Source organism: Nonomuraea sp. NPDC050478 (assembly GCF_044458265.1).
GTDB lineage: Bacteria > Actinomycetota > Actinomycetes > Streptosporangiales > Streptosporangiaceae > Nonomuraea > Nonomuraea ferruginea.
The window spans coordinates 1-56,864 of record NZ_JBITHT010000007.1 but is presented as its reverse complement, the minus strand read 5'-3'; the positions used below and the strand labels follow the sequence as shown (position 1 = coordinate 56,864).

Sequence of the window (56,864 nt, the reverse complement as noted above, 5' to 3'; positions counted from 1 at the left end):
GAACCCCGGCCGCGCGGCCGCCGCCCGCTCGGCGAACAGCCGCGCCGCCGCCTCCGGCTCCAGCGGCGGCACCTGCAGCACGGTCTCCCCCGGCACGCCCAGCGGCTCCCGGCTGGTGGCGAGCACGCGCAGCCCCGGCGCGCGGCCCAGCAGGTACGTGACCACCCTGGCCACCTCGCCGGCCACCCGCTCACAACCGTCGAGCACCAGCAGCGACCCCGACAACGCCTCGGCCACCCGATCGAGCAACCGCCCCCCGCCGAACGCCCCCTCACGCACCCCGGCCACCCGCGCGAGAGCGACCACGACCCCGCCCTCCCCAGCATCCGGGAAGGGCCCCGCACGCCCCCGCTCGGGTGGAGGCGAAGCACCAGCGGATCCGGCAGCGCTGCTCCCGTGGGACCGAAGAGCCTCGCGGGCCTGAGACGGAGAGCTCTCGGCCGCGAGGTCCCCCACGGATCGAGGGGCGCCCCCGGCCGCGCTGCTCTCTCTGGGCTGAGGGGTGTCATGGGAAACGTCATGGGACGGGAAGCCGCCGGCCGCGCCGGGCTCGGGGGTGTCGCGGAAGCCGTCGTGGGGCGGAGAGCCGCCCGCTGCGGGCCGGGCGAGGTCAGGGGAGCCCGCTGTGCCGGGCTCGGAAGGTGCCGTGGGTGCGCGTTCCGGGGCGGTGGGGTCGCTCGTCGGCTCGCCCAGGGGGGACAGCTCGACCAGCCAGGCCGTGGGCGTGTGGCCGGCGACCTCGATGGCCAGGCGGGTCTTGCCGACGCCGCCCGGCCCCGTGAGCGTCACCAGCCGACCGGCACGCAGCGCCTCGGCCGTCGCCGCCGCGTCGTCCTCCCGTCCCACCAGGGACGTGAGCGGGGAGGGCAGGTTGCCGGAGCGCGGACGCGGCTCGTCGCGCAGCAGCTCCAGGTGGATCTCGCGCAGCTCGGGCCCGGGGTCGGTGCCCAGTTCGTCGGCCAGGAGCCGGCGGACGTCCTCGTACGCGGACAGGGCCTCGGCCCGCCTGCCCTCCGCGTGCAGGGCCCTGATGAGCAGACCGCGCAGCCTCTCCCGCAGCGGGTGCGCGGCCGCGAGCGCTTCCAGCTCGGCGACCAGCCCTTCGGACCGTCCGACGGCGAGCGACGCCTGCGCGTGGTCCTCGCGGGCCGCCAGCCGCAGCTCCTCCAGCCGCCGCCGCACCGGCTCGGGCACCTCGCCGGGCAGGTCGCCCCGCCACAGCCCGAGCCCCTCCCCCAGCAGCCGCAGCGCCGCCTCCGGCCGGCCGCCGGTCAGGGCCCGCCGCCCCTCTCCTGCGAGCCGCTCGAACCGGCGCGCGTCCACCGCGTCCGCCTCGACGTCGAGCCGGTAGCCGCCGTCCGCCGACACCAGCAGCCCGGCGGGCAGCGCCCGCCGCAGCCGGGACACCAGCGAGTGCAGCGAGTTGACCGGATCGCCCGGCGCCCCTTCGGGCCACAGCGCCTCGGCGAGCGCCCCCGCCGTCACGGTGCGCCCGGCGTCGAGCGCGAGCCGGGCCAGCAGCGTACGCAGCCGTCCACCGCCGACGGGCACCCGCTCCCCGCCGGCCACGACCTCGACCGGCCCGAGAATGTGCACCCGCATGCCCTCCAACGTAGTGCCCTGGCGCCCGGTAAAACTTCCGAGAAGGATGTGTCCGGACGGGGCGGGCGGCTCCGACGTCTCCGGTGAAAGGCATCGAGAGAAGGAGAAACCCGTGAAGTACATGATCATGCTGTACGGCTCGCAGCGGGACTACGACATGCTCACCGGCAAGGCCGTCGACGGCAGGCCCGCCTGGACGCAGGAGGAGATCGGCGCCCTGCACGCGTTCATGGGCAAGTGGAACGGCGACCTGGTCGAGTCCGGCGAGTTCGTCGACGCCCAGGGGCTGAACTCCCCGATGCTCACCCGGCGGGTGCGGCTGAAGGACGGGGTACCGGTCGTCACCGACGGCCCGTACGCCGAGACGCAGGAGGTCCTGGCCGGTTACACGATCGTGGAGTGCGACAGCTTCGACCGGGCGACGGAGGTCGCCGCGAGGCTGGCCGGCGCGCCGTACCCCTACGCCGCGCTCGACTCCGAGTGGCATGTGGACGTGCGGCCCATCCACGGCGGGGTGGACGAGATCGAGTGACTCCAGGCGGGGTCGAGGACCTGCTGCGCGAGCTGGCGCCGCAGGTCCTCGGCGCGCTCGTGCGCCGCTACGGTCACTTCGACACGGCCGAGGACGCCGTCCAGGAGGCGCTGCTCGCGGCGTCCCGGCAGTGGCCGGCGGAGGGCGTGCCGGACAGTCCGCGCGGCTGGCTGATCACCGTGGCCGCGCGCAGGCTCACCGACCTGCTCCGGGCCGAGCAGGCGCGGCGGCGCCGCGAGGACGTCGTGGCCGCGTGGCGGCTGCCCGAGGAGTGGCTGGCCCCGCCGGCCGACCGGCCGCCGCAGAGTGCCGACGACACGCTGGTGCTGCTGTTCATGTGCTGCCACCCGTCGCTGTCGCCGGCCTCGCAGATCGCGCTGACCCTGCGCGCGGTGGGCGGCCTGACCACGGCGGAGATCGCCCGGGCGTTCCTGGTGCCGGAGCCGACCATGACCAGGCGCATCACCCGGGCCAAGCGGCAGATCAGGGAGAGCGGCATCCCGTTCGGCCTGCCGCCCGCCGCCGAACGGGCCGAGCGGCTGCGGGCGGTGCTGCACGTGCTCTACCTGATCTTCAACGAGGGGTACGCGAGCACGTCGGGCCCCCGGCTGCGGCGGGACGAGCTGTCGGCGGAGGCCATCCGGCTGACCCGCGTCGTGCGCCGGCTGGTGCCGGACGATCCGGAGGTGACCGGGCTGCTGGCGCTCATGCTGCTCACCGACGCCCGCCGCCCGGCCCGTACCTCTCCCGACGGGGCGCTGGTCCCGATGGCCGAGCAGGACCGCGGCCGGTGGGACGCCGGGCTGGTCGCCGAGGGCGTGGCGCTGGTCTCCGAGGCGCTGCCGCGCGGCCCGACCGGCCCGTACCAGCTCCAGGCGGCGATCGCCGCCGTGCACGACGAGGCGCCCAGCGCCGCGGAGACCGACTGGCCGCAGATCGTGGCCCTGTACGAGCTGCTGCTGCGGGTCTCCGACACCCCGGTCGTCAGGCTCAACCACGCGGTCGCCGTCGCCATGGCCCGCGGCCCGCACGAAGGGCTGGAGCTGCTCGGCGGGCTGGCCGCCGACGAGCGCATCGCCGGCGACCACCGGACGCACGCCGTCCGCGCCCACCTGCTGGAGATGGCGGGTGACCGGAAGGCGGCGCGCGAGGCGTACGAGGAGGCGGCGCGCCGCGCCGGCAGTCTGCCCCAGCAGCGGTATCTGAACGGGCGCGCTGCCCGGCTTGAGTGAATGACTTCAATTGCGAATGTTCGCAATTGCTGAGGTACCCTTCCTCATGTCGGACGTAGATATGGGGTGAGATGTGAGCGGGCCTTTCGCCGCCGCCATCAGGGAACGGGCACGCCAGGCGCACGCGGCGCTGGAGACGGCGCGCGCCGAAGACGACCCGGAGGCGCTGATCGTCGCCGAGGGCGAGTGGGACGACGTGAGGCGGATGGCCCGCGAGCACGACATCGAGCTCGGCCCGGAAGGCACGGTGGCCGAGTGAGGTCGGTGCCGCTCTACGAGGCCAAGGCGGAGCTGTTCCGCCTCCTCGGTCATCCCGTGCGGATCCGCGTCCTGGAGCTGCTGCAGGAGCGCCCCATGCCGGTGCGCGACCTGCTGGCCGCCATCGAGGTCGAGCCGACCGGGCTCTCGCAGCACCTGGCCGTGCTGCGCCGCTCCGGCATGGTGACCGCCCAGCGCGACGGCTCCACCGTCGTCTACTCCCTGGCCGGCGGCGACGTGGCGGAGCTGCTGCGGGCCGCCCGCCAGCTGCTGACCCAGCTGCTCACCGGGCAGCACGAGCTGCTGAGCGAGCTGTTGCAGGCGGAGACCAGGACCCGGTGAACCAGTTCTTCTCCTCGGTGCGTTCTCTCCTGCCCGCCCGCGCCGACCTGGTCGCGATGACGCGCCGCCCGCGACGCGACCTGCTCGCCGGGCTCACCGTCGCGATCGTGGCGCTGCCGCTGGCGCTCGGCTTCGGCATCTCGTCCGGCATGGGCGCGGAGGCGGGCCTGGCGACCGCGGTGGTCGCCGGCGCGCTGGCGGCCGTGTTCGGCGGCTCGGGGCTGCAGGTGTCCGGGCCGACCGGGGCGATGACCGTGGTGCTGGTGCCGATCATGGCCCAGCACGGCGCGTCCGGCGTGCTGACCGTCGGCGTGCTGGCCGGCCTCATGCTCATCGCGCTCGCGCTGGCCAAGGCCGGCAAGTACATGGCGCTGGTGCCCGCCCCCGTGGTCGAGGGCTTCACCATCGGCATCGCCTGCGTGATCGGGCTCCAGCAGGTGCCCGCCGCGCTGGGCGTGCCCACGCCGGAGGGCGAGAAGGTCGTCGTCGTCGCCTGGGAGGCCGTGCGGGACTTCGCGGCCCGGCCGCAGTGGTGGGCCGTCGGCATCGCGCTGGCCGTCGCCACGATCATGATCGTGGGGGCGCGGTGGCGGCCGACCGTGCCGTTCTCGCTGCTGGCCGTGGCCGCCGCCACCGTCGCCGTCGCGCTGGCGGACCTGCCGGTGGCGACGATCGGCGAGCTACCCGCCGGGCTGCCCGCGCCGTCGATCGGCTTCATCGACCCCGCCGCGCTGTCGTCCCTGATCGCCCCGGCGATCGCGGTCGCCGCGCTGGCCGGGCTGGAGTCGCTGCTGTCGGCGGCGGTGGCCGACGGCATGAGCGTCAACCACAAGCACGACCCGGACCGCGAGCTGTTCGGGCAGGGCCTGGCCAACCTGGTCTCACCCATGTTCGGCGGCGTCCCGGCCACGGGCGCCATCGCCCGCACGGCGGTGAACGTCCGCTCCGGCGCCTCCTCCCGGCTGGCGTCCCTGGCGCACGCCGGCATCTTGGCCGTGATCGTCTACACGGCGGCCGGGCTGGTGGCGAAGATCCCGCTGGCCGCGCTGGCCGGGGTGCTGCTGGCCACGGCCGTGCGGATGGTCGAGGTCGGCTCCGTCAAGGCGATGGTCCGCTCGACCCGCGGCGACGCGGTGGTGCTGGTGCTGACCGCGATCGCCACGCTGGCGCTCGACCTGGTCCAGGCCGTCATCCTCGGCCTGCTCGTGGCCGGGGCCCTGGCGCTGCGGTCGATCGCGCGCAACGTCCGCCTGGACGCGATGCCGATCCACGACGACCTGACCGGCGACCATACCGACCAGGAGCTCGACCTGCTGGCCGAGCACATCGTCGCCTACCGGCTGGACGGGCCGCTGTTCTTCGCCGCCGCGCACCGCTTCCTGCTGGAGCTGTCGGAGGTGGCCCACGTGTCGGTGGTGATCCTGCGCATGTCCCGCGTCACCACCATCGACGCCAGCGGCGCGCTCGTCCTCGGCGACGCCATCGCGCGCCTGCGGCACCGCGGCATCACCGTGTACGTCTCCGGCATCAGGAACGGGCACCACAAGCCGCTGCGCGCGCTGGGCGTGATCGAACGGCTGGCGGAGGAGGGCCGCGTGTTCGCCACCACGCCGGAGGCCATCGCCGCCGCCCGCGACCACCTCCACCACAAGGGCGTCATCCCCGCCACCACCGGCTGAGGCCCACGGGTTGCCGTTATGGCAAAGATGTTTGCGATCAGGTGGGGTGCGGGCAGACCATTTCCCCGGAAGGGGAGGTGTCATGAGTCGTACGTACGAGGTGGTCGTGGTCGGCGGTGGGGTCGCCGGGCTGAGCGGGGCGGTCACGCTGGCCAGGGCGCGGCGGACGGTGCTGGTGGTGGACTCGGGCCGGTCGCGCGAGGAGCCCGCGATCCCGGGCGTGGGGCGGGAAGAGGTGGCGCGGTACGGGGGCGAGGTCGCCGACGGGACGGTCACCGAGGTCGGGCGGGTGGACGGCGGCTTCCGCGTCGCGCTGGCCGGCGGTTCCTCGGTGGTGGCGCGGCGGCTGCTGGTGGCCACCGGGGTGAGCGAGGAGCTGCCCGGCGTGCCCGGCCTGGCCGGGCGGTGGGGGCGGGACGTCGTGCACTGCCCGGACCGCCACGGCTGGGAGATGCGCGACCGGCGCGTCGCCGTGCTCGCCACCGGCCCGATCGCGGCGCACCAGGCGCTGACGTGGCGGCAGTGGAGCGCGGACGTCACGCTGTTCCTGCACACCGCGCCCGAGCCTGCGGGCGAGGAGTACGAGCGGCTGGCCGCCCGCGACATCGCCCTGGTCAACGGGAAGGTCACCGGCCTGGAGGTGACCGGAGACGCGCTCACCGGCGTCACCATGGCCGACGGGCGGGTCATCGCCTGCGAGGTGCTGGTGGTCGCCCCGCGCGCCTCCGCCCGGGCCGGCTTCCTCGCCGGGCTCGGCCTGGAGACCGAGGAGCAGCGGGTGGCCGGCGTCCCGGCCGGCGTGCGGCTGGCCGCCGACGCCACGGGCGCGACCGGCGTGCCGGGGGTGTGGGCGGCGGGCGGCGTCACCGACGTGACCGAGACCGCGCTGGGCGCCGCCGCCGCGGGCGCCCGCGCGGCCCGTGCGGTCAACGCCGACCTGATCGCCGAGGAGGCCCGCCACGCGGCCGAGACCCGTCCCGTCCCGTTCTCCGCCGAGGCGGAGCGCGGGGTCTCCGAAGGCGTGCAGAAGCGGCGCCTGCACAACAGGTACGCGGCGGACCAGGAGATGTCCGGTCAGCAGTGGTGGGACGCCCGCTACAGCGGGAGCACCCGGGTCTGGAGCGGCCGGCCGAACATGATCCTTTCCAGGGAGGTCCCGGCGCTGACCCCCGGCACCGCGCTCGACCTGGGGTGCGGTGAGGGCGGCGACGCGATCTGGCTCGCCGGTCAGGGCTGGCGCGTCACCGCGGCCGACATCTCGGGCGTGGCGCTGGAGCGCGCGGCCCGGTTCGCCGCCGAGGCCGGGGTGGCCGATGCGATCGACTTCCAGCGGCACGACTTCGGCGCGTCCTTCCCCGCGGGCAGCTACGACCTGGTCTCGGCGCACTACCTGCATTCGTACCAGGACCTGCCGCGCGAGCGGATCCTGCGCGCGGCAGCCGGTGCGGTCGCGCCCGGCGGCGTGCTGCTGATCGTCGGCCACGCCGGGTGGCCGTCATGGCAGGACGACCACCCGGACGTGCACCTTCCGACCGCGCGGGAGGTGCTGGACTCGCTGGAGCTGGCGGAGGGCGAGTGGGAGGTGGAGCTGTGCGAGGAGTTCGAGCGCGCCCAGGACGCGCCCGACGGCACCCCCGGCACCCGCACCGACAACGTGCTCAAGATCCGCCGACTGGACCCGGGCCGATGATCACGCGACCATGAGATGTGCTCACATCGTTCTGGTACGCCAATCCCGCCGCCCGCCACTGGAGCTGCGCGCTCCCGTCGGACCAGGCCAGGAAACTCCACGCCAAGCTGCCCGGCTACTCCCCCACCCCCCTCACCGAGCTGCCCGCGCTGGCCGGAGACCTGGGCGTGGGGCGGGTGCTGGTCAAGGACGAGTCGTCACGGCTGGGGCTGCCGGCGTTCAAGGCGCTGGGGGCGTCCTGGGCGATCCACCGCATCCTGGAACGGCGGGAGGGGCCGCTGACGCTGGTCACCGCCACCGACGGCAACCACGGCAGGGCCGTCGCCCGGATGGCCCGGCTGCTCGGGCAGCGGGCGCGGGTGTTCACCCCCGGCGGCGTGCACCCCGAGGCCGTGGCGGCCATCGCCGCCGAGGGCGCCGAGGTGACCGAGGTGCGCGGCAGCTACGACGAGGCGGTGCAGCGGGCGGCGTCGGCCGCCGGGGAGCCGGGCGCGGTGCTCGTGCAGGACACGGCCTGGGCCGGGTACGAGGAGACGCCCGGCTGGATCGTGGAAGGGTACGCGACCCTCTTCGCGGAGCTGGACGAGCAGCTCGGGGAGGCTCCCGGGCTGGTGGCGGTCCCGGCGGGCGTCGGCTCCCTGGCCCAGGCGGCGGTCGCCCACTACCGGGCCCGGCCGGGCGGCACCGCCGTCATGACCGTGGAGCCGGAGACCGCCGCGTGCGTGCTGGCCAGCCTGCTGGAGCGGCGGCCGGTGCGCGTCGAGACCGGCGACACCATCATGGCGGGGCTCAACTGCGGCACCCCGTCCAGCCTGGCCTGGCCGTACCTGCGTGACGGCCTGGACGCGGCCGTCGCCGTCGGGGACGCCGACAGCACCCGCGCCGCGAGAGAGCTCCTGGCTCTGGGCGTCGACGCGGGACCGTGCGGCGCGGCCTCGCTGGCCGGGGTCCGGGCCGCCCTGGACTCGGCCGAGCGCCGCGCGTCGCTCGGCGTGCGGCCGGGCTCCACGGTGGTGCTGCTCAACACGGAGGGGACCACGGCGAACCCGGCGCTCTGCCCCGCGGGCAAGGACTGACCGCGGCTTTCAGCGGACTCTCAGACAGTGGCGGTATCCAGGAGGCCATGGACGCGAAGGTGCTGGTCGTCGACGACGAGCCGAACATCCGCGAGCTGCTCTCCGAGGCGCTGCTGCTCAACGGCTTCACCGTGACCACCGCGTCCAGCGGGTGGCGCGCGATGGACGCGGTGGCGCGGGAGAGGCCGGACATCGTGGTGCTCGACGTGATGCTCCCCGATCTGGACGGGTTCGCGGTCGCCCGGCGGCTGCGGGAGCGTGGCGAGAGCCCGATGGTGCTGTTCCTGACCGCCAAGGACGCGGTGTCCGACCGGATCGCCGGGCTCACCGCGGGTGGCGACGACTACGTGACGAAGCCGTTCAGCCTGGAGGAGGTGGTGCTGCGGGTCCGGGCGATCCTGCGCCGCGCCCGCCCGCCGGAGGACCGCGCGGGCGACGGCGTGCTCCGCTACGCGGACCTGGAGCTGGACGAGGAGGCGCACCAGGTGCGGCGGGCGGGCCGGGCCATCCACCTTTCGCCGACCGAGTTCAGCCTGCTCCGCTACCTGATGGTCAACGCCGAGCGGGTGGTGTCGAAGGGGCAGATCCTCGAGAGCGTGTGGGACTACGACTTCGACGGCGACAGCCGGATCGTCGAGTCGTACATCAGCTACCTGCGGCGCAAGATCGACGTGCTCGGCCCGCCGCTGATCCACACGCTGCGCGGCGTCGGCTACCGGTTGCGGGACCCGTCATGAGACGGGTCGTGAACCGGCCGTGGCCGCTGCGGCACCGGTTGCTGGCGGCGCTGGTCGGCCTGTCCGCCGCCGGGCTGGCGATCTTCGCGGTGTCCGGGGTGCTGCTGCTGGACCGTTCGCTGATGGCGCGGGCGGACGGCCAGCTCGCCGAGTTCGCCGACCGGGTCGGCAGGCGCCCGCCGCCGATCGCGCCGCCGCCGCGCCCTGACGAGGTGCGGGTGCCCACCCGGTTCGACGTGGACGTCTACAGCCCGGCGGGGACGCTGCTGGAGGACGTCCCCACCGGCGCCCAGGACGGCCCGGCCGTGCCCGCCGAGCTCGTCGCCGGGCCGCCGCGCGGCCCCTTCACCGTGCCGGGCGAGGACGGCACGGGCGATTGGCGGGTGCTCGTCGTCCCGCTGCCGGACGGCAACCGGGCGGCGGTGTCGATGTCGCTGGAGTCCGACGACTCCACCGTGCGGGAGCTGCTGGTCATCCAGCTCGCGGCGGGCGGGCTGGTGCTGGGCCTGCTCGCCGCCGCCGCCCTGGCGGTGGTGCGGCTCGGGCTGCGCCCGCTCACCCGGATGGAGCGTACGGCCGAGGCCATCGCGGCCGGCGACATCGACCGCAGGGTCGCCGACAGCGACCCGCGCACCGAGACGGGCCGGCTCGGCACGGCGCTCAACGTGATGCTCGAACGCCTGGCCCGCGCGCTGCGCGAGCGCGAGCGCTCCGAGCGGCGGCTGCGCCACTTCGTCGCCGACGCCTCGCACGAGCTGCGCACACCGCTCACCTCCATCCGCGGCTTCGCCGAGCTCTACCAGCACGGCGACGCGCCCAGGGACCCGGCGGCCGAGCGGCTGCTGCGCCGCATCGGGAGCGAGGCCGAGCGGATGGGCGTGCTGGTGGAGGACCTGCTGCTGCTCGCGCGCCTGGACCAGGAGCCCGCGCTGGAGCTGACCACGGCCGACCTGCACGTGCTGGCAGGTGACGTGGTGCACGCCGCGCACGCCCGCGACCGCGACCGTCCGGTCCGCCTGACGCTGTCCGACCGGCCGGTGCGGGTGAGGGGCGACGAGCACCGGCTGCACCAGGTCATCGCCAACCTCGTCGGCAACGCGCTCACCCACACCGCGCCCGGCACACCGGTGCGGGTGACGGTCGGGCACGCCCGTGTCGGCCCGCCCGAGGGCGTGCACGCCGGGCCGGGACCGGCTCCGGGCACCGAGGCCGCGCTGGTGGAGGTGGCCGACGAGGGTTCGGGCATCGACGCCGAGCACCTGCCGTACGTGTTCGACCGGTTCTACCGCGCCGATCCGAACCGCTCCCGCGACCAGGGCGGCACCGGCCTGGGGCTGGCCATCGCCGCCGCGCTCGTCAGCGCCCACGGCGGCCGGATCGAGGTTTCCAGCTCCGGGCGGGGCACCCGCTTCCGCGTTCTGCTCCCGTCCGCCTGACCTTCGCGGCGGGTTCACACACTATTCCCAGGTTCGTTGGGTCACATATCGGCATGCTGCGCCTTTTCAACCGGTACGAGATCAAGTACCTGATGGACGCGGGCCTCGTGGACGAGCTGCGAGAGGAGCTGGAGCGGCGGCTCGACCGGGACCGGCACTGCCCGGACGAGGGCTACGCCATCTGGAGCGCCTACTACGACACCCGGCACCTCCGGTTCTACTGGGAGAAGATCGAGGGCCTGAGGTTCCGCCGCAAGCTGCGCATCCGCCACTACGGCGACCGTTTCTCCGCCGCCGGGGACACGCCCGTGTTCGTGGAGATCAAGCAGCGGGTCAACCGGGTCACCCAGAAGCGGCGGGTACGCGTGCCGTACCTCGACGCGCTGCGGCTGTGCGACGGCCGCGAGATGATCGCCCACGAGCCGTCCCAGCGCGCCTTCCTCGAAGAGGTGCTGGACCTGGTCTGCCGCCTGGACCTGCGGGCCACCGCCATGACCGGCTACACCCGCCACGCCTACCTGGGCAGGGACGCCGACACCGGGCTGCGGGTGACGTTCGACCGGCGGGTGCGGGGCCGCGACCGCGACTTCGGCTTCGGCACCGACGCGCGGAACCGCTTCATCGTCCCGCCGCACAAGGCGATCATGGAGGTCAAGGCGAACGAGCGCGTCCCGTATTGGCTGACCGACCTGACCGCCAAGCGGAACCTGCAGGTCGTGCGGGTCTCCAAGTACTGCCAGAGCATCGAGGCGCACGGGCTGGCCCCGCGCTCCGTCTTCCACGTCCCCGATCATGATCTCTCGGAGGCATGACCCCCATGGACTTCTCGTTCCAGGATCTCTCGGGCACGTTCAGCGTGGCCGACGTCGCCATCGCGATGACGCTGTCGTTCGTGCTCAGCGCCATGATCGGCTGGGTGTACCGGGCGACGCACCGCAACGTCTCCTACAGCCAGTCGTACGTGCAGACGCTGGTCGTCCTCGGCATGCTCATCTCGCTGATCATGCTGGTCGTCGGCTCGAACATCGCCCGCGCGTTCGCCCTGGTCGGTGCCCTGTCGGTGGTACGGTTCCGCAACGCCATCAAGGAGACCCGCGACGTCGGGTTCATCTTCCTGGTGATGGGCGTCGGCATGGCCGTCGGCACCCGCTTCTACCTGCTGGCGGTCGTCGCCGCGGTGACGATCTCGCTGATCGTCGTGGTGATGCACCGGTTCGACTGGTTCCAGCTGAACGTGCGCCGCCAGGTCGTGAAGGTGCAGGTGCCCGCCGACGAGGACTACACCCACGCCATCCAGGACGTGCTGATCCGCCACACCGACGAGTTCGAGCTGGTCAGCATGGAGTCGATCAGGGGCGGGGCTCTCACCGAGCTGATGTACACGGTGAAGATCAAGAAGGGTGGCGAGCCGGCCGACCTGATGGCGGCCCTGCGCGAACGCAACCACGGCCAGTCGGTCACCGTCCTGACCGGCTACGACCAGACCGACCTGTGACGAGGCTCAGGCGCCGGCTGCCGGTCAGGCTCCGGCAGAACGGGAAGCTCCTCGCCGCCTGCGCGGCCTTCCTGGGCGTGTGCTGGGGGGTGTTCGGCAGCGGCACGGTCCGCCCGTACGCGGTCTCGGCGCCGGACACCACGGCCGGCGCCGTCACTCAGGACATCACGGGCACCAAGGACCTGTTCGACACCTCGGTCGCGCACCAGATCACGCTCACGTTCCGCGACGAGAGCTACCAGGACATGCTGACCGCGTACGTCAAGGACGGCGAGAAGGAGTACGTCGAAGCGGACCTGACCGTCGACGGCACCACGATCCCGAGCGTCGGCATCCGGCTCAAGGGCAACTCGACGCTGGCGGGGCTCACCTGGAAGGGGGAGAGCGCCGGCCGCCGTCCGGCCGGGAGACCCGGCGGCGAGCGCCCCGAGGGCTTCCGGCCTCCCGAGGGTTTCCAGCCACCTGACGGTTTCCAGCCACCCGACGGGAACCAGCCTCCCCGCGAGGGCCGGCCCCCTGCTGAGGGTGATGAGCAGACCGGTGACCGGGGCCGGAGGCGCGGCGGCATGGGCGGCTTCGGCGCCGCGCTGAAGGCGGAGGAGCCGGAGACGCTGCCCTGGCTGATCAGCTTCGACGAGTTCGTGGAGGGCCGCCGCTACCAGGGCCACTCGCAGGTCGCCGTCCGCCCCGTGACCGGCCGGGCCCCGACGATGCTCAACGAGGCGCTCGCCATCTCCACCGTCGGCGCCGCGGGCGAACCCACCCAGAGCTTCGCCTACAGCGCGTTCACCGTGAACGGCCGCAGCTCGGCGCCCCGCCTGGTGGTGGAGTACCTCGACGAGGGCTACGCCGAGAACCTGGGCGACGGCGTGCTGTACAAGTCGCTCGCCACCGGTTCCTTCACCTACAAGGGCGAGGACCAGACCCGGTACGCCTCCGACTTCAAACAGGTGAACAAGGTCGGCGGCACCGACCTGCAGCCCGTGATCAACCTGATCCGGTGGGTGGACGAGGCGTCCGACGAGGAGTTCGCGGCCGGGCTGCCCGCACGCCTGGAGGTGGAGTCGTTCGCCCGTTACGTGGCGCTGCAGGAGCTCATGCTCAACTTCGACGACATGAGCGGGCCTGGCAGGAACTACTACCTCTGGTACGACCTGGGCACCCGCAGGTTCCGAGTCGTCACGTGGGACCTCAACTTCGCCTACAGCGGCGACGCGTTCGGCGGCGGGCGGACGGGCAGCCACAAGCTGAAGGAACGCTTCCTGGCGACCCCCGCCTTCAAGAAGCTGTACGAGGAGCAGTACGCCGCACTCCACCGGAAACTCATGGCCGGCGGCATCCTGTCGGGCCTGCTCGACGACATCGTCCGCGGCTACAAGCTCAACGCCGGAGCCGGCGCGGTCGACGCCGACGCCGAGACGCTCCGCGCCCTCCTGCGCGAGCGCGCCGAGGCGACGAGCGCCGGCTGAACCTGCCTCATACTTCAGGACCAACGGCGAATGAGCTCTCCAGCGGGATTCGGGTCAGGGGCGGCGGTTCCTAGGTTCTCCTCATGCCATCCCTGGTCGAACTCGTCCACCGGATCGACACCGCCACCCCGCCGGGCCGTGACCGCGCCGTCGACGGGCTGCGCGCGCTGGCGATCGCCGGCGTCGTGCTGGGCCACTGGCTGGTGACCGCCCTGGTGGCCGGCGGCGACACGCTGCGCGCCGGCAGCCCGCTGCGGGTCATGCCGGAGCTGGCGCCGGTGTCCTGGGTGCTCCAGACGCTGGCGGTGTTCTTCCTGGTGGGCGGGCTGGTGAACGGCCGCCGCCGCGGCCCGTACGGCGCGTGGCTGAAGGCACGGACGGCGCGGCTGTTCCGGCCGGTCGGCGCGCTCGCGGGGGTGTGGGCGGTGGCCGCGGGCGCGATGTTCGTGTCCGGGGCCGAGCTGGAGACGGTGCGCACGCTGGGCACGCTGGTGGTGTCGCCGCTCTGGTTCCTGCTGGTGTTCGCGCTGCTCACCGCCGCCACGCCGCTGGTGTCGCGGCTGCACCCGGCGTGGCCGCTCGCCGCCGTCGCCTGCGCCGACCTCGTCCGGTACGGGCTGGGCGGGCCTTCCTGGGCGGGCTGGGTGAACGTGGTGGCCGGCTGGCTGGTGCCGTACTGCCTGGGCCTGACCTGGGCCGCGCGCGGCCTGCCGGGGAGGGCGGCCGGGTGGGGGCTGGTGGCCGGTGGCGGGCTGGCGGCGATCGGGCTGGTGGCGTGGGGCGGGTACCCGGCTGCCATGGTCGGGGTGCCGGGCGCGCCGGTGTCCAACCTCGACCCGCCGACCCTGGCCGCCGTCGCCTTCGGGCTCGCCCAGTGCGGGGCGGCGGCGCTGCTGGCCGGCCCGCTGCGGCGGCTGCTGGCCAGGCCCGCGGCGTGGGCGGCGGTGGCCGCGGTCAACCTGGCGGCGATGACCGTCTTCCTCTGGCACCAGACCGCCATGATCGCCGTCACCGTCGCCGGCCTGCACGCCGGTGGCCGCCTGCCCGGCCTGCACACGGCGCCCGACGGGCTCGGCTGGGTGGCGGCCCGGCTGGCCTGGCTGCCGGCGTTCGCGGTCGCGCTGGCCCTGTGCTGCCTGCTCTTCCACACCTACGAGCGATCTTCCGTACGGGCTCCGCGCCGTAGGGTGGAGCCGTGATCGGGACCCTGCGGTCGGACCTGTGGACGGCGGCGGCCGATCCGCTCCCCCGCATGCGCGGCCCGCGCCCGCTGGCGCGGCTGCCGCACGTCCTGGTGGTGCTGTACGCGGTCGTCATGGTCGATGCCGCGGGCGGCCACGGCGACCCCACCTATTCGCCGCTGGCGATCGGGCAGGCGGCGGCGGTGGTGCTGGCCCTGTTCCGCCCGGTCCCGGCCTGGTGGGTGTCGCTCCTGGTGATGGCGGTCGGCTCGCAGACCGGCCTGCCGGTGCGGGAGCACCCGATCTACCTGTCGCCCGGCACGCCGTTCTCGTGGTCCAGTTTCGCGGCCGCGCTGCAGGCCATGCTGTTCCTGCTGGTGGCGTTGCGGGTCAGGCCGAGAGTGCTGGCCGAGATGGTGGCGATCACCGTGCTGGTCGCGCTGGCGTTCCTGGTCGGCGAGCCGTGGGGCCACCACACGGGCGCGGCGGCGGTGTGGCTGGTCATCGTCCTGGCGGCGGCGGTCATCGGGGCCGCGCTGCGCGGCGCGCGGGTGGCCCGCACGCAGCTCGTCGTGCAGGAGGAGGTCACCGCCGAGGAGCGGGCGCGGCGGGCGGTGCTGGAGGCGCGCAACCGGATCGCCCGCGAGCTGCACGACGTGGTGGCCCATCACATGTCGGTGATCTCCATTCAGGCGCAGGTGGCCCCGCACCTGGTGGAGAACCCGTCGCAGGAGTTGAAGGACAATCTGGCGGGCATCCGGCAGAACGCGGTGGAGGCGCTCGCCGAGCTGCGGCGCGTCCTCGGCGTGCTCCGCTCGGCCGACGGACCGGCGGACGACGCCCCGCAGCCGACGCTGGACCAGGTCGACGACCTGATCGCCAAGGTACGGATTGCCGGGCTCACCGTCACCGCCACGACCACCGGCGAGCCGAGGCCGCTGTCGCCCGGCATCGAGCTGTCGGCGTTCCGCATCCTGCAGGAGGCGCTCAGCAACGCCATGCGGCACGCCCCGGGCGCCTCCGTACGGGTCGAGATCGCGTACCGGCCCGGAACGCTCGCGCTCACCGTGCGCAACACCGCGCCGCGGCGCCCGGCCCCGTCCTCGCACGGGGCCGGGCTCGGACTGCTGGGCATGCGCGAACGCGCCCACATGCTGGGCGGCGAGCTGGCCGCTGGTCCCACCCCCGACGGCGGCTACGAGGTCACCGCCGCGCTCCCCGCCGAGGACACCCCATGATCCGCGTGCTCGTCGCCGACGACCAGACGATGGTCCGCCAGGGCTTCACCGTGCTGCTGAACGCCGAGCCCGGCATCGAGGTCGTCGGGCAGGCGGTGGACGGACTGGACGCCGTCGCCAAGGTCGCCGAGCTCTCCCCCGACGTGGTGCTGATGGACATCCGCATGCCCGGGCTGAGCGGCATCGAGGCGACCCGCCGGGTCAGCGGAGCCGTCAAGGTGCTGGTGCTGACGACGTTCGACCTGGACGAGTACGTGTACGAGGCGCTGCGGGCGGGCGCCTCCGGGTTCCTGCTGAAGGACGCCTCGGCGGCGGAGCTGGCGCACGCGGTGCGGGTGGTGGCCGCCGGTGACGCCCTGCTGGCGCCGGGGGTGACCAGGCGGCTCATCACCGAGTTCTCCCGGATGGCCGGGCCCCGGCAGCGCATGGACCGCCTCTCCGGCCTGACCGAGCGCGAGACCGAGGTGCTGGCGCGGATCGCGCAGGGCCTGTCGAACGCGGAGATCGCCGAGCGGCTGGTGCTCGCCGAGCAGACGGTCAAGACCCACGTGAGCCGCATCCTGGTCAAGCTGGGCCTGCGCGACCGCACCCAGGCCGCCGTGTTCGCCTACGAGACCGGGTTGGTCCGCCCGCCGAACCCGTAGGGATTTCCGCTTATCTGCGCTTCGGCGGGCAAATGCTTCATGTCACTTCTGCGGCATGGGTGGTCGCTCGGCGTGACGGCGTGTTGACTGAAATGTGCCGGCTTCGGGTGCCGGTTCAGGAGGTGGCGGGTGGCGGCGTTGTTCGTGGGGCGTAGCGAGGAACAGGACCGATTCCGGCTGGTCCTGGCCGAAGCCGCAGGCCAGACCGACGACGGCCCCGACGAGGGATACGTCGTGTTGGTGCAGGGTTATGGAGGGATCGGCAAGTCGACGCTTTTGCGCCGGTTCGCCGAGATCGCGGCCGGGCGGCTGCCCGAGGTCTCCGCCGGCAGATTCACGGTCTTCCTGGTGGATTGGGAACGGGACCGGGAGCTGCACGCGGAGGAGTATGTGGAGTTCGCCGGCCCGGCGATTTGGCGGATCATGGAACGGATCCGCACCCGCATCGAGAACTCCACCACCGCCTGGGGGCCTGTCAAACGGCGGCGTCTGAAGGGGTTCGCCGCCTTCCAGCAGCAGGTGACCAAACTACCGGAGCTGGAAGCCGAAGCCGCCCGGCTGGGCCTGGGCAAACAAGTGGGTCATAGGCCCCTGACCTTCACGCAGATCGCCGCGATGGTCAAAGCCGGAGGAGAGATCGCCAAGGCGGCGGGCGTCCCATCAGCGATCACCGACGCCACGAGCACCGTCGCGGGCACGGGGGCGCAGATCGCCACGAGCTTCCAGCAGAACCGGGCCACTCAGATCGACCCCGCCGCCTACCGGGCACTGGTCGACCAGATCGACGGGCTGGTGACGGCATTCACCGACGGTTTGAAGACCCTGTCGCGCAAGCAGCCGGTGGTATTGGTCCTGGACACCTGTGAGCTCCTGGGTGGATCCGGGCCTTGGCTGCGGGAGGTGATGAGCCGTTCCGGCCGCCGGGTGGTATGGGTGATCGGCACCCGCCTGGAATCCGATCTCGTGGCCGCCGGAGACAGCGAATCCATCCGATACGAGCGTGAGGTGGACGAGCAACGGCTGCGGACCATCACGCTGCGCCGATTCGACGACCGCACCGCGGCCGAATACCTGCAGCAGCGGTTAGGTTCACTTCCGCCCGAACTGGACCTCGACCGAGTGATCGCGTTGACCCAGGGCGTACCCCTGGCGCTGCACATCATGAGCAAGATGATCGCCGACCAGGTCCGCACCGGCCGCCCTCTCGAACAGCTCTACGACGAGGTCGCCCCGGACGGCACCGTCTCCACCGTCGTGGCCCGGATGGCCGAGCGCTACCTCCACCACGCCACCTACGATCCCGATTCCGACCTGCACCGGGATCTGCCCGCCCTCCACGGGCTGGCCCTCGTCAACGTCGAGCAGAACCCCACCCGCCCGAGCGCCTTCCCGCCTGACCTGTTCGACTCCCCCTGGGCTCCGCGCCGCGAGGACACCGTGGTCGCGATCGACCGTGACCCCGCCATGCTCGCCGCCCTGTGGGGCATCGAGGCCGGAGACGTCGCCGCCCGCCTCCGGGAACTCGGCCGGCACCATGACTTCGTCCACAGCGGCGACGGGACCCTGCACCGCGACGTCCGTGACGCCATCCGGACCTTTCTCCTGGTCCCCAAGCACCGCGCCACCGTCACAGACATCAATACCCGCGCCGTCGACCACCTCCGGCAGCAACTCGCCGGCCATCAGCACAGCAGCATCGAGGCCCAGCTCACCGACACCGCCTGGCGCACCACCACGGCCGCCTTGCTCTGGCACACCTGCTGGATCAATCCCTCCGACGGCATCCCTGTCCTGCGGCACCTTTACGCCCCCGCCCGTGTCCTCCAGCCTTCCTACGCCCGCCTTCTGATCGGCATCACCACCTACTTCATGCCGTACCTCACCGAAAGCGACCAGAACCTCCTCACACAGCTCATGGACCTGAGCTCCCCAGTTCCTCGCCGCGCGTCAGCCAGAGCCGCCATCCACGCCCTCACGGCCGCCCCCTCCCCAGAACCTCCTCTCCTCCATGGCGACAGCCGGCCCCTCCTGCACCTTCTTCGAGCCGAGATCGCTCGCGCTCTCGGCCTCGACCTCGCGGACCAGGTCAGCTGCTTCCGCCGCGCCGCTCGTGTCTTCACGCCCGGCAGTGGTCCCACGGCCATGAAGATCGGCCAGCTCGCCCTTTCATGCACTTTGGCGGACCCCGAGACACAACCCGTACGACTGCAGAAGGCTCTGGTCGAGGCAAGAAGAATCGCTGTCCGCTACCGGCCCGACGACGTAGTCGCCCACCTCAATTTCGGGTACCTGCTGTACGACCTGGGGCGGTTCGCTGAGGCTGAAGGTGTCTACCGCACGGCCGTCAGGATCGATCCCGATTACGCCGTCGCCTACAACGGTCTCGGCAACGTGCTGCACGCCCTGGGACGGTTCGCTGAGGCTGAGGATGCCTACCGCGAGGCGATCAGGATCGATCCCGACTACGCCTTCGCCCACAACGGTCTCGGCAACCTTCTGTACGACCTGGGACGGTTCACCGAGACCGAGGATGCCTACCGCGAGGCGATCAGGATCGATCCCGACTACGCCTTCGCCCACAACGGTCTCGGCAACGTTCTGTACGGCCTGGGGCGATTCACTGAGGCTGAGGATGCCTACCGCGAGGCGATCAGGGCCGATCCCTATTACGCCTTCGCCCACAACGGTCTCGGGATCATGCTGAAAGAGCAGGGCCGATACACCGAGGCTGAGCGTGCCCACCGCAGGGCGATCGAGAGCGATCCTGGCTATGCGATCGCGCATGGGTGGCTGGGCTTGTTACTGATGTGTGTCGGGGAGTTCGAACGGGCGCGGCTGGAGCTGGAGCAGGCCGACGCCCGGCCGCGCAGCGAACTGTCACGGTGGATCCTGGACAGGGCCCACCCTCCCAGCGGTGCGTCCGTTCACACCCCGGATTCCGTGCACGCCGCCTTCGACGAGCCCCTGCCGCCTCGAACGGTTCTTCCGTCGACGTTCACGATGGCCGAGATCCGCGCGCTGGCCACGGCCGGCAAAGGCGACGGGCCGAGGGCTGTGGAGATCCTCCGGTCCGTGGTGGACCAGCGCCGCCCCAGCGATCGGTTCGTACGGCCTCTGTATGACCTGCTGGCCCGCCCCGAGCCGATCGCCGGGCTGGAGCAGCTACTGGATGTGTGGCGGGAGATCATCGCGGCGGATCCGTCGGCGGTGGGCCCGTGGGGCGGCCCGAATCCGGCCTGATCCATCCATCCACGCGGCGGCTTACGGCTTCTTAACATCCATACTCCTAAAGTACTAGGAGACTAGATGAATGGAGAAGCTGTTGATCGAGTTCTACCTCGACAGCCGGTCCGGCGTCTCGCCCTATCAGCAGCTGGTCCAGCAGGTGCGGCACGCGCTGCGGCTGGGGCTGCTGCGCGTGGGTGACCAGCTTCCGACGGTCAAGGACGTGGTGGCGGGGCTGGCGATCAACCCCAACACGGTGCTCAAGGCCTACCGGGAGCTTGAGCACGAGGGCCTGGTGGCCGCCCGGCCGGGGGTCGGCACGTTCGTGACCGCGACGCTGGCCGGCGCCTCGCTGGCCGCGCACGGCCCGCTCCGCGCGGATCTGCGGCGCTGGCTGGAGAAGGCACGCAGGGCCGGGCTCGACGACGAGAGCATCGAGGCCCTTTTCATGACCACCTTTCGGACCGCCTCCCAGGAGGAAATAGCGTGACTTCTGTCCTGCAAGCCCAGGAACTGGGCAAGAAGTACGGCAAACGCTGGGCGTTACGCGAGTGCACCGTCGACATCCCGGCCGGGCACGTGGTCGGCCTGGTGGGCCCGAACGGGGCGGGCAAGACCACACTGCTGAAACTGGCCGCCGGCCAGCTCGAACCGACGGCGGGCGCCATCACCGTGCTGGGCGGCCGGCCGGCTGGCGGCCCGGCGCAGCTGGCCAAGGTCGGGTTCGTCGCCCAGGACACCCCGGTCTACGCGGGGCTGACCGTCGCCGAGCACCTGCGTCTGGGCACCCGGCTCAACCCCCGCTGGGACGCCGGCCTCGCGCGGGAACGGATCGCGCGGCTCGGCCTCCCCTCAGGCCACCGGGCGGGGAAGCTGTCCGGCGGCCAGCGCGCCCAGCTCGCCCTCACCCTGGGCCTGGCCAAGCGGCCCGAGCTGCTGATCCTGGACGAGCCGGTCGCCTCGCTCGACCCGCTCGCCCGCCGCGAGTTCCTGCAGGGGCTGATGGAGGCCACCGTCGAGCACGAGTTCAGCGTGGTGCTCTCCTCCCACCTGGTCGCCGACCTGGAACGGGTCTGCGACTTCCTGATCGTGCTCGTCGACTCGCGCGTGCAGGTGGCGGGAGAGGTCGACCGGCTGCTGTCCACCCATCACCGGCTCACCGGCCCCCGCCGCGACCCCGCCCGGCTCCCCGCCGGCCAGCAGGTGATCTCCGCACGCCACACCGACCGGCAGAGCACGTACGTGATCCGCACCGACGCCCCGATCCACGACCCCGCCTGGACGGTCACCCGGCTCGACCTGGAGGACCTCGTCCTGGCCTACATGGACAGGTACGTCGCCGATGACCGGCGGCCCGTGCTGGAGGTGCGGCGATGATCTGGCTGACCTGGCGGCAGTTCCGCGGCTCGGCCGTGATGATGGCCGCCGTTCTCGGCGTGCTCGCCGCCGTCCTGGCCGTGACCGGCCCCGGCCTGGCCTCCGGTTACGCCTCCGGGATCGCCGCCTGCGCCCAGGACGGCAGCTGCGGCCGCTTCTACGACCGCTTCTTCGACACGTACCAGCTCCCGTTCATGGCCCTGACCCTCGTCGTGCTGCTCCTGCCCGCCCTGGCGGGGCTCTTCTGGGGGGCGCCGCTGATCACCCGCGAGCTGGAGGCCGGGACGCACCTGCTGGTGTGGAACCAGAGCATCACCCGCGCCCGCTGGCTGACGGTCAAGCTCGGGCTCGTCGGCCTGGTCACGGTGGCCGCCGCCGGCCTGTGCGGCCTCATGGTGACCTGGTGGTCCGACCCTCTGGACAAGTCGGCCGCCGACGGGCTGGGCCTGATGGCTCCCCTGGTGTTCGGCGCGCGCGGCATCGCCCCGATGGGGTACGCGGCCTTCGCCTTCGTCTTGGGGGTGACCGTGGGCATGCTCGTGCGCCGCATGCTGCCCGCCATGGCCCTCACCCTGGCCCTGTTCGCCGTGGTCCAGCTCGCGATGCCGATGCTGGTCCGGCCCCATCTGATGTCCCCGGTCACGGCGACCTTCGAGCTCGGCCAGGCGAACGTGGACGGCATCGGCATGGACCGCGACGAGGGCGGCGCCGTGCACGTCATGCTGAGGTCGGCCGTCCCCGGTCACGCCGGCGCCTGGGTCCTGTCCAGCGAACTCGTCGACCCGTCCGGGCGCACTGCCGGCGCGGAAGGCACCGTCGGCGTCTCCACCACGTCAGGACCCTGCGCGCCGTCCGGAGGCATGGACACGTGCGTGGCCGAGATCAACCGCCTCGGCTACCGGCAGCAGGCGACCTACCACCCCCTCGACCGTTTCTGGCCCTTCCAGTGGATCGAGACCGGGATCTACGCCCTGCTCACGGCCGGCCTCGCGGGCTTCTGCTTCTGGTGGACCAGGAGGCGTCTGTCATGACCGCCGCCAGGATCGCGGCGGCCGGGATCGCGCTCCTCCTGGCGGCGGCCTGCGCCGCGCCGACGCCACCGCGCGGCGAGGCGGGCACGGCGGCCGGCACGGTCTGCGCGCGGCCCCAGGATCCGCCCGCTGCGGAGACGGCCACCACGATCGACGTCATCGAGCAGGCGTACTTCTGCATCCTCGGCAACTACTACGGCGGCGCCACGCTGGACGCCCGCACGCTGCTGCTCGCCGGATTCGCCGCCCTGACGCAGGAGCTCAACCGCAACGGCCGCGACGTGCCCGAGGCGGCCATGCCGGCGCTGACCGGTGACAGGAAAGCCGACTGGACCGCTTTCGAGACCGTCTACCGGAAGACCACCGACCAGGTGCCCGGCCTGCGCGACGAGCTGGCCGTGGTCACCCTGGAGGCCATGGTGGCGGCGCTCGGCGACAACCACGCCCGCTGGGCGCACGGCGTCGAACGGCACCCCGACGCCTACGACGGCGACGGCTACGGACTCGGACTCCAGGCGAACGTCGACGGCCCGCAGGTGACGGGCAACCCCGGCACGGCCCTGCCCCCGCTGTTCGTCACCGCCGTGGAGGGCGGCGCGGCGCACGCCGCCGGTCTGCGCCCCGGCGACGTCGTCGAGTCGATCGACGGCTCGGCGCCCTTCCTCGACGGGAAGGCCACCGCCGCGATCGCCGCCCTCTACCCGCGCTACCCGCAGGCCCGCCCGGTCCGGCTGCGGCTGCTGCGGGAGAGCACCGGCCGCCGCTGGAGCGTGACGCTCAAGCCCGGCCTCTACCAGCGGGACCTGGCCACCTTGCAGGCGGTGCGGTCGAAGCTGCTGGACGACGTCGCCTACGTGCGGTTGCGGGGGTTCGGCTCCGACGCCGCGAACAGGGTTCTCAAGGCGGTCGCGCGGCTGCGTACCGGCCGGACGCTCTCCGGCGTCGTGCTGGACCTGCGCGGCAACGGCGGCGGCAGTCCCGTCGAGGCGGTCCGGCTGGTGAGCGCGTTCGCCCACGGCAAGATCACCGCCTACCAGTGCACCGCGGAAGGCGACTGCGAGGCCATGCGGACCGACAACACCGTGGAACTGGTCGGCCTGCCGCTGGTGGTGCTCACCGACCGCGGCTGCGCGTCGGCGTGCGAGCACTTCAGCTCCGCGATCAAGGACCTGGGCGCCGGCCGGCTGGTCGGCACCAGGACCGCCGGGGTCGTCTCCGGCCCGGCGCAGCCGTACCTGCTGAGCGACAACACCCTGCTGAGCCTCCCCTCCAGGCACCACCTCGGTCCCGATCGCGAGGTGATCGACCGGATCGGCGTGCCGCCCGACCACCACGTGGCCCCGGCCCCGCGCGACGCGGCCGCCGGGCGCGACCCCGCGCTGGCCAAGGCCCTGACCTTGCTGCGGAAGTGAAGGGACCCTGCGATGAGACACCTCCTGGCGGTCCTGGCCGTCCTGGCCGTGTCGGCCTGCGCCGCGCCGACGCCGCCCCGCTCCGCCGCCCCGTCGCCCACGCCGACGGGCCCGGCCGTCCTGCCCGAGCCCTCCGGCGCCCATCCGGTCGGCACCACCGTCCTGCACCTGAAGGACACCTCCCGCCCCGACCCCTGGGACCTCGACGCCGAAGCCAGGGAGCTCAAGGTCACCCTGTGGTACCCGACCAGGCAGCGCGACGGGGAACGCGCGCCGTACATGACGCCGCGGGAATCGGAGCTGTTCCTCAAGGGCTCCAGGATCACGGGCGTTCCGTACGACGCGCTCAGCCGGACCCGCACCAACGCCGTCGAAGACGCCGAACCCGCGGGGCGGGACCTTCCGCTGGTCGTGCTGTCCCCCGGCTTCACCAAGCCGTTGAGCACGCTCACGTCCCTGGCCGAGGACCTGGCCAGCCGGGGGTACGTGGTGGCGGGGATCGACCACACCCACGAGAGCTACGCCACGACCCTGGCCGACGGCCGGGTGGCGGAGTGCCTCGCGTGTGACAGCGACGCCGATCCGGGCTTCGGCGCGGGGGTGGTCCAGGTCCGGGCGGCCGACGTCTCCTTCGTGCTCGACCAGCTGCCGTCCCGGTGGGACGGCGCCGGTCTGATCGACCGCTCCAGGATCGCGATGGCCGGCCAGTCGATCGGCGGGGCGAGCTCGGTGGCCGTCATGGTGAAGGACTCCCGGGTACGCGCCGGCATCGACATGGACGGCACCACCTACGCCCGGATCCCCGAAGGCGGGTTCTCCAGGCCGTTCATGTTCATCGGCTCGCCGGAGCACGTCCCCGGCGGCCGGGACACCACCTGGGAGCGCGACTGGAAGCTGCTGACCGGGTGGAAGCGGTGGATCGTCATGAAGGGCGGGGACCACCAGTCCTTCACCGACCTCCCGGTGCTGGCGGGCGCCCTCGGCATCGGACCCGCCGGCCCCGAACTGGCGGCGGCGCGCGCCGCCGAGCTCACCCGGACGTATGTGGCGGCCTTCCTCGACCAGCATCTGAAGGCGGAACGGCAGCCCCTGCTGGACAAGCCGTCAGCGCGGTATCCCGAGGTCCAGCACTGCGCCCCGGACGGCGGGGCCTGCCTCTAGCCGCACGTCCCGCCCGGCGCTCCGCGAGGTTCGCCCCGGCTCAGGCGGCCGGGGCGAACCTCGCGGCGTGGTCGCGGGCGAAGTCGGCGACGTCGCGCGGCGGGCGGCCGAGCAGGCCGGCGACCGCGTCGGTGGTGAAGTCGCCCCAGCCGGAGACGTACGCCCGCGCGTACTCCTCCAGCATGTCGGCGATCCATTCAGGGACACCGTGGCCGAGCAGCGTCTTGTGCTTGGCCTCGTCGCTGACCGGCAGATAGGCGACCGGCCTGCCGAGGACGCGGCCCAGCTCGGCCGCCACCTCGTCGAAGGTCAGCGAGCGCGGGCCGGTGAGCGTGTACGTCCGGCCGTGGTGACGGTCGGGGTCGTCGAGGAGCACGCGGGCGGCGCATTCGGCGATGTCGCGCACGTCGATCATGCCGACCCTGGACGAGGCGACGTTCAGCGAGAACGTGCCGGTGGCCGCGATGTCGCCCGTCTCGTTCAGCAGGTTCTGCATGAACCAGTGCGGGCGCAGGATCGTCCAGCGCAGGCCGGACCGTTCGAGCTCCTGGTCCGACAGCGCGTGCAGCCTGCCGCTGCGGTTCGGCGCGTCGTGCGCCGCGCCGATCACGGACAGGCGCACGACGCGCTCCACGCCGGCCTGGCGTGCCGCCCACACGGCGTTCATGCTGTTCTCCGGAGCGCGCGGGCTGTTCGGGGTGAGCAGCCACAGGTCCTGCACGCCCTCGAAGGCGGGCGTCAGTGACCGGGGGTCGCCGAGGTCGCCGACGACGACCTCGGCCCTGTCCCTCAGCCCGTCCGCCCTGGACGCGTCGCGGACGAGGGCGCGCAGGCGGACGTCGGCCCCTTCCAGCGCGTCGATCAGCGCGGTGGACACGGTTCCGGTGGCTCCGGTGATCAGTACGGTGCGTGACATGTTCGTTCTCCTTGTGACTATTTGGCAGATCCGGCGGTCGCCGGGTGGGCGGCGGGCCGCGGGGGTTTCCCGGCGGCCCGGCCGGTGGTGAGGCGCTCCAGGACCCAGAGCACGACGGTCCCGGCGGACAGGACGGCGCCCAGGACGCACACGGCGGTCCAGCCGCCGTGCACCCAGACCACCGAGGTCAGCGCGGAGCCCACCGCGCCGCCGACGAAGAAGGAGGTCATGAAGGCGGAGTTGATCCGGTTGCGGGCCTCGGGCCGCAGCGCGTAGATGACGTTCTGGCTGCTGTTGAGCACCGCCTGGTGCGCCAGGTCCAGCACGACCACGCCGGCGAGCAGCCAGATCAGGGAGCGCGTCCCGGCGGCGAGCGCCAGCCAGGACGCCGCCAGCAGGACCGTCCCCGCGCCGGTCACGATCTGCACGAGACCGCGGTCGGCCAGCCGTCCCGCGACCGTGGCGGTCAGCGCGCCCACGACGCCGACCAGGCCGAACAGGCCGATGCCCGACTCCGACCACTCGTACGGCGCCCCGGCCAGCAGGAAGGTCAGCGCCGTCCACAGCACGCTGAACGAGGCCAGGCTGAGGGCGCCGATGGCCGCCCGCCAGCGCAGCAGCGGCTCGTACCGGAACATCGCCATCGTGGAGCGCAGCAGCTTCGGGTACGACAGGCGCCCGCCGTCGCCGCCGAGCCGGGGCAGGAAGACCCGCAGCAGCACGGCCGTCAGCGCCATCAGGGCGGCGTTCACCCAGTAGACCGTCCGCCAGCCGCCCAGCTCCGACAGCGTGCCGGAGGCGGTGCGCGCCAGCAGCAGGCCGAGCATCAGCCCGGTCATCACCGTGCCGACCACGCGGCCGCGTTCGGCGGGGGCCGCCAGCGTCGCCGCGAACGGCACCACGACCTGCGCGCCGACCGAGGCCAGGCCGGTCAGGGCCGTGCTGACCAGGAGCACCGTGCCGTCGGCCGCGGTGGCCGACACCAGCAGGAACACCGCGGTCGCCGCGTAGAGCGACACGGCGAGCCGCCGCCGCTCCACCAGGTCGCCGAGCGGCACCAGCAGGATCAGCCCGAGCGCGTACCCGGCCTGCGCGGCCGTCACCGTGAGCGCCGCCATCGAGGGTCCGAGGCCGAGCTCCCTGCCGATCAGGTCGAGCAGCGGCTGCGCGAAGTAGTTGCCCGCGACCGCCAGCCCGGTCGCCACCGACATGAGCAGGAGCAGCCCGTGCGACAGGCCGCCCTCAGGATGGGGTCTTGGCGTCATGCGTCCCAGCCTGAGGCATGAGCGATCAATGAGTCCAACGCATGTTTGTCATCTCAACGATCGTGAATCACGATTGATCCATGGAGCTTCAGCAAATGCGCTACGTCGTCGCCGTTGCGGAGACGGCCAACTTCACCCGCGCCGCCGAGCAGTGCCTGGTCGTCCAGTCGGCGCTGAGCCACCAGATCGCGCGGCTGGAGCGCGAGCTGGGCGCCAAGCTGTTCGACCGCACGAGCCGCAGCGTCCGGCTGACCCCGGCGGGCGAGGCGTTCCTCCCCGCCGCCCGCCAGGCTCTCGACGCCGCCGAGCGGGCCAGGGCCGAGGTGGCGGCCGCCGCCGGCGAGATCCGCGGCCGGCTCGCCATCGGCGCCATCCCCACCGTCACGGCGGTCGATCTGCCGGTCGCGCTACGGCGCTTCCACCTGCGCCACCGGGAGGTACGCATCAGCCTGCGCTCCGGCGCGAGCGAGGAGTTCGTCGAACGGGTGCGGCAGGGCACGCTCGACGTCGCCTTCCTGGGGCTTCCCCTGGGCGTCCGGCCCAAGGGCGTCCGCGGCCGTGAGCTGGCACGCGGCGACCTCGTCGCCGTGGTCGCGCCCGGCCACCCGCTGGCCGACAAGGAGCACGTGAAGCTGGACCGGCTGGCGGACGAGCGGTTCGTCGACTTCCCCGCCGGCAGCGCCGGGCGGATCCAGTCCGACGAGGCCTTCGCGGCGGCCGGGGTGCGGCGCGAGGTCGCCTTCGAAGTGTCGACCCCCGATTTCATGGCTCGCCTGATCCGGCAGGGCCTGGGCGTCGGGATGCTGCCGGCGGCCTTCGTGTCCCAGCTCCCCGACCTGCCCGTGGTCCGGCTCAGCGACGCTCCGGCCCGCGTGGAGCATCTCATCTGGAGCCGGCACCGGCCCTCCCCCGCCGCCGCCGCGTTCCTGTCGGCGCTGGGCGTCCAGGTGTCCGAATCCGGCGCGTGAGACGCGCCGGGCGGCTCACCCCCGGTCGTTCCCGTGGAGCGCCTTGCGGAGCAGGGTGGCCAGCTGGTCCTGCTCGCGGGCGCTCAGGTTGGAGACGGCGGAGCGGGCGAACGCGAAGGACTCCTCGAAGGCGGCGTAGAGGCCGGCGCCCTCGGGGGTGCGGACGATCTGCCGGGAGCGGCGGTCGTCGGGGTGGGGCTGACGGCGGACGAGGTCGCGCGCCTCCAGCCTGCGGATGATCTGGGTGATGTTGGAGGCGTCGCATCCGAGCTCGTCGGCCAGCTCGCCCATGCCGCGCTCCCGGGTCAGGCGCCCCAGCACGCAGGCCTGCGCCACGCTCAGCCCGTGTCGCAGGGCGGCGGTCTCGAAGGCGCGGTCGTAGGCGTCGACGAAGTCGAACATCGCGCGTTCGGCGTCGGTCGACGCGGTGACGGGCCCTGTGGGTAGCGCCATGGCACCACCCTACCAAGAACTTGACTCACTCAAATATGTGTGCCAGGTTGAATGCTTGATTGACTCAAGCATCTACGAGAGGCATGCCGATGACGGTTACCAGCAAGGGACGGGCCCGGGAGTGGCACCTGGCCCGACGGCCGCGAGCACAGGCGTCGGCCGACGACTTCACGCTGGTCGAAGCCCCGATTCCCGACCTGCGGCCCGGTGAGGTCCTGGTCGCCAACACCCACCTGTCGGTCGACCCGTACATGCGTGGCCGGATGGACGACCGTCCGTCCTACATCCCGCCGTTCCCGCTGAACGCGCCGCTGGAGGGAGGAGCGGTCGGCGTGGTCGTCGAGTCCCGCGCCGGCGGTGTCAAGCCGGGCCAGGTGGTCGAGCACTTCCTGGGGCTGCGCGAGGCCGCCGTGGTCGACGCGGCCGGGGTCTCCCCGATCGACACCGGCGATCTGCCCGCCGAGAGCTATCTCGGCGTGCTCGGCACGACAGGCCTGAGCGCGTGGCTGGGCATCACCCGGATGGCGGAGGTACGGCCCGGCGACACGGTGTTCGTCACCGGAGCGGCGGGGGCGGTCGGGAGCGTCGCCGGTCAGATCGCCAGGCTGCGGGGAGCCGGGCGGGTGATCGGCAGCGCGGGATCGCCGGCCAAGGTGCGCCATCTGGTGGACGACCTCGGTTTCGACGCCGCCTTCGACTATCACGACGGCGCGGCCGACGAGCTCCTCGCGCAGGCCGCGCCGGACGGCGTCGACGTGGTCTTCGACAACGTGGGCGGCGTCCAGCTGGAGGCCGCGATCGGCCGCCTGCGGGTCGGCGCCCGCCTGGCCCTGTGCGGGATGGCCAGCCAGTACGACGGCCGGGAGCCGCACGGCGTGCGCAACCTGTACGAGCTGGTCACCAGGCGGGCGACCGCACGCGGCTTCCTGGTCGGCGACCACCGGGACCAGATGCCCGCCTTCCGGGCCGAGGTGGGCTCCTGGGTGCGCTCGGGCCAGATCGTGCACCGGCAGACGGTGCTCGACGGCATCGAGCGGGTGCCCGAAGCCCTGCTGGGCCTGCTGCACGGCGGAACGTCCACGATCGGCAAGGCCGTCGTCCGGCTCGGGGAGCAGGCGTGACCCGCACGGTGCTGGTGACCGGGGCCCGGGGCAAGACCGGCAGCGAGGTGACGGCCCGGCTGCGCCGCTCCGGGACCCTCGTCCGGGCCGGGGCGTCGCGGCCCGCCGCCGATCAGGTCCGCTTCGACTGGCACGACCCGGCGACCTGGCGCGAGGCGGCGGACGTGGACGCGATCTACCTGGTGCGCCCCGACCTGCCCGCCGCTCCCGACCTCATGGCCGGCCTGGTCGAGGTGAACCCGGACGCCCATGTCGTCCTGGTGTCCGAGCAGGGAGCCGAATCGCTCGCGCCGGACCACTGGGCTCGCCGGGCCGAGGACGCGGTCGTCACCCGGGCCGCCTCCTGGACGCTGCTGCGCCCGTCCTGGTTCCATCAGGTCCTGACCGACCCCCGCTTCTACCGGGACGCCATCCGTGACGACCGCGTCCTGAGCCTGCCCTCGGGCGGCGGCCCGATCGCGTGGGTGGACGTGCGCGACATCGCCGACGTGGCCGTGGCCGCGCTCCGCGCGCCGGAGGATCACCGTGGCCGGGCGCACACGATCACCGGCCCGGAGGCGGTTCCGGTCGCGTCCGTCGCGCGGGAGCTCTCCGCGCGCCTGGGCCACCGGATCCGCGCCGAGGACCCGCCCCCGCGGGAGACCCTGCACGGCCTCGACCCCTGGACGGCGGGCATCCTCGACGACCTCTACCACCGCGTCCGGCACGGCGGCTTCGCCGAGCTCTCGCCGGCCGTGAAGCGGATAACCGGGCGTGAGCCCACCTCGATGCGGGAGTTCATCGACGCCCACCTGGACGAATGGAGGACGAGCGCGTAGCGCTCAGCCGGCCGCGGCGCCGAACCACCGGGACAGCCCGCTGGTCAGCTCCCGCTGGTCGTCGCCGGCCCACGCCACGTGGCCGTCCGCCCGCAGCAGCGCCGCGGGCACGTCCAGCTCCTCGCTGCCGTCGACGACGTGGTCGACCCGATCGGCCCACCCCTCCACCGAGAGCCGGCCGGTCCGGTCGAGCAGCAGCCCGCGGCCGCCGCGCATCAGCTCGTAGAGGCGGCCGTTCTTCAGCGGCACGTCCCGCATCCGCCGGCCGAGCAGTTCGTGCCCCTCGCCGAGGTCGTAGCGGATCCCGATCGCGACGATCTTCTCGATCAGGTGGCGGTTCACGTCCTCGAAGTCCATCAGCTCCGACAGCAGCCGGCGCACCGCCTGCGGGCCGGGTTCGGTGGACATCAGCTCCGCCTGCGCGCGGGTGTTGTCGAGCACGTCGGCCGCCACGGGGTGCCGTTCGGCGTGGTAGCTGTCCAGCAGCCCCTCCGGCGCCCAGCCGGCGACCTCGGCGGCCAGCTTCCAGCCGAGGTTGAACGCGTCCTGAATGCCCAGGTTGAGCCCCTGCCCGCCCATCGGCGGGTGGACGTGCGCGGCGTCGCCGGCCAGCAGCACCCGGCCGGTCCGGTACCGTTCGGCCAGCCGGGTGGCGTCGCCGAAGCGGGACAGCCAGCGGGGTGAGTGCACGCCGAAGTCGGTGCCGGCGACCTTCCGCAACTGCCGCCTGAACTCCTCAAGGCCAGGCGGGACCGAGCGGTCCTCGGCCACCCCCTCGGCCGGCACGACGACCCGATACAGGCCGCCTTCGCCGAAGGGCCCGACGCCGAACCTCAGCTGGGTCCTGCGGACCTCGGCCACCACGGCGGCCACCGTCTCCTGCGGCACCCCCACCTCCATCTCGCCCAGCAGCGTGTCGGCCCTGGAAGGCTCGCCGGGGAAGCCGACGCCGAGCAGTTTGCGCACCGTGCTGCGGCCGCCGTCGCAGCCGACGAGGTAGCGCGCGCGCAGCCGCGAGCCGTCGGCCAGCTCGGCGGTCACCCCGTGCTCGTCCTGGCTCAGCCCGGCCAGCTCGCGGCCGCGCCGGACGTCGGCGCCGAGCTCGGCGGCGCGCTCGGCCAGCAGGCGGTCGGTGACGGGCTGCGGGATGCCGAGGACGTAGGGGTGGGTGGTGTCCAGCAGGCCGGGCGACGGCTTGGCGATGCCGGCGAAGAACCCGCCGAGCGGGTGCTTCCGGCCCTCCGCCAGGAAGCGTTCCAGCAGGCCGCGCTGGTCCATCACCTCGATGCTGCGCACGTGCAGGCCGAGGGAACGGACGTTCGGCGTCGGTTCGGTCTCCTTCTCCAGCACGACCACGTGCACGCCGTGCAGCCTCAGCTCGGCGGCCAGCATCATGCCGGTCGGCCCGCCACCGGCGATGATCACGTCAATCATGGAATCCCCCATTGTCGAGCTCGCGTGTCGGCCGACGATTCTGCGGCACGACCCGGGTCTTGCCGCAAGCCCCCCTGTCCGCTATACGTTGAGAGTGGCAAGAGGTGGGTGATCCCTCTTTGTCACGTCCTCCCCCCGTACCGTGCGCCGTTCGGCGCGTGATCCGTGCGGGATGTGCGACGGATGGCGGCTGACCCGCGGGAGTGGCGGCCGGGAGGATGCTCGGCATGGCTCCCGAACTCGCAACGAGGCAGCGGTCCGCGCCACCACCGGTGGGGCTGTTACGCCCTTACCTGGGAAGTTTCGCCGCCGTGGTCGTCCTGCAGGTGATCGGCTCGGTCGCGGGCCTGGCGCCGCTGCTGGCGGTCGCCGAACTGGGCCGCGCCCTGCTCTCGCCCGGCCCGCTCGATCACGGCCACGTCCGGATCGTGGTGATCGCGGGCGCGGCCGGCCTGCTCGTCCGGCTGGTGTTCACCGCGGCGTCGTCCGGCATCGGACATCTGCTCGACGACCGGGTGCAGCTGGCGTTCCGCCGGCGGCTGGCCGAGCGGCTGGGGCGCGTGCCGATCGGCTGGTTCTCCCGGCGCCGTACGGGCGAGCTGGCGAAGGTCGTCGGCGACGACGTGAGCGCCGTGCACCCGTTCGTCGCCCACGCCCCCAGCGAGCTCGTCGCCGCCTTCGTGGTGCCGCTGGTGTCGCTGCTCTACCTGTTCGCCGTCGACTGGCGGCTCACCCTGATCACGCTGGTCCCGGTGGTGCTGGCGGTGGCGCTGGTGCCCTTGATGATGACCCCGGCCCGGCTGCGCGAGCAGAAGGCGTTCGACGCGGCCATGGGGCGCGTCGCGAACACGGTGGTCGAGTTCGTGCGGGGCATCGCGGTGGTCAAGGCGTTCGGCACGGGCGAGCGCGCCCACCGGAGGTTCGTGACGGCCGTGGACGAGTTCGTCGCCGTCTTCTTCCGCTGGGTGCGCGGCATGTCGGTGATCGCCGCGGGCATGCAGCTGGCGCTGTCGCCGCCGTTCGTGCTGCTGGCCGTGCTGGGCGGCGGCGCGGCCCTGATCACGTCCGGTGACCTGCCCCCGGCAGACCTGCTGCCCTTCCTGCTGCTCGGGCTGGGCCTGACCGCCCCGGTGGCGGCTCTGGGCCACGGCTTCGACGACATGCAGGCCGCCCGGCGCGCGGTCGGCCGCATCAAGGAAGTGCTCGCGGTGCCGCCGCTGCCCGAGCCCGTCCACCCGGCCGGACCCCGGGGGCACCGCGTGGAGCTGCGTGACGTCCGCTTCGGCTACGAAGCCGGCCGCGAGGTGCTGCGCGGGATCGACCTGGTGCTGGAGCCCGGCACGGTCACCGCGGTCGTCGGGCCGTCAGGAAGCGGGAAGTCCACGCTGGTCCAGCTGCTGCCCCGGTTCTACGACCCGACCGGCGGGTCGGTCACGCTCGGCGGCGTCGATCTGCGCGAGATCGGCAGCCGGGACCTCTACCGGATGGTCTCCTTCGTCTTCCAGGACGTCCGGCTGCTGCGCGCCTCGGTGGCGGACAACATCGCGCTGGCGGTGCCCCACGCCGGCTTCGACGACGTGGTCCGCGCCGCCCGGCTGGCGGACATCCACGACCGGATCCTCGAACTGCCTCGCGGATACGACACGGTCATCGGCGAAGAGGCCGGGCTGTCGGGCGGCGAGGCCCAGCGGATCTCGATCGCCCGCGCGCTGCTCGCCGACGCGCCCGTCCTGGTGCTCGACGAGGCGACCGCCTTCGCCGACCCCCGGACCGAACAGGCGGTGCGCCGGTCCCTGGCGACCCTGAAGGACGACCGGACGATCCTGGTCATCGCCCACCGCCTGGAGACCATCGCCGGCGCCGACACGATCGTGATGCTGGACGACGGGGTGATCGTCGAGCGGGGAAGCCCCGCCGAGCTGCTGGCACGGGACGGGGAGTTCGCCGCGTTCTCGCGGACCTACCGGTCGGCGACCGCCCTGCCGCGAGGAGGAGAGCTTCGATGATCCGCATGTTGATGCGCGTGCTGGGCCCCGAGTACGCCGGGCCGGTGCGCCGCACCGTGGCCCTGATGACGGTGACCGCGATGGTGGAGGGCCTGTCCTACGGGCTGCTCGTCCCGGTGCTGCGCGCCCTGTTCGGCGGCGATCCGGGCGGGGCCCGGCCCTGGCTGGTCGCGTTCGGGTCCGCGGTCGCCGTCTACGCCGTGCTGCGCTACCTCAGCGACCTGTCCGGCATGCGCGGCGCGACCGTGCTGCTGCGCGGCATGTTCCACCGGCTCGGCGACCACCTGGCCCGGCTGCCCATCGGCTGGTACGGCGGCGCCCGGGTCGGCGAGGTGTCGGTGCTGGCCAGCCGCGGCGTCCTGGAGGCGATGGGCGTGCTCGCGCACCTGCTGGCGCCGTACGTCTCGGCCTGTGTGACCCCGCTGACGATCATCGTGGTGATGCTCGGCTTCGACTGGCGGCTGGGGCTGGCCGCGCTGGCCGCCGCCCCGGTCGTGGCGGCGATCCAGGTCTGGACGGGACGCTCGATGGCCGCGACCGACGCCGAGCGGCACGAACGCGGCCACGAGGCCACCGGGCGCGTCATCGAGTATCTCCAGGCCCAGCCGGTGCTGCGGGCCGGCGGCCGGACCGGCGAACGCTTCCGGCTGCTGGACGACTCGCTGCGTGAACTCCAGCGCGCCTCCCGCCGCACCGTGCTGTCGGCGCTGCCCGGCGTGCTGGGGCTGACGCTCACGGTCCAGGCGGTGTTCACCGCGCTGCTGGCCCTGGGCGCCTACCTCGCGCTCGGCGGGGACATCGGCGCCGCCGAGCTCCTGGCGATCCTGGTGCTCGCCGCCCGCTGCGCCGATCCGCTGCTGTCGCTGTCGGACCTCGGCGGCAAGCTCCGCGCGGCGCGGGCCGAGCTGGGCAGGCTCGACGCGGTGCTGAGCACCGAGCCGCTGCCGGAAGCCTCCGACCCGGTCCGGCCGGCGCACCATGGCCTGGAGTTCGACTCCGTCACCTTCCGCCGGGACGGCCGTACGGTGATCGACGACCTGTCCCTCTCCGTACCGGCAGGACAGCGGCTCGCCGTCGTCGGGCCGTCGGGCGCGGGCAAGAGCACGCTGCTGCAGCTGATCGCGCGGTTCCACGACGTGGACGCGGGCGCGGTGCGGGTGGGAGGTGCCGACGTGCGCGACGTCGGCACCGAGGTGCTGATGTCGCGGATCGCCATCGTCTTCCAGGACGTCTACCTCTTCGACGGCACGATCGAGGAGAACGTACGGCTCGGCCGTCCCGACGCCGGCGAGGCCGAGCTGCGGGCGGCGGCGACGGCGGCGCGGCTCGACGAGGTGATCGAGCGGCTGCCCGGCGGCTGGGCGGCGAAGGTCGGCGAGGGCGGCGCGCTGCTGTCGGGCGGCGAGCGTCAGCGGGTCTCGATCGCGCGCGCCCTGCTGAAGGACGCGCCGATCGTGCTGCTGGACGAGGTGACCTCGGCGCTGGACCCGGTCAACGAGGCGGCCGTGCACGAGGGCGTCGAACGCCTGATGGCAGGCCGCACGGTGGTGATGGTGGCGCATCGGCTGCGTACCGTCCAGCGCGCCGACCGCGTCGTCTTCCTGGACGGCGGCCGGATCGTGGAGGAAGGCGGCCACGACGAACTGCTGCGCCGCGGCGGCCGCTACGCCGGCTTCTGGCACGGCTCCACCGCGCCGGATATTCGTTGGCGTCGCGGTCGCCGGGCGGGTTAGCGTTGCCGCCGTCACGCGTCGGCGGATTGGAGACACCGGATGCCTTCCCAGCTCATCGCGCTCTGCTTCGATGCGCACGACCCGCGAAATCTCGCACGCTTCTGGGCCCGAATCCTGGGCTGGGAGACGCGTGACGGCGTCACGCTCCTGCCGAACGACGACACCGGGTTCCAGATCCGGTGTCTTCCGTCCCAGGAGAAGAAGACCACCGAGAACCAGATCCACTTCGACCTGACGAGCCAGTCCTCCGAGGAGCAGGAGCGGACGGTGGCCAGGGCGCTCGAGCTCGGCGGCCGCCACATCGACATCGGGCAGAGCCCGGACGACGGTCACGTGGTGCTCGCCGACCCCGAGGGCAACGAGTTCTGCGTCATCGAGCCGGGCAACAAGTTCCTGGCCGACTGCGGGTTCATCGGTGCGCTCGCGTGCGACGGCTCGCAGGAGGTCGGATACTTCTGGAGCGCGGCGCTGGACTGGCCGCTGGTCTGGGACCAGGACCAGGAGACCGCGATCCGCTCGCCGCACGGCGGCCCCAAGATCACCTGGGGTGGTCCGCCGGTCGCGCCGAAGAACGGGAAGAACAGGCTCCACTTCGACCTCGCTCCGCCCGCGGACGGGGATCAGCTCGCCGAGGTCGACCGTCTCGTCTCCCTCGGAGCGACCCGGCTCGACGCCGGCCGGCCCGAAGGCGGCCGGGTGCTGATGGCCGACCCCGACGGCAACGAGTTCTGCCTGCTGACCCCCCGCTAGCGGCGCGGACCTCTCACGGCCGCACGCCGCCGGGAAAGCCGGTCCAGCGCAGGTCGGGCGGAAGATGGCTCATGTCGTTGAACATCACGACCGTGGGCGGTAGCCCGCTCCGATACTCGATGACCGTCAGCGCGGTGTTGGCGCTGTTGAGCCCAAGCCACCGCGACGGCGGCGCGTCCAGCGCGTGCCGCACCAGCCAGGCGATCTGGTAGGCGTGCGTCACCAGGACCTCGTGGGTGTCGGGCTGAGCCTTCTCGGGCGCCTTCGCGAACCGGGCGACCAGCGCCTCGGCCAGCCGGTGGCCCGAGGCCGCCTCGCTCTCGTCGTAGCCGTCGAAGAAGCCGGCCCAGGACGGCGGTGTCTCGGCCGGGGCGGGCACGTAGGGCACGTGGTCGACGAGTTCGGCGGCCTCGGCCACGGGCACGTCCGGCAGGTGCCGGGAGAGTTCGTGCGCGCTCGCCGCGGCGCGTGACAGCGGGGAGTGCCACACGGCGCCGACCGGGAGGGCGGAGAGCCGTTCGCCCAGCAGTTCCACCTGCCGGCGTCCGATGCCGGTGAGTTCCCCGAACGCGTCGGCCGCGCCGTGGCGTGCCAGATAAAGGTGTCGTGTCGGCATGTTCAGGCGCGGGCGCGCGGCCCGCTTCCCCTTTCTCTGTGGTGGAAGGTCCGGTCACGCGTCCGTCGCCGTGACGGTGCCGCCGGTGCCGTCGACGGTGATGACGGCGCCGTCGCGCAGGCTGCCCGTCGCGTCCCGGACGCCGAGGACGGCGGGGATGGCGTGCTCGCGGGCGACGATCGCCGCGTGCGAGAGCACGCCGCCGGTCTCGGTGACGACACCGGCGGCGATGCGCAGCAGCGGCGTCCAGGCGGGGTCGGTGAAGGGGCAGACGAGGATGTCGCCCGGCCGCACCCGCGCGAAGTCGCCGGGGCCGCGGACGATCCTCGCGGTGCCGGTCACGGTCCCGTGGCTGCCCGGGGTCCCGGTGAGCGCGCCGGCCGGGGCGCCGGAAGACGCCGGTGGCGGGGGCGTCGCGGTGACCGGCCGCGCCTGCAGAACCCAGACGCGGCCGCCGGCGATCGCCCACTCGACGTCCTGCGGCCCGCCGAGTATGGCGGCGATGTCCTTCCCGAGCTCGGCCAGCCGGGTGGCGGTGGCGTCGTCGATCGCCGGTCGATCCCGCGTACGGGCGGGCACGTCGCGGGTGACGAGCCGCGCGCCGCGCCGGTCGAGGCGCGTGCGTTTGTCCGCGACGGTGCGGGTGACCGGCCCGTCCGCGGCGACGCGGTAGGAGTCGGGGGTGACCGTGCCCCCGACGACGCTCGGGCCGAGGCCGAAGGCCGCCTCGATCTCGGTCGCGCCGTCCGGGTCCGCGGGGGTGAACATGACCCCGGCCACCTCGGCGTCCAGATGACGTTGCACGATGACGGCCATGGCGAGATCCTCGGGCGGCTCGGCGGCGGACCGGTAGCCGATGGCGCGGGCCGAGAACAGCGAGGCCCAGCAGGCACGTACGGCATCGCCGACGTCGCCGGCCCCGCGCACGGCGAGAAAGCTCTCGTGCTGCCCGGCCGCCGACGCCTGCCCGGTGTCCTCGCCCGCCGCCGACGACCGTACCGCCACGGGCGGATCGCCCAGCTCGCCGAGCCCGCGTCCCAGCGCGTCGATCACGCTCGCGTGGACGGGACGCGCCTCGATCGCCCGCCGGGCCGCGTCGCCGTCCAGGCGGCCGAGGCCCAGGTCGCGGACGGCGGCGCGGTAGACGGCGAACGGGACGACGAAGCCGTCGGGAACCGGCCGGCCCGCGCGGAGCAACGCGCCGAGCGCGCCGGCCTTGCCCCCGCAGGTCTCGGCGACGGCCTCCTTGAGGGGTACGATCATCCGTGCCCTTTCAACGAAAAGTTGACAACATTTCGTTGAGTGTGGAGCATGAGGCGCATGTCACGCAACCACGACCCCGGTAGCGGCGCGCACGACGACCACGCCCAGGCGCGCCGTGAGCAGGACGCGCGGGAGCATCTCCTGAGCCTGGGGGCGGACGCGATCGGCGCCCGCCCGTGGCGGCCCGCACCCGTCCCTCCGTCGGCGGTCGACCTCGTGCAGTTCGTCCTCTGGCGCTCCGGCGACCTGGGGCCGGAGGGCATCCTGAGCGCGCTCGCCCTCCTGCCCGCCGCCCGCGCCGAGGTCGAAGGACTCGAGTCCGGCCTGTTGTTCACGGCCCGCGCCGCGGGGCTGACCTGGGCGCAGATGGCGCACGCGATGGGGTTCAACTCCCCGCAGGCGTGCCAGCAGCGATACATCCGCCTGACGACCCGACAGGACTCCGACTCATGACACCCGACTCCTCGCCGGACCTCCTGGCCCTGCACGCCGTGCGCATCACCGGGTTCGCCGACACGCCGGTGCTCGCCCGGCGGTACGGGCTGGACCCGGCCGAGACGAAGGAGGCGCTGCTCGACGCCGAGGCACGCGGCTGGGTCGCGCACACCTCCTTCGCCGGCGACGGAGGCTGGTCGCTGACCGAGCGGGGCCGCGCCGAGAACGAGCGCCAGCTCGCGGCCGAGCTCGCCCGCGTCGGCGGCGCCGAGGAGGTCCAGGCCGTCTACCGCGCGTTCCTCCCGCTGAACGGCCGCCTCCGCAAAGCCTGCACCGACTGGCAGCTCCGGCCCGCCGCCGGCGACCGGCTCGCCACCAACGACCACTCCGACCCCGCCTGGGACGCCGCGGTGCTGCGCGAGCTCGCCGCCGTCGGCCACGCGCTCACACCGCTCGCCGACCGGCTCGGGAACGTCCTGACGCGCCTGCGCGGATACGACACCCGCTTCACCGCCGCGCTCACCCGCGCCCGGGCCGGGGACGGAGCCTGGGTCGACCGCACCGACGTCGACTCCTGCCATCGTGTCTGGTTCGAGCTCCACGAAGACCTCATCGCCACACTCGGCCTCGACCGGAACGCGCACCCCTGACCCAGTCCGTACGCGCGATGGATGAGCGATGCTCGCCGACCGGCCCGCCGACGTGCGCGACCCGCTCATCGCCCGCCATCCGGAGCCTGAACCGGCCGTGCCGGGATGCGTGAGCGCAGCAACCTCGCGGCCGGGCCGGTCCCCGGACCGGCCGCTGATCACCTTCACCGGCTGAGGCCGCGCAGGTCGTGGACGGCCCGGCCACCGTGATCGCCCCCGGGATGGCGTCCTCAAGACGGATGGAAAACATGACATAGGACGTCGGGTTTAAGACCAATCATGGGTTAACCGGTCGGCACCGACGGGGGCCGGGCACCACGGACAGACAAGGACCGCAATGCGCGAAACACCAGAAGATCTCAAGGAGCTTCAGGCCCTCCTGGACGCCTCGCTCTCCCACTCCACCCCGCACCTGCGCTCGATCGTCACCACCGAGCGCACCCTGACGGCGGAGCAGCTCACCCAGGTCCTCACCGGCATGTGCACCCTCGCGCTCTCGACCGTGACGGCGAAGGGCGAGCCGCGGATCAGCGGCGTGGACGGACACTTCCTGCACGGAAAGTGGCACTTCGGCACGGCGCCCGGCGCCGCCAAGGCACGCCACCTCGCCGCCCGTCCCGCCGTCAGCGCCGCGCACATGCGCGGGGAGGATCTGGGCGTGTTCACCCACGGCACGGTGGAGATCCTCAACCCCCGGCACGGCGAACGGGACGCGGGCTGGCCGGACCTGCTCGCCTACCTCAAGGGCTTCTACGGCGACGATTCCTTCGACTGGGACAACGACGTGGTCTACTACCGGCTGCGTCCGCACTGGATGACCGTCTACGCCCCCGACATCGACAAGCTCACCGCGGCGTCCCGGTCCTGATACGCGGCACGGGCGGCATCGAGATCGGCCAGGCGCTGAGAGACCTGGTGAAGCGGCCGCCCAGTGCCATGGTGACGAGCGCCGCCGTGCAGTGGCGTGATCGGTTTGTTCGGCATGGGTGGGGTGCGTGCCCGCCCATGCTCTGCTGTGTCGCGAGAGGATGGACGAAGGTTGACTGCGTTCGTACGGGACGTCGTGTGTGTGGACGGCGAGGCCATCAAGGTGGTGGGGGCTCGTACCAACAATCTGCGGGACGTGTCGGTGAGCATACCCAAGGGGCGGCTCATCGCCTTCACCGGAGTGAGCGGCAGCGGCAAGACCTCGCTGGCCATCGACACCCTGCACAACGAGGCCCAGCTGCGGTATCTGGAGGGACTTTCGCCGTTCGTGCGGCAGTACATCACCCAGCGCAATCGGCCGAAGGTCGACCGCATCCTGGGACTCGGCGCGACGCTCGCGGTCGACCAGCGCCGTCTGAACCGCAACCCCCGGTCCACGGTCGCCACGATCACCGGCATCGACGGGCATCTGGGACTGCTGTACTCGCGCCTTCCCGCGATCGGCGCCGACCCGGCGGAACACGGGAACGGGCCTCTGACCACCGCTCATTTCGACCGCAATACGCCGGAAGGGAGCTGTTCGGACTGCCACGGGGTGGGCGGGCGCTGGCAGGCGCAGGAGGACCTGGTCATCACCCATCCGGAGCTTCCGCTCTTCGAGGGGGCCTCCCCTTGGTACGCGAAGTGGCGGTCGGGGGAACACGCGTTCGTGCCCGCCCTCGCCGAGAAGCGGGGAGTGGACCTCGGCCGGCCGTGGCAGTCGCTGCCTGAGGAGTTCCGTCGCTGTGTGCTGTACGGCACGGGAGAGGAGAAGATCGAGGCCACCGTCGACATGACGAACAAGAACGAGACGGCCCAGGTGACCTACACCTCCAGCCAGCCGCTGCGGGGCGCGCTCGCCGAGGTGGAGCGGGTGTTCGTGAACGCCCAGACCTCCAGCGCCAAGGAGCGCTACCTGCCGTACATGCGCAAGCAGCCGTGCGGCACCTGCGGCGGCAGCGGGTACGACCAGGTGGCCCGGTCCGTGCGGCTCGGCGGGTTCACCTATCCCGACCTGATCGAGGTAGAAGTCCGGGAGGTGCGCAGCTGGGCGAAGCGCGTGGCGGACGACCTGGACGCCCGGCAGCGCGAGGTGGGTGAGCCGCTGCTGCAGGACCTGGACCGCAGGCTCGGGGTCCTCGACCGGCTCGGCCTGGCCCATCTCCAGCTGTCGCGGAGTGCGGCGACGCTGTCCGGGGGCGAGTTGCAGCGAACCCGGCTCGCCGCTCAGCTCAGTACCGAGCTGAGCGGCCTCGTCTTCGTCCTGGACGAGCCCGGGACCGGGCTGCATCCGGCGGACAAGGCGCACCTGCTCGACATCGCCCTGGAGCTGCGCAAGGCCGGCAACACGGTGCTCCTGGTCGAGCACGACCCCGAACTGATCGCCCGGACCGACTGGGTGATCGATATGGGGCCCGGTGCCGGCCGCCTCGGCGGTGAGATCCTGGTGTCGGGACCTCCCGCCGACGTGGCCGCCCACCCGGCGTCGCTGACCGGACGCTATCTGGCCGGTGAGGGGCCGCGGCTGCGTCGGACCCGCCGTCCGATCGGTGACGGAACCCGCTGGGTGGAGCTGCACGGCCTGCGCGCCCACAACCTGACCGCCGACCTGGTGCGTTTCCCCGCCGGTCGGCTCACCTGCCTGACCGGGGTGAGCGGCAGCGGCAAGAGCAGCCTGCTCGGCGCGCTCGCGGTGAGTGTGGAGGCCGCCCTGAACGGGACGATGACCGACACGGTGCAGCAGGTGATCGGCCTGGAAGGGTTCGACTGGGTCGCCGTCGTCGATCAGGAACCACTCGGGCGGACGCCGCGCTCCAACCCGGCCACCTACAGCAAGGCGTTCGACCTGGTCCGTAAGCTGTTCGCCGAGACCGACGTGGCGCGCGGACGCGGCGTCAATGCCTCCTGGTTCAGCTTCAACACCGCGGGCGGCGGCCGTTGCGAAACCTGCACCGGTTATGGCCGCAAGCTGGTCGACATGCACTTCCTGCCGGATGTGTGGGTGGTCTGCGACGCGTGCGAGGGCCGACGCTACAAGCCGGAGGCTCTGGAGATCAGGTATCAAGGGCTGGCCATCGATCAGGTGCTGGAGCTGACCGTCGCCGAGGCTGTGGAGCGGTTCTCCCGACCCCGGCAACTCGCGGAGACCCTGGGAGCCTTGAACCAGGTCGGACTCGGCTATCTCCAGCTCGGCCAGAGCGCCACCGAGCTGTCCGGCGGTGAGGCGCAGCGGCTGAGGCTGGCCTCCGCTATCCAGCGCGGCGCCGCAGGCCGCAAGGCGGGCCTCGTCGTCCTCGACGAACCCGTCTCGGGCCTGCACCCGTCCGACATCCAGCGGGTGGTGGACGCGCTCGACGTGCTGCTCGACTCGGGCAACACCGTCGTCGTGGCCGAACACGACATCCCCGTCGCCGCGTCCGCGGACTGGGTGATCGACCTGGGGCCGGGAGCCGGTCCGGATGGGGGCGCGGTGATCGCGGAGGGCACCCCGGACGCCGTCGCGTCCGCGGACACCCCGACCGCCGGTTTCTTCCGTCGGTACGCGGCGGGCCTGCCGCTCCTGGAAGTGCAAGAAGGCGCGCGCTGCTGAGGGGCGGGGCTCGGTGCGGCCGCTGGTGGTGGAGCGGCACCCCAAGGGGGGGTTTCCCGTCCGGCGGCGTGCACCTGGGCCTCACCCAGCTTGTTGATCCGCCGATGCACGTCCTGCCGCTGCCGGTAGCCTTAGGCGTCCCGTACACGCGTGCCCATCCGCCGTATCCAGCCGCTCGCCGTACCTCTTGACCTGCGACCTCAGCTGCTCGGCCAGATAGTCCACCACCGGCCACGGCACCGCTGGCGGAAGCCCTTTGTACCGGACCGTCCAGATCTTGACGGCCACGCCCAGGCGATGGGAGTCCTGGCGCGATTCGGCGATCACGCCGAGCCGATCGGGCTCATGGCAGTGGCCCGGCTCCTGGCGGCGAAGACGCTCTCAGCCGAGCCGCAGCTCCGCCGCGACCGCCCGTTCCCGCAACTGCGCGGCCTCGGCGCGGGCCGCCTCCAGCTCGGCACGCACGTCCTCCAGCCTCGCCCGCTCCACCCGCAGCTCCAGCAGCGCCTGGTCACGCTGCCGCACCGCGGCGGCGGCCTCCTTCTCGACCCGCTCCCGCTCCCGCCGCACACTCTTCTCGACCCTGGCCGTCTCCGTCTCCGCGGCCTTGCGCGCCCGCGCCACCTCGACGTCCGCCGTCGCGCGCGCCTGCTCGGCCGCCTGCCTGGCAACGGCGGCCTCGTTCAGGGCGATGGCCCGCTCCCGCTCGGCCGCCGCCGCCGAGCGCTCGGCGCTCTCGGCACGCGCGACGGCCCGGTCACGCTCCTGCCCCGCCGCCTCCGCCCGGGCCAGCGCCCCCGCGACGTCCCGTTCGGCCTGCTCACGGGCGCGCACGGCCGCCGCCGTCTCCTCGCGGGCGCGATCACGCTCCGCCACCGCCCGCTCGACGTCCTGACCGGCCCGTACGGTCTGCGCCCGCGCCTCCTCAGCCCTGACCTCGGCCGCCTCCACCCGCTCGGCCAGCTCCTGAACCGCCTGGTCGCGGGCCCGCTCGGTCATCTCGACCCGGCGGAGCGCCTCCTCGGCCCGCTGATCGGCCGCCTCCGCGCGCCGGCCCGCCTCCTCGGCCGCCTGGAGCGCCTGGCGTTCGGTGCTCGCCGCTTCCCGCAACGCGGCCAGCGCCTGCTCGCGCGCCCGCTCGGCATCGGCGAGCGCGGTGTCGCGCTCGGCCTCGGCCTCCTCCGTGCGTGCCCGCATCTCCTGGGCCTGCCGCCGCGCGTGCTCGGCCGCCTCACGGGCCAGCCGCACCTGCTCGAACGCCTGCTCCCTCTCGGTACGCGCGATGGCCACCCGGGTGTGGGCCTCGGCCTGAACGGCACTGATCCGCGCCTCGACCCCCGCCGGGCTCAGCTCGTCGGCCAGCGCCCTGGCCAGCGGCTCGATGGCCGCCGACAGACCGCTCTCCATACGCTCGTACAACTGCTCGGCCCTGGCCAGCGCCCCTTCCAGCCCGGGCGTGGCCCGCCGCAACTCCCGCTCCCGTTTGGCGGCGGCCTGGCAGTCACCGTCGGGACAGTATTCCTTCGGCCTCCCTCTCCCCCGCCTCTGCTCGATCGGCGCCCCGCAGTGCTTGCACGGCGTCACCACCACGTCGGTTTCCGTCACGCCAAGATCCTAACATTATTGATTTTCTGGAAAACAATGTTCAGAAAATCAGTTCTGTTGCGTACGAGGCGAGCGCAGGTTACTTGCGAGAAGGCAACATTCCCGCAAGTAACCATCCGAGACTCCCTCCATGGCCAATCTCCTCATCATGTGATCTTCACTGTCTTGTCCCACGAGGTCTGTGGGACCAGCCACTTAAATTTCATGGACGTTCGTGCGGATTGCCACGAAGTTGTCCTGGGGAAATGCCACTTGATGTCAGTGGGATTGCCATGAGGTGTCAGCAAGATCCTTTGAATTAGTCGCTTTAAGGGGACGCCCTCGCGGTGCCCAGATGCTATTTCTGCAGGTCAGGGCCACATTTAGGGCGGAAGCCGCGTTGTAGTTCTCCTCTGTGTCCCCGTCTGCGCCTGCGCCAGTAAGCGATGACCTCGCAGTCATGCTGCGTTTTGACAGCGAGATCTGTACAGAAACGACCTGCGCTCCACTGACATGTTGTGGCGATAATGCCATCTGCTGTCATTGCCGATCGAGCGGATGACCTGGCCTTTTGCCATGAGATGTCAGCGAGAGGTGCCAGTGGATGTCGGTACGGATCCAGGACGCCCCAACATGGACCGCATACCCCCTTGAGAGGGGGCATCGCGTGGTATCGGTCCGCGGTTGCGATGGTGGTCGCCGGTCGGGCTCTGCCTTCCGGCGCCGTTCGACAATCGCCGCCCGGCGTGGCTTCGATTCTCAGCCAGTCCCACCATGACATCGGGGCGCGGCATGTCGCGCGAATGTCGTGAGGGGCGCCTCAGGGCTGTTAGCGTGGGTTCATAAGCCTCGGGCCTCGCCTCTGTTCCATGCGTCCCGGGGCACCGCTGTGTCAGCTCATGGTGTCGGCATCTGATGCCCCAGCTACGGTGGCCTGGTGACTGAACATGTGGTGCCTGCGGGCGAGGATGGTGTCCCGGATCGGCACGACGACCTCATGAACATGTGCGCTTGGCGGCACGGCCCTGGCCGGGTGCGGACGAGCCCAGAGGAGTTCCTGGCCGTGTCCGGGCTGCCGGATCACGAGCGGCGGCTGCTCCGGGAGCGTTATTCGCTGCGCGGGGGTGCCACGCCGACGACGGCCAGCGCTGAGGTTGGACGGCGCCGCGCGGTCTGAGCTGCCGGTTCTCACGTTTTAGCTGGTCAGAGCCCTACGTTGCGCATGGCGTTGTCGCGCCAGCGGTCCACGGCCCTGATGTACCGCAACACCACCGGTGAGGCCGGGGCCCAGCGGCCGTGCTTGGCGATGACGGCGACCGGGACGCCGGCGGCGTAGGCGACGGTGGCGCCGCCGGCGCGCAGGCTGTGCGCGGTGACGGCCTCGGCGGAAGGCACGCCGGCGCGGACGGCGAGGTCGCGGACGATGGTGTTGACGGCGTCGGCGCCGAGCGAGGGGCCGATCGTGCCGTGCCGGTTGATCCGGCGCAGCAGCCGCCCGGAGGTGTGCCCGGCCTGGTCAAGGCAGTGGAGCCAGTCGCGCCAGGCGGCGACGGGGTCGGTGAGCGGATGGCTGCCGCGCGGGATGGCGACGGTCTCGCCGGTGGAGTCCTTGTCGGTCTTGGAGGTGCGGATGGTGACCTCGAGCCCGTCGGCGACCTCGCGCACGTCGTCGTGGGTGAGGGCGACGAGTTCGCTGCGGCGGCCCATCAGGGCCAGGCCGAGCACGAGCAGCAGCCGGTCGCGCCGCCCGATAAGGGTGTCCAGGTCGCACGCGCTGACCATGGCGCGGAGCGCGTCGATGGTGATGGGCGGGGCCTCGCGCTGGCCGCGGCCGCCGGTTTCGGCGCGTCGGCGCTTGTAGGCGCGCAGCGCTAGGCGGGCGGATTCGGTGGCGGGCTCGCCCGTGTGCCCGGCCAGCCGGTGCATGGTGCGCACTGCGGCAATGGCCTGCTCGATGCTGGCCGGCGCCTGGCCGGCCTCGCACAGTTGGGAGGTGTATTCGGCCAGCGTGTGCGCGGTGGCGGGCAGCGCGATCCGGCGGTGCTCGGTGCACCAGGCGGTGAAGGTGGCCCACTGCCGGGCGTAGGCGCGGCGGGTGTTGGCCGGTACGCCGTCGGCGATCCGCTCCTGGGTGCGTGCGCTGAGCGTGTAGTCCGCGGCGGTGTGCTCACCGGCACCCGCCGTATTTTCCGGCGGCGCGAAAAACGGCGGTCGCTCCCCCGCCGCCGGGACCGGCAGCGTCTTCCGCTCGTCGTGCACGCCCGTCTCCCGCCCGTTTCGGTGCCCGTCCGGCCTCGTGTTTCTGACCCGCGATAAGGAAGGTTATCACGGGTCAGGCCATTCTCTCTGACCGTTTGCGAACGAACGGAAATGCTACGTTCGTACGCTGCAAACGTTACTCTGCTGCTTGTGGCGAGCAACCAGGAAACTGTGACGGCAGGCGTACCGGCTAAAAGCGACGACAAGGCAAATAGGGGGACGAGTGAGGAGCTACGGTGTGCCGGCCCCGGCTGCGCGAAAGCCCTGCCCGGGCGCAGCAGCCGCGCCAAGTACTGCAGCGACGCCTGCCGGGCAGCCGCCTACCGGGCAAGGACCACCGCGCACGCCGCCCCCGTGGCCAACGCGCTGCTGCGTGCCCAGGATCTGCTCGCCCCGCTGCTGGCCGCCGGGGAGCAGTGGCAGGCCGCCCAGGAGGCGCTGCTTAGCCAGTTGGCCGAGCTGAACAGCGGCGCGCTGGCCCAGGTGGAGGCTGCCGAACAGGCCGCCGATGAGGCGCGTGCCGCCGCCGCGGCGGCTGAGCAGCGCGCCACGACCGCGGCCAACACTGCCGCCACCCGGATCGCCGCCGCCGAGCAGGCCCGTGCTCAGGCCGAGACCGCCCGCGATCGTGCCGAGGAACGCGAGCAGGACGCCTGGCGCCAGGTCGGCGAGCATCAGAACGCCCGCGCCCAGGCCGAGCAGCTCGCCGCCGACTCCGCCGACCGGCAGCGCCAGGCCGAGCACGACCGGGACACCGTCCGCCGGCGAACCGCCGAACTCACCGAGCTGCACGCCGCCGCGGCCGCCCGCATCACCGAACTGGAACAGCAGGCCGGCGCTCGGCAGCACGAGCTCGCCGACCTCCGCCGCCAATTGCAGGAACAGGACGCCCGGGCCCGGAAAGCCGAGCAGGAACGCGACCAGGCCCGAGGCACCGCCGCGGCACACGCCGAGGAGGCCGACCGGTTGCGCCGGGCGCTGGCCGCCGAACAGCAGCGGCGCGAGGAAGCCGTTACTGCGGCCGCCGTGGCCGAGCAGGCCCGTACCCTCACGGACCAGGCCAGAGCTGCCTCTCTCGGTGAGACCGAACGCCTGCGGGGCGAACTTGCCCACCTCGTTGACGCGCTCAAGAGCGCTCAGCAGCAACGCGAAGAGGCCGTCACGGCCGCCGCCGTTGCACAGGCGCTCCTGCGCGAGCAGCAATCCCATCGCGCACCGGATCAGAACGAACCCGAGGCCCCTGCTGGCATCACGACCCCAGGAGCATCGGAGTCATAAGCGGTGGATCGGGGTTCCACCCGCCCTCCGCCTCAAGATGGTGTTCGCTCTTGCGGCCCGGAAGCCTTGAAACGCGGTCCCAGACTGCAGGAGAGGGATCGATGCCTCCGCTGCCGCGAGCGCGATTTCCGCTCCGCTGTGTACAGATCGCCGCGATTGGCTGGCTCCACTGCCCCGCGCTGGGGAATCCACTCGGCGGCGGCGTTCATGCAACCGCTCCAGCTGGTCTGACGAGGAGGCGACACCGGGCCGAACCGACCAAGCCCAGCACCCCGACACCAAGCGCGATGCAGCGGCAGCCTGTCGACGACGCGTGAATACTGGATCAGGCACATATTTCGTGATCGGACCCGTTGTGTGAATCACGGTTCGGGTGTTCCGGCCGGTAGCCGTGCTTCTGATCACGAGCATCTGCAGCGTGTTGATCAAGGATTTGGTCGCCGTCCTGTTCCCTCATCTGGTCGGTGTGTGCGTTGAGCAGGTCTTCCGATCGGGAAGCACGGTGCGGATCCGGGCCAGGACCGGCACCGTGGAGGCCGCCTGCCCGGCCTGTGGAACGCCGTCGCAGCGGGTGCACAGCCACTATGAACGACGGCTGTCCGATACCGCGGTCGGAGGTCAGGAGGTGCTCCTTCACCTGCGGGTTCATCGGTTCTTCTGCCGTACTTCCACGTGTGCGAAGGCGACGTTTGCCGAGCAGGTCCCAGGGCTGACCGTCCGATACGGCCGCCGCAGCGTCAAGGCTGCGCGGGCATTGCAGGCCATCGCGCTGGCCTTGGGCGGCCGCGCCGGAGCCCGGCTCGCCGGTCGGCTGGCGGCTTCGGTGAGCCGGATGACGCTGATCAGGCTGATCCGCGCCCTGCCGGACCCGGCTCTGGAATCCGGTCCGCGGGTGCTCGGTGTGGACGACTTCGCCCTACGGCGGGGTCACACCTACGGCACCATCCTGATCGACATCTCCACCAGCACCGTGGTGGACGTGCTGGCCGACCGGACGGCCGACACCCTGGCCGCGTGGCTGCGCGTGCATCCCGGGGTAGAGATCGTCTGCCGTGATCGAGCCGGCGCCTATGCCGAGGGCATCGCCCGCGGCGCGCCGCACGCGACCCAGGTCGCGGACAGGTGGCACCTCTGGCGGAATCTCGGCGAGGCCGTCGAACGCACCGTCACCCGCCACCGCGACCATCTTCAAGCCCTGACCACTGCGCACAGCACGCGCACCGACACGCTGCCACCTGCGGCGCCGTCCGTCCCGCCCCGCTCGCCCGCCGACCGTCAGGACCGCATCGCCACCCGAACCCGTGAACGGCATGCCGCCATTCACACCCTGCTCGAGCAAGGCCAAGGGCTGCGCCAGATCGCCCACCTGCTGTCTCTAGGGCGTAACACCGTTCGGCGCTTCGCCCGCGCCGCCAGTCCAGAGGATCTGCTCGTACACAACGGAACCGGCCGACGGCCCAGGAACTTGGAAGCCTACGACTCCTACCTGCGCAAGCGCTGGGCCGCAGGATGCACCAACGCCGAACTCCTCTACCAGGAACTGCAAGCTCTGGGCTATCGCGGCAGCGGCACCACCGTCCGCCAGTACGTCCGCCCCTGGCGCGAGGGAACACCTCCCGCACCGACATCCACGCGGCCGCCCACGGTCCGGCAGGCCACCGGCTGGTTCCTGCGCAACCCCGCCAACCTCGACCCCGCCGAACACCGCCAACTCCAGGCGCTCACCAACACCTGCCCCCAACTGGCGGCGCTTCAGCTGCACGTGCGCCAGTTCGCCGAGATGATGACGCACCGCCACGGCCAGAACCTGGAGACGTGGATGAACGCCGTCCTGGGCGACGACCTGCCCGAACTGCACTCCTTCGTCACAGGACTACGCCGCGACCAAGACGCCGTCACCGCCGGACTCACCCTGCCCTACAGCTCCGGACCCGTCGAAGGACACGTCAACCGCACCAAGATGCTCAAGCGACAGATGTACGGCCGCGCCAACCTCGATCTCCTGCGCAAACGCATCCTGCTGGCCGACTGACCAGGGCCCGATCACGAAAAGTGTGCCTGATCCAGAATTCGGCCGTCGTTGACAGCAGCCAAACCACCAAGCCGATCCGAGCTGGGGGCAGTGCAACCGATGAGTACATAGGTGAGCTGTTCGGGCGAGGGGAGCGATCAGGTGCACCTTCTCTTGCAATGACGAAAGTGTGCCTGATCCAAATTGGCACCAGGTTCGCCCGTTCCAGGCAGAGGGCCCGATAGAGCGAGCCGCCCGGAAGGGGCATGGAACGAGCAAAGACCTTAGGAATCCGTTTGGTGTAGCTTCTCTGTCCGAATCGTTACGTCGGAGTATGGGAGATGGGAAATGGCTAGGCAAGTACGTGGACGAAAAGCATGGATCGTGACATGGGAGCGGGATGGGAATCATGCCGCCGTCCGTCAAGAAGATGTGATTGCCGCTATCCGGCCACCGCAGACGGGACCGGCAACCATGAAGCTCCTACTAGAGGTCCTCTATGCGGCTCGCGAGTACGAGGCAGTCGACAAGTTCGATGCCCTCAACCGCAACCCCTATCGGGCTCACTATGGATCCGTCACAGTTGACTTGCCAGGAGAGGGGGAGGTGCAGATTGCATATATGGGACGAATCACATGCGGTCACAACCCGTACCTCATGGCGCGGCTCGTGGACAACTTGCGGGTGAAGGATCCGGCAGACCCGATGGCGGGATTGGAGTGGGACGAGCTCCCGCCGCCGAGGGACAGGAGGTGATCAGGCTCGTCACCTCCTAGTACTCCAGCCGCATTTGATCCGTCGAAGGCCCGCATCTGGACCCGCTGGGGCGGACAGCGGCCAGGACGCGCGTGCGGGTGCCGCTGGCCCTTCCGTCGGCGAAGGCCAGCTGGAAACACGTTGTCGGCGCAGCCCACGGACGTACTCGCCTGAGCGAGGCGGCAGACTCCTCACCTGAGCCGCCCAACGTTTCGGCCGAGCCAACGGCGGGCAGAGCCACTCCAGCCGGCCGTTCAGTTCAATGCCGGCGGGCACAACCCGCGGGACCCATACGTGTCCCCACTGTTGGGCGACCTGGCCGACTTCCGGCCACCATCCTGCTCTCGATTACCCGCGATCCGCTGTTGCTGGACACCGTCCGCAGGCACCGAACTCTTCGCGCCGCAGGCGGGGTCAATTGCGCCTCTTTGAGACCGCCGGCCACGGCCAGTTCCTCGGGGGCCCGCCCGAGGAACATGAACACGCACATGCCGTCGTTCATCGACCGTGTGGGACGTGGTCGTCACCTGTGAGAATGAAAACCAGCAGGTTGAGCTTCTTCGCGCATGGTCAAGCAGGGCTACAAGGTTCGCGCCCTTATGTGAAGTCTATGAAGAACGATCCGCTGCTGTCATTACAGCTGGAATCTGGTGCGGGCTCCAATTCCACTTGGTGAGGCGGTCGCTGAGCGTGCAGCGCTCACACAGCCGCCCGCCCAGGAGCTTGCCCTCGAAGCCGCAGCGTGAGCAGTCGAAGGTTCGGGAGAAGCCGGCGCAGGTGGTGCAGATCGGGACTCCGTCACCGGGGCGGAGCCCAGGCAGGGCCCGGTCCTGGCCGCATCCCGGACAGGTACCCCGTGTCCGGACGGCGCGGTCCGAACAGGTGCGGCAGACGTATCCATCCGGCCAGGTGCCGGCCTTGTGCCTGCGGCGGCCGCAGCGGCAGCACTCGGCCATGTACCGGCGTTCGTACTGCTCGCCGGTGGCGTAGGTGCGGGTCATGCGTCGGGCAGGATGCGGGCCGCGCGGGGCCGCAGCTTCGCGACGTTCGCGGGCGGTGCGGGCAGGTTGTCGGTGGCGGTCTTGCGGACCCCGGCGTTCTCGGCGGTGGTGTCCACCAGGTCGGCCGGAGTGCAGGACAGGATGTCGCAGAGCGCGGCCATGACCTGCAACGACAGGCGTTCCGGGGTGCCGGAGACCAGGCGGTGGACCTGGGAGGCGGACAAGTCGATGCCCCGTTCGCGCAGCAGCGGCACCAGTTCGGTGGCCGTGAAAATCTGGTGCTGGGCCATGACCTCACGCAGCCGCCACGTGTAGCCGACCTTGCGTTTCATGCCTGCCTCCCGGTCTGGGTCCCAAGGGCCGCGGCGATGGTGGCATCCAGGTGCCGCCGCAGGGTGCGGGTGCGGAAGTCCGAGGAGACGCAGGTGTAGAGCGAGGTGGTGCTGGCGTGCTCGTGGCCGACTTGCTCCTGGACGAAGCGCGGGTCCCAGCCGTCCTCGATGAGGTGGGTGACGTAGGACCTGCGGAAGGAGTGGAAGTCCAGCCCCTCGTCGAGGCCCAGGGCCTTGCGGTAGGCGATGAAGCGGGAGTTGAGCCGCTGGCAGCCGATCCGCAGGCCCCGTTCGGAAGGCCAGGCCGCCGGGTTGTCGTTGGTGCCGAACAGCGGGTGGACCTCGGTGAACCACTCGTCCAGGACGTCCGGAGTCCAGTCGAACACGGTCAGCACCCCGCGGCGCTTGGGCGGCGAGCCCTTCTTGGCCTTGCCGAACCGGACCTGGCACCGGCCGTACACGCCGAACTCGCCGCCGTGCGGGTTGCGGCCGAAGTCGGCGGCGTCCAGCATCCGCGTCTCGTTGCGCCGCAGTCCGAAAGCGTAGGCGGTCTTGAACAGGGTCGCGTCGCGAAAAGCGGGCAGCCAGCCCTTGCGGCCGAAGGCCCGGATGCGGGCGACCTCGTCGTCGCAGTGCGCGAAGAAGGCGTGCAGCTCGGCCTTGGTGAACGCGCGCTTCTTCGCGTCCGCCTCGTTGTCCTGGACGTGCATGGCGGTGTTCCACTCGTGCACGACCTGCACCGGGTGGGTACCGAACCGCTCTTCGCAGGTCGCCGTCCACTCGTAGAGCGGATCGGTGATGAAGTGGCAGAACGCCCGCACGGCCTCGGAGTACGAGCGTATCGTGGAGCGCTTCAGGTCCCGCAGCGAGCGCAGGTCACCGAGCCACTCGTCGACCATAGCCGGTGTCCAGTGCCAGGGGTAGGTGTTCACGTAGTCCGCGAACGCCTTGATTGTGTTCTCTCGGCCCTCCACGGTCGTCCGGGCCAGATTCCGCGCGAGCTGCTGGTTGGCGAACCCCATCAGCATCGCGATGGTTATCTTGGGTTGTCAGGCAAACTAGCAGGTCAGCTACCTGAACGCCTGTCAGGCACGTTAGGCAAGCAGGGGGAAGCTCGGCCGCGCCGGGGCATGCTGGAGCCATGAAGATGATCAGGTAGCCCGTGTCCGTGTAGCTGGTCAGCGCATGAGTGCCAGTAAGGCATGTCAGACAAATGGGTTGGCCCGCGCTGCCGCACCGAGGTGTGAGTTGGCCGGAGGTCTACCGCTGCCCTTTGTCGAGCAGAGCTCTCACCACCGCATTTGACCTCAACTTAGGTTGAGCTGATGGGCTGTCCGCCGTCTCTTCCGGACCAGAGAAAGCGAACAGCATGGACACCTCCACACAACCGTCCGGGCATACCGCCGCAGTGGATCGGCCCTCTCCGCTAACGCTTCCGGTGGTCTTGGTCGGCGTCGTGCTGGTAGCGATGTCTATCTCGGGAACCGCGGTGGCGCTGCCTAGCATCGGCCGGGACCTCGACGCATCCGGGTCCCTACTGCACTGGGTCGTCGCCGGATACAACCTGGCCTTCGCGGCCATGACGCTCGTCGCGGGATCGGCCGCCGACCGGATCGGCCGCCGGCGGGTGTTCATCGCCGCGGCACTGGTCTTCGTGGCCGGATTCCTCGCGACGGCGCTGAGTCAGGCGATCATCGTCACCGACATCGCCCGCATCCTCTCCGGCGTCGGCGGAGCCGGGATCATGGCGGCCGGCGGCGCCATCCTCGCCTCGAGCTACGACGGCGCGGCCCGCAACCGCGCCTTCGCCCTGATGGGCACCATGGCCGGCGTCGGCATCGCCGTCGGCCCCACCCTGTCGGGCCTGCTGATCACCGCCGCCGGGTGGCGGGAGAGCTTCGCGATCTTCGCGGTCATCGGCCTGCTGGTCGCCCTGGGCGCGATCCGTACCAGGGAGTCCCGGGCAACCGGCACGGGCCCGATCGACTGGACGGGCAGCATGCTGTTCGTCGCCGCACTGACCCTGCTGATGTTCGCGCTGCTGGAGGTGTCCGCGTTCGGCTGGACCCATCCGGCCATTCTGGTCACCGCCGTCTCCGGCCTGGTCGCGCTGGTGTTGTTCGGCCTGTCCCAGCGGCGCAGCGCCGCCCCGATCCTGGCTCCCTTCCTGGTTGCCAACCGCGCCTTCCTGGGCTGGAGCCTCGCGACGCTGACCACCTCGATCGGATTCCTCGGCGTTCTGGTCTTCCTGCCGACCTACCTGCAGGCGGCCTCGGAACTCTCGCCCGCCGCCGCAGGGGCGGCCATGCTGCTGCTCACCGCTCCCGTGCTGATCACGCCCATGGCCGCCGTCACCCTGGTCAACAAGGGGGTCCCGGCCCGGCTGGTAATGATGATCGCGCTGGCCCTGGTGGTGGCAGGGAACCTGTGGCTGATGGGACTGAACGCCGACAATCCGGTCGCGGCGGCCGCCGCACCGCTGCTGATGATCGGCCTCGGCATGGGAGCATCCTTCGGCATCACCGACGGACAGGCCATGGCCCTGGTCCCGGCCGACGCGGTCGGCATGGCGGCCGGATTCCTCAACACGCTGCGCGGAGCGGCGGAGGCCATAGTGATCGCCGCCTTCAGCGCCTCCCTGACCGGCCTCCTCGCGGTCAGGCTCGACGACACGACCCGTGCCGCCGAGATCAGCGCCGGGCGCCTCACCTCCGGCGCCGAGTCCGCGGAACTGGACGCCTTCACCTGGTCCTGGCAGCTCACCCAGCTCGGCACCGGACTGCTCTGCCTCGTGCTGTCCATCGTCGTGGCCGTCCTCATCCACAGCCGCGCCAGGTCCCGCCACACCGCCTGACACCGCCTTTGCCGCAAGGAGCCGCCGTGCACGCCAGCCCAGAGGACCACCTCACGATCGGTGACATCGTCCGCCGGACCGGCGTGCCCGCCTCCGCCCTGCACTTCTACGAACGCAAGGGCCTGATCTTCAGCGAACGCGACGGCGGCAACCAACGCATCTTCTCCCGGCACATGCTCCGCCGGATCTCCCTCATCATCGTGGCCAAGCGCCTGCACATCCCGCTGTCGGACGTCGCAGAGATCTTCGCCACCCTCCCTACCGACCGCGCCCCTGCCCATCAGGACTGGCAGCGGGTCTCCCGTGCGTGGAAGAAACAACTCGAGGAACGCCGCCGAGCCATCGAGCAGCTCGAACACGAGCTCACGGGCTGCATCGGCTGCGGCTGCCTATCGATGAAAGCCTGCCTGCTGCTCAATCCCGACGACGCCCTGCGCGACCACGGCCCCGGACCGGTGCGGCTCCAGGAGCCCACCGCATCCCTGCCCGGCGACCTGACACGACGTTCCTCGGACGAGCCGAGCCCTTGATCCATACCTGTCGGCCAGGTCCTCGACGTTTACGACGGGTCGGCGCCCGCCCGGCTCGCCGATGGTAACGACGGATCCCGATCTCCCCGACGGTGGCCGCTCCGGATCGGCGGTGAGCCTTTCGAACCCTCAGCGAGATCCTTGGGAGGCGTTTCCATCGGTAACGCACGTGCCTGACACCCCTGGATAACTTGTCAGGGCATCGCCCAGGCGATCGCCGCCTTGACCAACACTCACGGCGGGATGGTCCTGGTCGGGGTCAGCGCCCAGCGGGTGATCGCCGGAGTCAAGGAGAAGACGCTCGAGGCCGTCGCCGAGCACTGCCACAGCACCATCGAGCCGCCCTGGGTGCCGGACATCGTCCCGGTCCCGATGGAGGACGGCTCCGGCCGGTATGTGCTGGTGCTGCGCGTGGTCCCGGGCTTGGCGCCCCGTCCCTTGCTCGTCAAGGGGGCAGCGCCGATCCGCAGCCACAACACCACCCGTCCGGCCAGCTGGCAGGAGTTGGCGGCGCTGTTCGCCGCGAACGACGTGAGCGCCCAGGCCAATCCGTGGATCATCCGGCGGCCCGACGTACCGGTCAACGCGACCGGCCCGGACGAGCGGGTGGATCTCATCGTCCGCTCCGGTCTCAACATCGCCGTCGACCCGCGCGCCGCCTGGCGTCCGCTGGGCGAACAGCGCGCCGAGCGGCTGGCGGAAGCGCTCAATTGCTCGCAGCTGCCCTCCGTCCTGTCCGGTCTGGTCGCCCAGGGCGTCGACAGCTGGCCTTTCGAGCGGCCGGGGCACAACCGCTCGCGCGTGATCCGGCTCCAGTGGCAGGCGCTCCCGCTCGACCGGAGGCAGAATCTGCCGGTCCCCGTCGAGGCGTGCCTGACGGCCGAGGTGCCCGGCGGTTACGGCCACCAGGCCACTCACCTGCGCGTGCATCTGGACGTCACCACCCGCCTGGCGAGCTGGGCCGCGCTGCGGGAAGCGGACTGGCAGCCGGTGAGCGCAGGGCCGCAGCCGCCGCGCGCGCTGTCGCGTGCGCACACCGCGACCCGCACCTGCGGCTGATATGCCCTAACGCCAATAACCATGGACCAACCCGCCGCCAGGGACCTTTGCGCTCCCGCGTGACGAAGTGGACGATGTCCGCGCGCAGGGCACACCCTCGAATGATCACGAGGACGCTCTCGACGGATAAGATCGCCGTGATCGGCACCTCAACCCTCGTTTGGTCGGCGTTCCATCCGATGGGCGCGCCGACCTCAGCCAGGCGCCCGAGTCGGACGTGTCTTTTCCGAGCCAGCGCGCCGCGACCAGGACCATCGTTCCCGCACCAGTTCAGAGAAGAACAGCAACCCCGTTCCCCTCTTTAAGAGTGCGTTCCGCGAGCATATGCCTGTGATGTCGCTATGTGATCGTATGGATTTGTAGCGTTACCGCCGGTCGGTGGGGTCTGCTGTGCTGGGA

Annotated in this window: 51 protein-coding genes (1 of these 51 running past the window's edge); 39 read left to right on the top strand and 12 right to left on the bottom strand. The window is 71.8% G+C overall.

Features of this window, described 5'->3' with window-relative positions; all coding sequences use genetic code 11:
- Positions 1–1,602 carry the start of a BTAD domain-containing putative transcriptional regulator gene (locus ACIBF7_RS33105; RefSeq protein WP_364236119.1) on the bottom strand. 1,902 nt of this gene lie to the left of the window's left edge, so the window shows 1,602 of its 3,504 coding nt (coding positions 1–1,602); the start codon lies at positions 1,600–1,602; its stop codon lies off the left edge, out of view.
- A 121-nt stretch (positions 1,603–1,723) separates the two neighbouring features.
- Here ACIBF7_RS33105 and ACIBF7_RS33100 point away from each other — a divergent pair, with 121 nt between their 5' ends.
- The 21 genes from ACIBF7_RS33100 (at position 1,724) to ACIBF7_RS33000 (ending at position 24,817) form a co-directional block, all read left to right on the top strand.
- On the top strand, positions 1,724–2,134 hold the full coding sequence (locus ACIBF7_RS33100; protein ID WP_246640304.1) for a YciI family protein: 411 nt from the start codon (positions 1,724–1,726) through the stop codon (positions 2,132–2,134).
- Positions 2,131–3,366, top strand: coding sequence for an RNA polymerase sigma factor (locus ACIBF7_RS33095; protein ID WP_397198879.1), 1,236 nt, complete (start codon positions 2,131–2,133; stop codon positions 3,364–3,366). Before ACIBF7_RS33100 ends, ACIBF7_RS33095 begins: the two co-directional genes overlap by 4 nt.
- Positions 3,367–3,439: 73 nt before the next feature.
- Positions 3,440–3,625 carry a hypothetical protein gene (locus tag ACIBF7_RS33090; protein ID WP_148031653.1) on the top strand — a complete coding sequence of 62 codons (186 nt, stop codon included), beginning with the start codon at positions 3,440–3,442 and terminating at the stop codon, positions 3,623–3,625.
- Complete coding sequence (locus ACIBF7_RS33085; protein ID WP_397198878.1) at positions 3,622–3,966, top strand: ArsR/SmtB family transcription factor; 345 nt, start codon at positions 3,622–3,624, stop codon at positions 3,964–3,966. Before ACIBF7_RS33090 ends, ACIBF7_RS33085 begins: the two co-directional genes overlap by 4 nt.
- A gap of 56 nt (positions 3,967–4,022) precedes the next feature.
- The gene (locus ACIBF7_RS33080; RefSeq protein ID WP_397199124.1) at positions 4,023–5,645 is read left to right on the top strand and encodes a SulP family inorganic anion transporter; all 1,623 of its coding nucleotides are present in this window, start codon (positions 4,023–4,025) and stop codon (positions 5,643–5,645) included.
- A gap of 82 nt (positions 5,646–5,727) precedes the next feature.
- Complete coding sequence (locus tag ACIBF7_RS33075; protein WP_271276526.1) at positions 5,728–7,335, top strand: FAD-dependent oxidoreductase; 1,608 nt, start codon at positions 5,728–5,730, stop codon at positions 7,333–7,335.
- Positions 7,336–7,352: 17 nt separating this feature from the next.
- Positions 7,353–8,411, top strand: a complete 1,059-nt coding sequence (locus ACIBF7_RS33070) for a pyridoxal-phosphate dependent enzyme (protein ID WP_271276525.1) — start codon at positions 7,353–7,355, stop codon at positions 8,409–8,411.
- Positions 8,412–8,458: 47 nt separating this feature from the next.
- Positions 8,459–9,148, top strand: a complete 690-nt coding sequence (locus tag ACIBF7_RS33065) for a response regulator transcription factor (protein ID WP_219546311.1) — start codon at positions 8,459–8,461, stop codon at positions 9,146–9,148.
- Positions 9,145–10,584, top strand: coding sequence for a HAMP domain-containing sensor histidine kinase (locus tag ACIBF7_RS33060; protein WP_148031658.1), 1,440 nt, complete (start codon positions 9,145–9,147; stop codon positions 10,582–10,584). The genes ACIBF7_RS33065 and ACIBF7_RS33060 overlap by 4 nt, the downstream gene beginning before the upstream one ends.
- 53 nt (positions 10,585–10,637) lie before the next feature.
- Entirely contained in the window at positions 10,638–11,396 is a 759-nt protein-coding gene (locus ACIBF7_RS33055) for a polyphosphate polymerase domain-containing protein (RefSeq protein WP_148031659.1), read from the top strand.
- Complete coding sequence (locus ACIBF7_RS33050) at positions 11,393–12,079, top strand: DUF4956 domain-containing protein (protein WP_271276524.1); 687 nt, start codon at positions 11,393–11,395, stop codon at positions 12,077–12,079. Before ACIBF7_RS33055 ends, ACIBF7_RS33050 begins: the two co-directional genes overlap by 4 nt.
- Positions 12,076–13,548, top strand: coding sequence for a CotH kinase family protein (locus tag ACIBF7_RS33045; RefSeq protein ID WP_271276523.1), 1,473 nt, complete (start codon positions 12,076–12,078; stop codon positions 13,546–13,548). The genes ACIBF7_RS33050 and ACIBF7_RS33045 overlap by 4 nt, the downstream gene beginning before the upstream one ends.
- 83 nt (positions 13,549–13,631) lie before the next feature.
- On the top strand, positions 13,632–14,747 hold the full coding sequence (locus ACIBF7_RS33040; protein ID WP_271276522.1) for an acyltransferase: 1,116 nt from the start codon (positions 13,632–13,634) through the stop codon (positions 14,745–14,747).
- Positions 14,744–15,967, top strand: coding sequence for a sensor histidine kinase (locus ACIBF7_RS33035; protein ID WP_271276521.1), 1,224 nt, complete (start codon positions 14,744–14,746; stop codon positions 15,965–15,967). The genes ACIBF7_RS33040 and ACIBF7_RS33035 overlap by 4 nt, the downstream gene beginning before the upstream one ends.
- On the top strand, positions 15,964–16,611 hold the full coding sequence (locus tag ACIBF7_RS33030; RefSeq protein ID WP_271276520.1) for a response regulator transcription factor: 648 nt from the start codon (positions 15,964–15,966) through the stop codon (positions 16,609–16,611). The genes ACIBF7_RS33035 and ACIBF7_RS33030 overlap by 4 nt, the downstream gene beginning before the upstream one ends.
- A gap of 129 nt (positions 16,612–16,740) precedes the next feature.
- Positions 16,741–19,851, top strand: a complete 3,111-nt coding sequence (locus tag ACIBF7_RS33025) for a tetratricopeptide repeat protein (RefSeq protein WP_148031662.1) — start codon at positions 16,741–16,743, stop codon at positions 19,849–19,851.
- A 70-nt stretch (positions 19,852–19,921) separates the two neighbouring features.
- The gene (locus ACIBF7_RS33020; protein ID WP_148031663.1) at positions 19,922–20,326 is read left to right on the top strand and encodes a GntR family transcriptional regulator; all 405 of its coding nucleotides are present in this window, start codon (positions 19,922–19,924) and stop codon (positions 20,324–20,326) included.
- Positions 20,323–21,213: an ABC transporter ATP-binding protein gene (locus ACIBF7_RS33015; protein WP_148031664.1), complete on the top strand. Its 891-nt coding sequence runs from the start codon at positions 20,323–20,325 to the stop codon at positions 21,211–21,213. Before ACIBF7_RS33020 ends, ACIBF7_RS33015 begins: the two co-directional genes overlap by 4 nt.
- A complete protein-coding gene (locus ACIBF7_RS33010) occupies positions 21,210–22,244 on the top strand; it encodes an ABC transporter permease (protein WP_271276519.1) in 1,035 nt (344 codons plus the stop codon). Before ACIBF7_RS33015 ends, ACIBF7_RS33010 begins: the two co-directional genes overlap by 4 nt.
- Positions 22,241–23,656 carry a S41 family peptidase gene (locus tag ACIBF7_RS33005; protein ID WP_397198877.1) on the top strand — a complete coding sequence of 472 codons (1,416 nt, stop codon included), beginning with the start codon at positions 22,241–22,243 and terminating at the stop codon, positions 23,654–23,656. The genes ACIBF7_RS33010 and ACIBF7_RS33005 overlap by 4 nt, the downstream gene beginning before the upstream one ends.
- A gap of 12 nt (positions 23,657–23,668) precedes the next feature.
- Complete coding sequence (locus tag ACIBF7_RS33000; RefSeq protein ID WP_397198876.1) at positions 23,669–24,817, top strand: alpha/beta hydrolase family protein; 1,149 nt, start codon at positions 23,669–23,671, stop codon at positions 24,815–24,817.
- 40 nt (positions 24,818–24,857) lie between these two features.
- Here the strand turns inward: ACIBF7_RS33000 and ACIBF7_RS32995 are convergent, their stop codons facing one another.
- Complete coding sequence (locus tag ACIBF7_RS32995; RefSeq protein WP_364236155.1) at positions 24,858–25,733, bottom strand: SDR family oxidoreductase; 876 nt, start codon at positions 25,731–25,733, stop codon at positions 24,858–24,860.
- A gap of 17 nt (positions 25,734–25,750) precedes the next feature.
- Positions 25,751–26,998 carry an MFS transporter gene (locus ACIBF7_RS32990; protein WP_364236157.1) on the bottom strand — a complete coding sequence of 416 codons (1,248 nt, stop codon included), beginning with the start codon at positions 26,996–26,998 and terminating at the stop codon, positions 25,751–25,753.
- An 80-nt stretch (positions 26,999–27,078) separates the two neighbouring features.
- Here ACIBF7_RS32990 and ACIBF7_RS32985 point away from each other — a divergent pair, with 80 nt between their 5' ends.
- Positions 27,079–27,966: a LysR substrate-binding domain-containing protein gene (locus ACIBF7_RS32985; RefSeq protein ID WP_397198875.1), complete on the top strand. Its 888-nt coding sequence runs from the start codon at positions 27,079–27,081 to the stop codon at positions 27,964–27,966.
- A gap of 15 nt (positions 27,967–27,981) precedes the next feature.
- On the opposite strand, the gene ACIBF7_RS32980 is transcribed toward ACIBF7_RS32985, so the two are convergent.
- Positions 27,982–28,419 carry a MarR family winged helix-turn-helix transcriptional regulator gene (locus ACIBF7_RS32980; RefSeq protein WP_397198874.1) on the bottom strand — a complete coding sequence of 146 codons (438 nt, stop codon included), beginning with the start codon at positions 28,417–28,419 and terminating at the stop codon, positions 27,982–27,984.
- A gap of 89 nt (positions 28,420–28,508) precedes the next feature.
- Between ACIBF7_RS32980 and ACIBF7_RS32975 the strand changes: the two genes are divergently transcribed.
- Entirely contained in the window at positions 28,509–29,540 is a 1,032-nt protein-coding gene (locus tag ACIBF7_RS32975; RefSeq protein ID WP_397199123.1) for an NADP-dependent oxidoreductase, read from the top strand.
- Positions 29,537–30,358 carry a hypothetical protein gene (locus ACIBF7_RS32970; protein ID WP_397198873.1) on the top strand — a complete coding sequence of 274 codons (822 nt, stop codon included), beginning with the start codon at positions 29,537–29,539 and terminating at the stop codon, positions 30,356–30,358. Before ACIBF7_RS32975 ends, ACIBF7_RS32970 begins: the two co-directional genes overlap by 4 nt.
- 3 nt (positions 30,359–30,361) lie before the next feature.
- Here the strand turns inward: ACIBF7_RS32970 and rox are convergent, their stop codons facing one another.
- A complete protein-coding gene (gene rox, locus ACIBF7_RS32965) occupies positions 30,362–31,792 on the bottom strand; it encodes a rifampin monooxygenase (protein WP_397198872.1) in 1,431 nt (476 codons plus the stop codon).
- 227 nt (positions 31,793–32,019) lie between these two features.
- Between rox and ACIBF7_RS32960 the strand changes: the two genes are divergently transcribed.
- Genes ACIBF7_RS32960 through ACIBF7_RS32950 form a run of 3 tightly spaced genes read left to right on the top strand, consistent with a single transcriptional unit; the run spans position 32,020 to position 36,281 of the window.
- Complete coding sequence (locus ACIBF7_RS32960) at positions 32,020–33,798, top strand: ABC transporter ATP-binding protein (protein WP_397198871.1); 1,779 nt, start codon at positions 32,020–32,022, stop codon at positions 33,796–33,798.
- On the top strand, positions 33,795–35,531 hold the full coding sequence (locus ACIBF7_RS32955) for an ABC transporter ATP-binding protein (RefSeq protein ID WP_397198870.1): 1,737 nt from the start codon (positions 33,795–33,797) through the stop codon (positions 35,529–35,531). The genes ACIBF7_RS32960 and ACIBF7_RS32955 overlap by 4 nt, the downstream gene beginning before the upstream one ends.
- 39 nt (positions 35,532–35,570) lie before the next feature.
- Positions 35,571–36,281 carry a VOC family protein gene (locus tag ACIBF7_RS32950; RefSeq protein WP_397198869.1) on the top strand — a complete coding sequence of 237 codons (711 nt, stop codon included), beginning with the start codon at positions 35,571–35,573 and terminating at the stop codon, positions 36,279–36,281.
- A 13-nt stretch (positions 36,282–36,294) separates the two neighbouring features.
- On the opposite strand, the gene ACIBF7_RS32945 is transcribed toward ACIBF7_RS32950, so the two are convergent.
- Together ACIBF7_RS32945 and ACIBF7_RS32940 are read right to left on the bottom strand one after the other, a co-directional pair.
- Positions 36,295–36,897, bottom strand: a complete 603-nt coding sequence (locus ACIBF7_RS32945; protein WP_397198868.1) for a histidine phosphatase family protein — start codon at positions 36,895–36,897, stop codon at positions 36,295–36,297.
- Positions 36,898–36,951: 54 nt separating this feature from the next.
- Positions 36,952–38,160 carry a PEP/pyruvate-binding domain-containing protein gene (locus ACIBF7_RS32940; protein WP_148031678.1) on the bottom strand — a complete coding sequence of 403 codons (1,209 nt, stop codon included), beginning with the start codon at positions 38,158–38,160 and terminating at the stop codon, positions 36,952–36,954.
- Between the two features lie 57 nt (positions 38,161–38,217).
- On the opposite strand from ACIBF7_RS32940, the gene ACIBF7_RS32935 reads away from it, so the two are divergent.
- The 5 genes from ACIBF7_RS32935 (at position 38,218) to ACIBF7_RS32915 (ending at position 42,801) form a co-directional block, all read left to right on the top strand.
- Entirely contained in the window at positions 38,218–38,613 is a 396-nt protein-coding gene (locus tag ACIBF7_RS32935; RefSeq protein WP_397198867.1) for a DNA-binding protein, read from the top strand.
- Positions 38,610–39,245 (top strand): transcriptional regulator, encoded by a 636-nt coding sequence (locus ACIBF7_RS32930; RefSeq protein ID WP_397198866.1) that lies wholly within the window; start codon positions 38,610–38,612, stop codon positions 39,243–39,245. Before ACIBF7_RS32935 ends, ACIBF7_RS32930 begins: the two co-directional genes overlap by 4 nt.
- 28 nt (positions 39,246–39,273) lie before the next feature.
- Complete coding sequence (locus tag ACIBF7_RS32925) at positions 39,274–39,420, top strand: hypothetical protein (RefSeq protein ID WP_397198864.1); 147 nt, start codon at positions 39,274–39,276, stop codon at positions 39,418–39,420.
- 162 nt (positions 39,421–39,582) lie between these two features.
- On the top strand, positions 39,583–40,113 hold the full coding sequence (locus tag ACIBF7_RS32920; RefSeq protein ID WP_397198863.1) for a pyridoxamine 5'-phosphate oxidase family protein: 531 nt from the start codon (positions 39,583–39,585) through the stop codon (positions 40,111–40,113).
- Between the two features lie 171 nt (positions 40,114–40,284).
- Entirely contained in the window at positions 40,285–42,801 is a 2,517-nt protein-coding gene (locus ACIBF7_RS32915) for an excinuclease ABC subunit UvrA (RefSeq protein WP_397198862.1), read from the top strand.
- Between the two features lie 81 nt (positions 42,802–42,882).
- Here the strand turns inward: ACIBF7_RS32915 and ACIBF7_RS32910 are convergent, their stop codons facing one another.
- Both ACIBF7_RS32910 and ACIBF7_RS32905 read right to left on the bottom strand, forming a co-directional pair.
- Positions 42,883–43,128, bottom strand: a complete 246-nt coding sequence (locus tag ACIBF7_RS32910; RefSeq protein ID WP_397198861.1) for a DUF4158 domain-containing protein — start codon at positions 43,126–43,128, stop codon at positions 42,883–42,885.
- Positions 43,129–43,182: 54 nt separating this feature from the next.
- On the bottom strand, positions 43,183–44,406 hold the full coding sequence (locus ACIBF7_RS32905) for a hypothetical protein (RefSeq protein ID WP_397198860.1): 1,224 nt from the start codon (positions 44,404–44,406) through the stop codon (positions 43,183–43,185).
- Between the two features lie 916 nt (positions 44,407–45,322).
- Between ACIBF7_RS32905 and ACIBF7_RS32900 the strand changes: the two genes are divergently transcribed.
- The gene (locus ACIBF7_RS32900) at positions 45,323–45,562 is read left to right on the top strand and encodes a hypothetical protein (RefSeq protein WP_397198859.1); all 240 of its coding nucleotides are present in this window, start codon (positions 45,323–45,325) and stop codon (positions 45,560–45,562) included.
- Positions 45,563–45,588: 26 nt separating this feature from the next.
- On the opposite strand, the gene ACIBF7_RS32895 is transcribed toward ACIBF7_RS32900, so the two are convergent.
- Positions 45,589–46,644 carry a site-specific integrase gene (locus ACIBF7_RS32895; RefSeq protein WP_397198858.1) on the bottom strand — a complete coding sequence of 352 codons (1,056 nt, stop codon included), beginning with the start codon at positions 46,642–46,644 and terminating at the stop codon, positions 45,589–45,591.
- A gap of 354 nt (positions 46,645–46,998) precedes the next feature.
- Between ACIBF7_RS32895 and ACIBF7_RS32890 the strand changes: the two genes are divergently transcribed.
- The 3 genes from ACIBF7_RS32890 (at position 46,999) to ACIBF7_RS32880 (ending at position 50,689) form a co-directional block, all read left to right on the top strand.
- A complete protein-coding gene (locus tag ACIBF7_RS32890) occupies positions 46,999–47,922 on the top strand; it encodes a hypothetical protein (protein WP_397198857.1) in 924 nt (307 codons plus the stop codon).
- Positions 47,923–48,295: 373 nt separating this feature from the next.
- Positions 48,296–49,954, top strand: coding sequence for an ISL3 family transposase (locus tag ACIBF7_RS32885; protein WP_397198856.1), 1,659 nt, complete (start codon positions 48,296–48,298; stop codon positions 49,952–49,954).
- 453 nt (positions 49,955–50,407) lie between these two features.
- A complete protein-coding gene (locus ACIBF7_RS32880; protein WP_397198855.1) occupies positions 50,408–50,689 on the top strand; it encodes a hypothetical protein in 282 nt (93 codons plus the stop codon).
- Positions 50,690–51,686: 997 nt separating this feature from the next.
- Here ACIBF7_RS32880 and ACIBF7_RS32875 read toward each other — a convergent pair.
- Together ACIBF7_RS32875 and ACIBF7_RS32870 are read right to left on the bottom strand one after the other, a co-directional pair.
- A complete protein-coding gene (locus ACIBF7_RS32875) occupies positions 51,687–52,022 on the bottom strand; it encodes a helix-turn-helix transcriptional regulator (protein ID WP_093175773.1) in 336 nt (111 codons plus the stop codon).
- Positions 52,019–53,050, bottom strand: a complete 1,032-nt coding sequence (locus ACIBF7_RS32870; protein WP_397198854.1) for a tyrosine-type recombinase/integrase — start codon at positions 53,048–53,050, stop codon at positions 52,019–52,021. Before ACIBF7_RS32870 ends, ACIBF7_RS32875 begins: the two co-directional genes overlap by 4 nt.
- A gap of 461 nt (positions 53,051–53,511) precedes the next feature.
- Between ACIBF7_RS32870 and ACIBF7_RS32865 the strand changes: the two genes are divergently transcribed.
- The 3 genes from ACIBF7_RS32865 to ACIBF7_RS32855 all read left to right on the top strand — a co-directional run bounded on the left by ACIBF7_RS32865 (position 53,512) and on the right by ACIBF7_RS32855 (position 56,465).
- On the top strand, positions 53,512–54,876 hold the full coding sequence (locus ACIBF7_RS32865; RefSeq protein WP_397198853.1) for an MFS transporter: 1,365 nt from the start codon (positions 53,512–53,514) through the stop codon (positions 54,874–54,876).
- Positions 54,877–54,902: 26 nt separating this feature from the next.
- Entirely contained in the window at positions 54,903–55,406 is a 504-nt protein-coding gene (gene soxR / locus ACIBF7_RS32860; protein ID WP_397198852.1) for a redox-sensitive transcriptional activator SoxR, read from the top strand.
- A 186-nt stretch (positions 55,407–55,592) separates the two neighbouring features.
- Positions 55,593–56,465, top strand: coding sequence for a helix-turn-helix domain-containing protein (locus tag ACIBF7_RS32855; RefSeq protein ID WP_397199122.1), 873 nt, complete (start codon positions 55,593–55,595; stop codon positions 56,463–56,465).
- The last annotated feature ends 399 nt before the right edge of the window (positions 56,466–56,864 follow it).

What these genes read in the sequence shown, in the direction of transcription:
- ACIBF7_RS33100 (WP_246640304.1), top strand. Translation starts at nt 1,724, where the DNA reads ATGATCATGCTGTACGGCTCGCAGCGGGACTACGACATGCTCACCGGC.
- ACIBF7_RS33080 (WP_397199124.1), top strand. Translation starts at nt 4,023, where the DNA reads ATGACGCGCCGCCCGCGACGCGACCTGCTCGCCGGGCTCACCGTCGCG.
- ACIBF7_RS33075 (WP_271276526.1), top strand. Translation starts at nt 5,728, where the DNA reads ATGAGTCGTACGTACGAGGTGGTCGTGGTCGGCGGTGGGGTCGCCGGG.
- ACIBF7_RS33065 (WP_219546311.1), top strand. Translation starts at nt 8,459, where the DNA reads ATGGACGCGAAGGTGCTGGTCGTCGACGACGAGCCGAACATCCGCGAG.
- ACIBF7_RS33060 (WP_148031658.1), top strand. Translation starts at nt 9,145, where the DNA reads ATGAGACGGGTCGTGAACCGGCCGTGGCCGCTGCGGCACCGGTTGCTG.
- ACIBF7_RS33055 (WP_148031659.1), top strand. Translation starts at nt 10,638, where the DNA reads ATGCTGCGCCTTTTCAACCGGTACGAGATCAAGTACCTGATGGACGCG.
- ACIBF7_RS33050 (WP_271276524.1), top strand. Translation starts at nt 11,393, where the DNA reads ATGACCCCCATGGACTTCTCGTTCCAGGATCTCTCGGGCACGTTCAGC.
- ACIBF7_RS33040 (WP_271276522.1), top strand. Translation starts at nt 13,632, where the DNA reads ATGCCATCCCTGGTCGAACTCGTCCACCGGATCGACACCGCCACCCCG.
- ACIBF7_RS33030 (WP_271276520.1), top strand. Translation starts at nt 15,964, where the DNA reads ATGATCCGCGTGCTCGTCGCCGACGACCAGACGATGGTCCGCCAGGGC.
- ACIBF7_RS33020 (WP_148031663.1), top strand. Translation starts at nt 19,922, where the DNA reads ATGGAGAAGCTGTTGATCGAGTTCTACCTCGACAGCCGGTCCGGCGTC.
- ACIBF7_RS33010 (WP_271276519.1), top strand. Translation starts at nt 21,210, where the DNA reads ATGATCTGGCTGACCTGGCGGCAGTTCCGCGGCTCGGCCGTGATGATG.
- ACIBF7_RS33005 (WP_397198877.1), top strand. Translation starts at nt 22,241, where the DNA reads ATGACCGCCGCCAGGATCGCGGCGGCCGGGATCGCGCTCCTCCTGGCG.
- ACIBF7_RS33000 (WP_397198876.1), top strand. Translation starts at nt 23,669, where the DNA reads ATGAGACACCTCCTGGCGGTCCTGGCCGTCCTGGCCGTGTCGGCCTGC.
- ACIBF7_RS32995 (WP_364236155.1), bottom strand. Translation starts at nt 25,733, where the DNA reads ATGTCACGCACCGTACTGATCACCGGAGCCACCGGAACCGTGTCCACC.
- ACIBF7_RS32990 (WP_364236157.1), bottom strand. Translation starts at nt 26,998, where the DNA reads ATGACGCCAAGACCCCATCCTGAGGGCGGCCTGTCGCACGGGCTGCTC.
- ACIBF7_RS32985 (WP_397198875.1), top strand. Translation starts at nt 27,079, where the DNA reads ATGGAGCTTCAGCAAATGCGCTACGTCGTCGCCGTTGCGGAGACGGCC.
- ACIBF7_RS32980 (WP_397198874.1), bottom strand. Translation starts at nt 28,419, where the DNA reads ATGGCGCTACCCACAGGGCCCGTCACCGCGTCGACCGACGCCGAACGC.
- ACIBF7_RS32975 (WP_397199123.1), top strand. Translation starts at nt 28,509, where the DNA reads ATGACGGTTACCAGCAAGGGACGGGCCCGGGAGTGGCACCTGGCCCGA.
- rox (WP_397198872.1), bottom strand. Translation starts at nt 31,792, where the DNA reads ATGATTGACGTGATCATCGCCGGTGGCGGGCCGACCGGCATGATGCTG.
- ACIBF7_RS32960 (WP_397198871.1), top strand. Translation starts at nt 32,020, where the DNA reads ATGGCTCCCGAACTCGCAACGAGGCAGCGGTCCGCGCCACCACCGGTG.
- ACIBF7_RS32955 (WP_397198870.1), top strand. Translation starts at nt 33,795, where the DNA reads ATGATCCGCATGTTGATGCGCGTGCTGGGCCCCGAGTACGCCGGGCCG.
- ACIBF7_RS32950 (WP_397198869.1), top strand. Translation starts at nt 35,571, where the DNA reads ATGCCTTCCCAGCTCATCGCGCTCTGCTTCGATGCGCACGACCCGCGA.
- ACIBF7_RS32945 (WP_397198868.1), bottom strand. Translation starts at nt 36,897, where the DNA reads ATGCCGACACGACACCTTTATCTGGCACGCCACGGCGCGGCCGACGCG.
- ACIBF7_RS32940 (WP_148031678.1), bottom strand. Translation starts at nt 38,160, where the DNA reads ATGATCGTACCCCTCAAGGAGGCCGTCGCCGAGACCTGCGGGGGCAAG.
- ACIBF7_RS32935 (WP_397198867.1), top strand. Translation starts at nt 38,218, where the DNA reads ATGTCACGCAACCACGACCCCGGTAGCGGCGCGCACGACGACCACGCC.
- ACIBF7_RS32930 (WP_397198866.1), top strand. Translation starts at nt 38,610, where the DNA reads ATGACACCCGACTCCTCGCCGGACCTCCTGGCCCTGCACGCCGTGCGC.
- ACIBF7_RS32925 (WP_397198864.1), top strand. Translation starts at nt 39,274, where the DNA reads ATGCTCGCCGACCGGCCCGCCGACGTGCGCGACCCGCTCATCGCCCGC.
- ACIBF7_RS32920 (WP_397198863.1), top strand. Translation starts at nt 39,583, where the DNA reads ATGCGCGAAACACCAGAAGATCTCAAGGAGCTTCAGGCCCTCCTGGAC.
- ACIBF7_RS32880 (WP_397198855.1), top strand. Translation starts at nt 50,408, where the DNA reads ATGAAGCTCCTACTAGAGGTCCTCTATGCGGCTCGCGAGTACGAGGCA.
- ACIBF7_RS32875 (WP_093175773.1), bottom strand. Translation starts at nt 52,022, where the DNA reads ATGAAACGCAAGGTCGGCTACACGTGGCGGCTGCGTGAGGTCATGGCC.
- ACIBF7_RS32870 (WP_397198854.1), bottom strand. Translation starts at nt 53,050, where the DNA reads ATGCTGATGGGGTTCGCCAACCAGCAGCTCGCGCGGAATCTGGCCCGG.